Raw genomic sequence first — 54,984 nt, 5'->3', positions numbered from 1 at the left:
GGGAGCTACAGGAGCCACAGGTGCAACAGGTGACGTGGGAGCTACAGGAGCCACGGGGGCAACAGGCGATGTCGGAGCTACGGGAGCGACAGGTGCAACAGGCGATGCCGGGGCTACGGGAGCAACAGGTGCAACAGGTGATGCTGGAGCTACAGGAGCAACAGGTGCAACAGGTGATGCTGGAGCTACGGGAGCGACAGGTGCAACAGGCGATGCAGGAGCTACAGGAGCCACAGGTGCAACAGGTGATACCGGAGCTACAGGAGCCACAGGTGCAACAGGCGATGTCGGAGCTACAGGAACCACGGGTGCGACAGGTGATGCCGGAGCTACGGGAGGCACAGGTGCGACAGGTGATGCCGGAGCTACGGGAGGCACAGGTGCAACAGGTGATGTCGGAGTTACGGGAGGCACAGGTGCAACAGGCGATGCAGGAGCTACAGGAGCCACAGGTGCAACAGGTGATACCGGAGCTACAGGAGCCACAGGTGCAACAGGCGATGTCGGAGCTACAGGAACCACGGGTGCGACAGGTGATGCCGGAGCTACGGGAGGCGCAGGTGCGACAGGTGATGCCGGAGCTACGGGAGGCACAGGTGCAACAGGTGATGTCGGAGCTACGGGAGCGACAGGTGCAACAGGCGATGCAGGAGCTACGGGAACCACGGGGGCGACAGGTGACGCTGGAGCTACAGGTGCTACAGGGGTAACAGGTGACTCCGGAGCTACGGGAGCCACAGGGGCGATGGGTGACACAGGATCGACGGGAGCGACAGGTGCAACAGGTGACGCAGGAGCTACGGGAGCGACAGGTGCAACAGGCGATGCAGGAGCTACAGGAGCCACAGGTGCAACAGGTGATGCAGGAGCTACAGGAGCCACAGGTGCAACAGGTGATGCTGGAGCTACGGGAGCGACAGGTGCAACAGGCGATGCAGGAGCTACAGGAGCCACAGGTGCAACAGGTGATGCAGGAGCTACAGGAGCCACAGGTGCAACAGGCGATGTCGGAGCTACAGGAACCACGGGTGCGACAGGAGATGCCGGAGCTACAGGAACCACAGGGGCAACAGGCGATGTCGGAGCTACGGGAGCCACAGGTGCAACAGGTGATGCAGGAGCTACAGGAGCCACGGGTGCGACAGGTGATGCAGGAGCTACAGGAGTCACAGGTGCAACAGGCTATGTAGGAGCTACGGGAGCGACAGGTGCAACAGGCGATGCCGGAGCTACGGGAGCGACAGGTGCAACAGGTGATGTCGGAGCTACAGGTTCCACAGGAACTGCAGTTGGTGCCAGTTCTGCTTTTGCTGCAAATACTACAGGTACCTCGTATGTAGTTACTGTTATTACACCAGCTACGATTACTTTCCCCAGTGCGCAGAACCTGGGAACGGGTATTACAATAAACGGGTCAAATACCATTTTTACGCTGGCTAATGCGGGCAGATATTATATTTCTTACGCGGCAAATACCACTTTAGCTTTACTGGTAGGAACCCGGTTGGTTGTAAATGGCAGCAACGTTGCAGCGGCAACCATATTACCCTTGATATCGACGGCCAGTTATTATGCGGATATTATTATAACGGCTACAGCAAATACTACTATCTCTGTAGAGTTTTTTGGAGTAGCAGCTACAGCGATTCTCTTAACGGGTTCTGCCGGAGCAACTATAAACATTATAAGGTTATCATAAACTAGAATCGTTAAGAAATCATAGAGAATCGGGAAAGGTAACAAGGAATTATGTTGGAACCTTTCCCTCTTTATAATCGTATATGATTTTTTAAAGTGCTCGGAATGTTCCGCACCTGATTCAAGGGGCTGTCGCAGTAACACAGCCAGCAAAAGGAGAGAAGACGTCGACTGGCAGTGCCGGAAGCCGTCTTTTCTCCTTTTGCAGAACTAAGTATATTGGTTTGCCACTGTCTTCTGGAGGCCCTCATTCTCCTGCAGGGTCCGGTCTTTTCCCTGCCGGGTCTGCGTTCGTTCATTGATCACTTGCCTGAGTTCCTGATTGTCATTCCCTCAATATCCATATCGAGAATGAATTGCGCCCGTTTCTCTTTTAGGACACCTAAAAGCAGGATAGCTTGTCTCCTCAAATTCGGATTCGAATCCGAATTTGAGGAGACAAGCTATCCTGCCCCGTACTCTATGAAGATACGCATCAGTTTATTGGCCCTGCGCTTGGAGAAATCCACCGGCTCTTCCAGCCACTTGCCCCATTCTCCATGCTCGGCGAAACTTGTCGTTTCGGGAAGGTTTCTGGATTCTACACAAAACGACAAAAAATGACGGACTGTTAGCATGTTTCGCCGAGTAATAGATTGTAAAGCAAAAAATAATTAAGTTATATATTAACATACTCACACATTCATAATATGATATAAGCATGTATTACATAACTGTATAATGTTTAATTTAACTGTTAGAATAGAGTAATTTGTTCGATCAGGTCCAGTCATGATCTCTACTCTAGGCGTATTGCCAGTTGGAGAAAAGCTTGCTTCTACTCGATTTCTGTGAAGGTGAGTTGCTAAGGAGTGAGGAGAATAATACGTAGACTTCCAATAATAATATTGTTGTTGCTATTATTGACATCCTGCAATGTCAATGATAGTTCGATGTATTCTGTAGATAACGATAAAGATACACCAATAGAATTTCATATTAATGATGAAAACATAGGACTTACTTACTTGGATTTTGGTGAAATTTACTTAATGTGTGAATCTTTTTTAGAAGAATTCTATTTTGCTACCACTGGCAGGGAAACAATGAATCTAGAGCCATATATAGATAATGCTAATTTTAAAAGGTACATTTTGCAAAAAATTGAAACAGGATCAAAAGCATCTATTAATAGAGTTAAAAAGTTGAATTTTGGATTAAAGGATATAGAATGGCATTTAAATGAGAGCTATGCATTCATTGATATGATCGCAAGTGTTAAACAAGATATTGGAGGGTTTGGAGAGTTACATCAATTTATTATAAGTAATAGAGAGGGAAAGCTATCAATTTCTGATTGGTATTCTAAAAGTGCAGGTAATGCAAGTTATCTTGATGGGATTGTTAGAGGAGATATTAGCAAGATTGATGACCCTAATATTTGGAATGATAAAGAATGGGTCGATGATATTTTTGTAATTATTGCTGAAAGACAACATTAATTTAAGAGAAAATAGAAATTCGGCGATTTGAGTCTGGTGAATCTGGTGATTAACCAGACTCAAAATCATCGAATTTCTAATCTCATTGATAATTTCAGTAAAAATCTTGCCAAGGATCATGATTGCCGATCTTCTTCCGCGGCCACAAGAGGGGGTATTTAATAGAGAACAATTCCCTTTTTACGGGAATATACTAAACGATTTGTACAGTTTGTACTCTCTCTGGAATTTTCGCTCCTACGGCTCTGAAAGCAATATTAGCTACACCGTGGATTTCGGTTCTCACAAGGTGTTCATGATCTTTAACTTTCAGTTTTACGATGTTAACCTTTCGTAAAGATCGAATCGCTTCCGTATAGCCTTAGTCGCTTCTGGCTTCTTCAAGTAGTTTTTGAAACTTAATTTGGACAACCAAGGCCAGAAAACAAAGCATAATATGACCACAGATTCATTTTTCTGTGCAGTGGAAGATCGACCAAAGATCCAAAGTGTTTTTAAGACCTATTATAAGCGAGAACTTGCAGCTCAATTTGAAATTAACTAAGAAATTCTCAATAAATAAGTATAAACTAAAGATTGAAAAATATCTGAAAAGGTATTATGATAAATATTATCTAAGCCAAAGGCATCTTCCTGCGGCAAAGTGAAAACTATAAATCTTACTGACGCTGAATACAAGTTATGAGGCGAAAGGCAGAGCAAGCTTCATAACTTTTATGAGATTTTTTGCGCCTTTCCGGCGTATTTTTTATTTTTAAAAGTTATTTTTAAATCAGAAGGAGGTATTGTATGGAGACAAGAGTGGCTATTATCGGAATTATTGTTGAGGACATTGACTCTGTGGAAAAATTGAATGGGATTCTACATAATTACGGGCAGTACATTATCGGCAGAATGGGGATTCCCTACCGTGAAAAAGCCATCAGTATCATCAGCCTGGCTGTTGACGCCCCCCAGGATGTTATCAGCGCTCTGTCGGGAAAGCTGGGCAGACTGCCGGGAGTCAGCACCAAAGCGGTCTATTCCAAAGTAACAGGTAAGGGGGAAAATGAGGGATCTCATGAAAAAACTGATCGATAAGCTGCATAAGACAAGGGAATTGGAAGCCGCCGAATTAAAAGAACTCCTGGAAAACCGCTCGCCTCAGCTCTCCGACTATCTTTTTGCCAAAGCGAGAGCGGTACAAGCTGAAAACTACGGCCAAGATGTGTATATCCGGGGTCTGATAGAATTCACGAATTACTGTAAAAACGACTGCTACTATTGCGGTATCCGGAAAAGCAACGCTAAGGCGGAGCGCTACCGTTTAAGCAAGGAGGAAATCCTCGGCTGCTGTGAGGCGGGCTATGAACTGGGTTTTCGCACCTTTGTTCTCCAGGGCGGGGAAGACGGGTACTATACGGAGGAGAGGATGACGGATATTATTCGCTCCATTAAAAGGAATCACCCCGATTGCGCTCTCACCCTTTCCCTTGGCGAAAAAAGCTATGAAACTTACCGGGCTTTTTTTGAAGCGGGAGCGGACCGCTACCTGCTCCGGCATGAAACGGCCAATGGGGAGCATTATGCCAGACTGCACCCTCCGAAAATGCTGCTCAAAAACAGAAAACAGTGTTTGTGGGATTTGAAGGAGATCGGCTATCAGGTGGGCTGCGGCTTTATGGTAGGGTCGCCCTTTCAGACCACGGATTGCCTGGTTGAGGATCTGTTGTTCATCAAAGAACTCAATCCCCACATGGTGGGTATCGGTCCCTTTATTCCTCACCATGACACGCCCCTGGCCCGGGAAAAAGCGGGGGACCTGGAGCTAGTCTTATTTTTAATGGGCCTGATCCGCTTGCTCCTGCCCACAGTGCTACTGCCGGCCACCACCGCCCTGGGCACCATTCATCCTGAAGGGCGGGAACTGGGCATCCGGGCCGGGGGAAATGTGGTCATGCCTAATCTCTCGCCCCGGGATGTCAGGGGAAAATACCTGCTCTATGACAATAAAATCTGCACCGGGGATGAAGCTGCGGAATGCCGGCATTGCCTGGAGGGGCGGATCGAGGGAATCGGCTACAAAATAGCCGTCAGCCGCGGCGACCATAAATCCATCCTCTGAATAACAAATACTGAAGGGGAAGACCTGTCTGACCCGCTAAGAAAGGAATTTTGAATATGTATAATCCAAAATCAGCCCAAGCAGAAGAATTTATAGCCCATGAAGAAGTCCTCAGCACCCTGGAGTACGCGGAAAAGAACAAAAACAATCTGGAACTCATCGACAGGATCATCGCCAAAGCCAAATTGCGCCAGGGGCTTTCCCACCGGGAGGCCGCCGTTCTGCTGGACTGTGAGAACGAGGAAAAAAACCGGGAAATCTACGCTTTGGCGGAGCAGATTAAAAAGGATTTTTACGGGAACCGTATTGTCATGTTTGCCCCCCTCTACCTCTCCAATTACTGTATCAACGGCTGCCTGTACTGTCCCTATCACCTGAAAAATAAGCACATCCCCAGGAAGAAAATGACTCAGGAGGAAATCCGCAGGGAAGTGATAGCCCTCCAGGATATGGGTCATAAACGTCTGGCTCTGGAAGCCGGTGAAGACCCGGTCCACAATCCCATTGAATACATACTGGAGTGCATCGACACCATTTACAGCATAAAACATAAAAACGGGGCCATCCGCCGGGTGAATGTCAATATCGCGGCCACTACGGTGGAAAACTATCAAAAGCTCAGGGACGCCGGGATCGGAACTTATATTTTATTTCAGGAAACCTACCACAAGGAAAGCTATGAACAACTGCATCCCACAGGACCTAAACACAATTATGCCTATCATACGGAAGCCATGGACAGAGCTATGCAGGGAGGCATTGATGACGTGGGCCTGGGGGTATTGTTCGGCCTTGAAGGCTACCGCTACGAATTCGCGGCCCTGCTTATGCATGCCGAGCACCTGGAGGAGGTTTTCGGCGTCGGTCCTCATACCATCAGCGTCCCCAGAATCCGCCAGGCTGACGATATCGACCCCTCCTCCTTTGCCAACGGCATTAATGACGATATCTTTGCCAAGCTGGTAGCCTGTATCCGGGTGGCTGTGCCCTACACCGGCATGATCGTCTCCACCCGGGAAAGCAAGGAATGTCGGGAACGGGTCCTTAAGCTGGGGATTTCTCAAATCAGCGGCGGCTCCAAAACCAGCGTGGGGGGCTATGCCCAGCCGGAAGCGGAAGACGACGATTCCCGGCAGTTTGAGGTCAGCGACACCAGAACCCTGGATGAGGTGGTGAAATGGCTGATGGACTTAGGCTTTATTCCCAGCTTCTGCACCGCCTGCTACAGGGAGGGCCGAACCGGCGACCGCTTTATGAGTCTTTTGAAAAGCGGGCAGATTCAGAACTGCTGCCATCCCAATGCCCTGATGACCCTCAAGGAATATCTGGAGGATTACGCTTCAGAGGCCACCAAAACCACCGGGGAAGTCCTGATCCAAAAGGAAATTCCGGCCATTCCCAAGGACAAGGTCCGGGAGATCGCCCGGGAGAACCTGCTGAAAATAGCGAGTGGCAGCCGGGATTTCCGGTTTTAGGAGGCTGATGAACATGGGATTGAATGAAACACCTTCGGCCAACCGGGTTCACATCGGCTTTTTCGGCAGGAGAAACGCCGGCAAATCCAGCCTGGTCAATGCCGTCACGGGCCAGGACCTGGCTGTGGTTTCCCAGGTCAGGGGCACGACCACGGACCCCGTCTCTAAAGCCATGGAACTTCTGCCCCTGGGTCCGGTCATGATTATCGATACCCCCGGCATTGACGACGAAGGGGACCTGGGGGAGCTGCGGGTCCGGAAAAGCCGTCAGGTCCTTAACAAAACCGATGTGGCGGTGCTGGTTATCGACGCAGTTGCCGGCAAAAGCCGGGAGGATGAAGAACTGCTGGCTCTGTTTGGCAGGAAAAAGATCAATTATGTGGTGGCCTACAATAAAGCGGACCTGATGGGAGAAGAAAAGCCCGGAAATGAGCATGAACTCTGGGTCAGTGCGGTGACGGGCTATAATATAGAAAAACTGAAGGAGAAAATCGGGGCCTTGGCGGTCAGCGAGGAAGCCAAGCTGAAAATTGTGGGAGACCTGCTGAATCCCGGGGATTTTGTGGTGCTGGTTACCCCTATTGACAAGGCGGCCCCCAAGGGCAGGCTGATCCTGCCCCAGCAGCAGACCATCCGGGATATTCTGGAAGCCGACGCCGCGGCCATTGTCGTTAAAGAGTTTGAGCTGCGGGAAACTCTGGCCGGCCTGGGCAAAAAGCCGAAGCTGGTGATTACCGACAGCCAGGTCTTTGCCAAGGTGGCGGCAGACACACCCCAGGATATTTTCCTGACCTCCTTTTCCATTCTTTTCGCCAGGTACAAGGGGACCCTGGAGGCTGCCGTTAAGGGAGCCAAAGCCCTGGACGCCCTGGCAGAGGGGGAGCGGATTCTCATTGCCGAGGGCTGCACCCATCACCGGCAGTGCGACGATATCGGCACGGTGAAGCTGCCCCGCTGGATAAAAAATTACACCCAAAAGCAAGTGGATATCCGGTTCACCTCAGGGACGGAATTCCCCGACGATCTCTCCCCTTACGGGCTGATCGTGCACTGCGGCGGCTGCATGCTCAACGAGCGGGAAATGCATTACCGCCGCCAGTGTGCCGCCGACCAGGGAGTGCCCTTCACCAATTACGGGATTCTCATTGCCTATATGCAGGGAATTTTAAAGCGAAGCATTGCCATGTTCCCGCATATCCTGGCGGAGGTGGAGGATGGCGATGGACAGTGAAGCGGGCAAACTCTACGGCAGCCAAACCGCTCTGGCCCTGGAGAATTTTAAGCTTGAGCATCGAAAAACGAATTTGCAGCTGGTCTATGCCCTTGTCACCGTCAAAAAGGCGGCGGCCCTGACCTATCGGAAGCTGGGGGTGGGCCGGGAGGGAGTGTATGAGGGGATGGTCCGGGCCTGCGACCTGATTCTCCAGGGCAAAGCCGATGACTCCTTCGTAACGGAAGCCCTCCAGGGCGGGGCCGGGACCTCCGCCCATATGAATGTCAATGAAGTGATTGCCAATCTCACCCTCCGGGAGCTGGGCTTTGTGGAGGGCCGTTATGACATTGTCCATCCCCTGGACGATGTGAACCGGGGCCAGTCCACTAACGATGTCTACCCCACAGCCCTGCGCATAGCGGCCATTGAGATGCTGAGAAAGCTCAGCGAAGCCTGTGCCCGGCTCCAGCAGGCCCTCCAGGCCAAAGAGAATGAATTTGACGGGATTGTGAAGCTGGGCCGGACGGAGCTGATGGACGCGGTGCCCATTACCCTGGGTCAGGAATTCGGCGCCTATGCCCAGGCCGTGGCCAGGGACCGCTGGCGTTTGTACAAAGTGGAAGAGAGGCTGCGGCTGGTTAACATGGGCGGAACAGCCGTGGGCAGCGGCAGCAACGCAGAACGGAAATACCGCTTCGGAGTGATTGAAGTCCTCAGGGAATTAACGGGAATCGGCCTGGCCCAGGCCGAGTATCCCATGGATATGACTCAGAACAACGATGTTTTCGTGGAGGTATCGGGGCTGCTCAAGGCTCTGGCCGTGAATCTCATGAAGATAGCCAATGATCTGCGCCTCATGAATTCGGGACCCAGGGGGGGACTGGGGGAAATAACCCTGGCCCCCCTGCAAATGGGCAGCACCATTATGCCCGGCAAGGTAAATCCCGTGCTTCCCGAAATGGTGATGCAGGTGGCCATGAGGGTTATGGCCAACGACGGGGCCATTTCAGCCGCCGCTTCTCACGGGGAATTTGAGCTGAATCCTTTCCTGCCCTTGATTGCCGATTCCCTCCTGGAAAGCCTGGGGCTTTTGCTCAATGCCGCGGAGCTGTTTCGCACCAGGTGCATTGAGCTGATCAAGCCCAATGCCGAAAGGTGCAGGGAGCTTCTGGAGTCATCCTGGGCCTTTGCCGCCGCCTATACTCCCGCCTTAGGCTATGATCAAGTGAGTGAAATTATTGCTAAATCCGGCGGTGATCCCCGGCGGGCTAAGGAAATGCTGGATTTACATAAAGGCGGACCGGGGAAATGATTAAAATCCGGCGGTTTTGAGTCTGGCTAATCTGGATTAGTCAATCTTAAAACCGCCGGATTTTTAAACGGGAATATCGAAAAAACATAGTAATCTGAGGCAATACGAAGGGAAGGCTGTGAATTTACAGGAAGTACAGTTAATTGCCCGGACACATTAATTGAATGGGATTACCTTCAATAACTATTTACTGCGGTCAGTATCTCAAATAGGTAATCCCTACGCCTTAAACAGTTTGAGCATACATATTTTTATGGTAATATACAGAAAAGGCAAAAGGAGCGGAGTGTGTTATGTCATTACCAAATATAATTAAAAAGCATACCTACGCTGACTATTTAACTTGGCCGGAGAACGGGCGTTGGGAGCTTATCAATGGTTTACCTTATGATATGACCCCGGCTCCTTCTACTGAGCACCAAAGAATTTCTCGTGAACTGGTCCTGCAATTCGCCAGATATTTAGCAGGTAAAACCTGCGAAGTTTTCTATTCTCCTTTTGATGTGAGGCTTCCTCTGACTCAAGAAAACGATGAAGAAATTGAAACGGTGGTACAACCCGATTTGGCGATTATTTGTGATCGGAGTAAATTGGACAAAAGAGGGTGTAAAGGTGCGCCCGATTTGATAATAGAAATAATATCGCCGGCAACTGCCAAAAAGGATATGCAGGAAAAATTCTTAGTGTATGAACGCAGCGGTGTAAAAGAATACTGGCTGGTATTTCCCTCGGATAGGGTTATCGATGTATATGCGCTTAATGAGAATAACAAATATGAACGAACCGGACTTTATCAATATCCCGATAAAATCAAGGTTGGAATATTAACTGACTTGGACATTGATTTAGGTTTGGTGTTTTCGAAGGATTAGGAAGAGTCCCATACAGCGCGGTCATCAGCCCGTTCCACTTGGCATGCGGTTCAAAGTGGGACGGGTATTTATCTTGCCAAGTTGATGCGGAAAATATTACTTTTACAGTCAAGTTTCCCATAAATATAAGAAAAACTTAAGAAGTTCATAAGATGCATTGGGGGGGGGCGATTAGGGCAGGAACCGATGGAAGAACCGATCAGGCGCTTCTGGGAGGCCGAAGGAAAGAGAGGGGGTTAACAAAAGGGCTCGTACCAAGAATCTTACGCGCGTAAGATTCTTGGTACGAGCCTGGGAGAAAGATCTCATTGTTAAGCAAACACTGAATTCAAATCGATTTCGAGGTCAGGAAAGATCGATAGTGTTGGTTTATCTTCGTCCGTATACATTTCAGGTCTGCCATATCGGGCGTTCGGTTGCAATAAAAATACGCTTACAATCTTCTGATCCGGTTCTAATATCCAGTATTCTTTAACGCCTGCTTCTTCATACTTGTTAAATTTAAATACTTTGTCTATCTTTGCAGTTGACGGGGACAATATTTCTATTATCAAGTCAGGAGTTCCTTTACAACCCCTTTTATCAAGCTTAGAGCTATCGCAGACAATGGTAATATCCGGTTCAACGACATTTTTAACATCATTATCATTATCTTCAACATCAAGTCTCACGCAGAACGGGGCATGATAAACTTTACAAGATTTACCTTGCAGATAATTTGCAAACTGCCTGTACAGTTCGCCGGAAATTTCTTGATGAATTCTTGAAGGTGCAGATTGCATATAAGCTATACCGTCAAGAACCTCCCATCTTTCGTCCTCATTCCAGGTCAAGTAATCGGCGTATGAATAATTTCGCTCTTGTCGTGGCAATGGCATATTAAACACGCTCCTTATGTATCCATTTGATTATACCATTTTCTGCCGATCAGGAATAGTTTGAAATTTGCGGATGCTTTGGCCTGAAATGCTCATTTTTACGCATGAGCATTCTTTTAACGATTAAAGGAATATGGAGAGCAAAAAATTCAGAAACAGACAGATTTGAAATATAACCAGCTACATCGAAGAATTTGTTCATGGTTCCTAAGCTATACCAAACTCCAGCGAGAAAATTAATGATCATAAGAAAAATAACGATACCCGTAATATTAGTCCAGACAAAACCTCTTTTATTCCTAGTTAAGAACAAATGAATTAGTAAAAATATAATAATTAAGCAAGTTGCTATAATAGAAATCATCGCGAAAGAATCGAACTTCTCAATAGCCCATGTTACAAAGTCGGAATCAAATTCCCGCCTGCTTGCCGTTTTATTTAAACTTGCAATGAAGCGTGGCCGGGTTGTTATTATACCTGCTATCCCCACGAGAGAAAGAACTGATGATAGCAGGATATAACACTTATTCAGCACATTACTTTTTCCGAAACTCATAAGACAATTGCTTATGACAATGATTATTACTACTATTGCAACTGGCGATATAGAGATAGCCATTATGCACCTCAAGCAAAGATTATTGTATTATTATACCATAGCAATATAAATCTTCCCAGATCTGGGGTACGTCCCTCAGTATTCCAGAATTATCGAGATATAGTTGGCCTGCCGGAAGAAGAATCTATTGCCTTTAATTGGCAAGGCTGGAAAGGCCGAACACTGCCGACAACAAAGAATTGCCGGCGGTGTTCGGCTTTTCTGTTTTTGGAAAATGATTGGTGCTTGGTATCTGTTTTCTAATGCGGATAACAGAATCAAAGGAAATAAATGTGGAATAACTATAAAGGATAGGGACACAAGTACGGAAAAAGAAAATCGGCCGGTTCCGCTCCGACCTCCGGCGACGGCACGGTCTACTGAAATCTGAATGCCGACGGCATCAACATATAGGTGCCAAGGGCTATGAAAATGGCTCAGTTTAAACTGTTGAAAAGCGCATTTCACAAGGAGGAAGATGGGCAATGGGCATAATTGAAATCAAAAACCTGACAAGAGACTATGGGAACGGGCGAGGTGTGTTCGACCTCTCTTTCTCTGTGGAAAAAGGCGAGGTGTTCGGCTTTCTCGGTCCCAACGGAGCCGGAAAAACCTCAACAATCCGGCATCTGATGGGATTTTTGCAGCCGGAAAAAGGAAGCTGCGCCATTAACGGTTTGGACTGTTGGCATGACAGTGCGGCCATTCAGAAAAATCTTGGCTATATTCCTGGGGAGATCAATTTTTTTGAAGATATGAGCGGTACGGATTTTTTGCGATTTACCGAAAAATACCGGGGGTTGAAGAAGAGCGATCGCATAAAAGAACTGCTCGACCGTTTTGAGCTTGACGCGCGCGGCAAGCTCAAAAAAATGAGTAAAGGGATGAAGCAGAAAGTGGGCATTGTCGCCGCTTTTATGCACGACCCGGAGGTCCTGATTCTCGACGAACCGACCAGCGGCCTTGATCCGCTCATGCAAAACCGATTCATAGAACTGATCCTGGAGGAGAAGGCGAAGGGCAAAACCATCCTCATGTCCTCGCATATGTTTGAGGAAGTAGAACGTACCTGCCACCGGGTATCGATCATCAAAGACGGTCGTTTGGCCGCCGTGGACAGCGTGGAGACACTGAAAGCGGCGCAGGTCAAAAAATATATTGTAACCTTTGCAAACGCTAAAGCTGCGGAGGAGTTTTGTGCGGAAAATCTCACAACCGAGCTGTTGACCCATCACCGCGCCGCCGTCACGGTGCAGCACAATATCCGCGAATTTATTGCGGTATTGAACCGTTATCCCGTCGTCAACCTGTCCGCTTCCAGTCAGAGCCTTGAGGAAATCTTTATGCAGTATTACGGAGGTGTCCAATAATGTTGAATTTTACATTATACAAATATGGGATGAAAGGCAGCTGGAAAATGCTGCTGATCTTTGCGGCTGTGTTAACCATGTATGTTTCCATAATCATTTCAATGTTTGACCCGGAAATGATGAGCCTCTTGGATGATTATGCCAAAGCAATGCCGGAAATTATGGCTGCGGTCGGCATGACGGCGGGTGCCGCCACCATGATCGGATTTATGTCCTCGTATTTGTACGGTTTTATTTTGTTGATATTTCCTATGGTTTTTTCCATACTTTGCGCCAACAGGCTAATCGCCCGCCATGTGGACAGGGGCTCCATGACCTATCTTCTGGCCGCGCCGGTAAAACGCCGGACGGTCGTATTTACGCAGATGAAAGTAATCGCGACCGGAATTTTTGCCCTTGTCCTGTTTGTCACGGTGCTGGAAATTATCATCTGTGAGGCATCCTTCCCGGGAGAGCTTGAAATCGGGAAGCTGCTGGCGCTCAACGCCGGTCTTTTAAGTTTGCAGTTGTTCATCGGCGGGATATGCTTCCTGTGTTCCTGTATTTTCAGCGACAACCGATACGCTGTGGGCTTGGGCGCGGGAATTCCGGCGCTGGCCTATATCTTGCAGATGCTATCAAATTTTAACGAAAAACTTGAAAATATAAAGTACGCCACCTTCTTCACGTTATTTGACACTAATGGGATAATCGCGGGAGAAGCCGGGGCGATTGCGGGGATGATCGTGTTGTTTGCCGGGGCGGTTGTGTTGTTTACCGCAGCGATCGTTATTTTTTCCAAAAAGGATTTACATATCTGAGCCGACCTTAAGCAATTACGGTTTTTTAACAGAATGCAAGGAACATGTCCTATACAGCATTTTATAGACATCTTAAATAAGTCAACTATGAGTCAAATTCGTCACTAGTGACGAATTTCGGAAAATACTATTTAAATTCCTGACCAAATATAGGAGGGACAGAGTTATAATATAGTTGGAAGCAAGGCCTGTTGAAGATAACCTGATTAATCTGGTGCGAATGTACAGTGAACATTTAAAGAGATGAGTGTGACCATCAAATAGCATGAAAATATCCTTCTGCGCGGATTAAACGCAAGGAGGATATTTTTTCTGGCGGGGCAGTCCCTCGCCCGAGGCGACTTTAGGATTCATGTGGTAATATAACATAAAACAAAAATCACGCTATTTATATTTTTATTAGTTTATGTTATGTTATGTAGTGTAGTCAATCAAGATAAACCTTAGGAGAGCAAAGTCTTACTGTTTGGAGATACGCGGAAGGAAGTCTTAATAATTAAATATTGAATCCGAGCTTTTTATTCTAAAGGAAGCTTCCCATGAATACTAAGCCTAAACCGGAGGGTTTACGGGGTTAGACAGGAAACAGTCTGGCCTTCACTTGTGAGAAGGATGATGCTTAAAAACAGAGAAATCTGTTTTTAAAAAGCATGCTCTTTAACCGGCTGGTTTAGTTCCTGATCCAGCCGGTTTTTCTATTGCGTATCCTGCCTGAACAAGAGCAGGTGAGTTCCCTGGGCGCTCCCGGACTGTCGGATGGGATTGCCCAGACAGTGCGGGAAAGCCGGATAAAAGTAAGAGACTATTTGCTAAAAGGAGAGGAATTATGGAAAACCATCAGCAAGACAAAATTATCTGTTCCTCCGCAACCTGTACCGGCTGTGCTACACGCTGTCACCGGCAGCAGAAAGCCCCCCTTTCCCGGGATGAGGCTCTGACCATTCTCTTTGAACGGGTCAGGTTTGATCTGGCCAAGGAGTTTGTGCCGCTGAGTCAGGCTTTGGGTCGGGTGACGGCGGAACCAACCTATGCGGCCTTCTCTGTACCTCCTGCTGATACCGCCCAGCATGATGGAATCATGGTGAATTGGGAAGAGGTTAAAGAGCTGCTTGCCGGCGGCTGCCGGGTGCTGTCGGAAAATCAATTTCGCCTTCGGGTTATGGGGTCGGTGCTGGAAGAGCCCTTTGACACCGTGATTCCCCTGGAACAGGTCAGCCATTTGGCTGACGGCAGAGCGGAAATCAGGGCCTTGCCCTACCAGGGACAAGGTATAGGACGGGCCGGGGCCAGTATCCGGGAGGGAGAGCGGGTTGTCCCCGCCAATTACCGCCTGACCCCGGCTAATCTGGCTATCCTGCGTTTTGCCGGAGTGGAGAGGGTGCCGGTCTGGAAAAAACCCAAAGCTGCCGTGATTCCCGTGGGCGGCGACTTGGTGGGGCCCGGCTGTCGGCCGGGTCCGGGACAGGTAGTGGAAGCGGACAGCATTCTCGTGGAAGGGATTCTCCGGGAATGCGGCGGGGAAGCCTGGACAGAACCGGTGGCAGGGGATAGCGAAGAGCTGATCTGTCAGGCGATTCTCCGGGCCCTTCCCCACTGTGATTTTCTGATTTTGATCGGCGGCTTGGGCCGCAGCGGAGCCAAGTATGGGGACTATACCGCCCAGGCCGTTGAGAAGCTGGGCAGAATTCTGGCTCAGGGCATGGGCTTTGGACCTGGCGGGAAAGCCATGCTGCTGGGGGAAATCCAGGAAAAATGCGTAGTGGGGATTCCGGCACCTCCTCATGCGGCCCTGACTCAGTCCGAGCAATACCTGCCGGCGATTATGGAACGCTTTCTTCACTGCCCCTGCTATGAGCGGCCGGAGATCAAAGCCCGCTTGCACACAGATTACCAGAGCGGAGTCCGTTCCGGTTATCATCCTCATGTAGCTCTCAGCTGGACGGAGGAGGGCTATGAGATTGTCCCTGTTCGGATGGGGGACACGGTAGATTGTTTTGTCAATGCCACGGGGATTCTGATAGAGGAGGCGGAAGACCGCCTGATGAAAAAAGGGGAGCCGGCCACGGTGCAATTGCTCTGGGGGGAGAAGACGGTCCGCCGGCGCAGCCGCCAATCCGATTAAAGGCTTCTTTCCGGGCGTGACCGGGAAGCCGGCGGAAATATTAAGATCCTTGATACCCGTGAAAAATTATACCCAAATTGAATTGTAAATCATTATTTTTGTGACTAATCAGGTACTCAGTTAATTAACCACAGATTACACAGATTAACACAGAATAAATATATTTTGGCTCTAAACTACAAATTGCTTGTAACGCAATTGATATTCGCCAAAGCTGATAAAAGGCCGATTTGATCCTGTAGCTTTGAGATAATTAATAATTATCGCTTTCATTGACTCGCATCTTCGCCATTTTTTTATACTTAATCCTTCTTAATCTGTGAAATCTGTGTTAATCTGTGGTTTCTCTTATCGTTCTTTTTATGTGTAATCTGTGGTTCCCCGGTCAGAATTCCCCAAGGCGTTTCTTCTTGTAGGTATAAAAAATGCGGGATTTTAGGTTAAGATTTCTTTAGGAAAAGAGGGAAAAAGATGGATTTTAAGTTAACAGGAGAGCAGGAGTTAACCCGGGAGCAAGCTCTTTTTGTTTTGGAAAAGGCCCGGAATCCGGAGCAGGCCTATGAATTATTTGCTTTGGCCTCGCAAATCCGGGACAGGGTATCCGGCAAAGCCCTGTGGTGGTCCTCGGGATCAGGGGGAATTTTTCCCTGCCGGGTCAAACCCCGCTGTTCCTATTGTACCTTTTATACGGAAACTATGTTTCCCACGGATGTTTTGCTTAAGGGCCTGGAGTGCATTGAAGGCCTGGGGATTCAGCAGTTCCATATCAGCGGGGGAACAGACCTGAAGGAAGGGTACGACGAACAGCTGCTGGAGCTGGTGCGGAAGATTAAAGCCCATTCGGGACTGAAGCTGGAAATCAATCTGGGACCCTCCTTTCAGAAAGAAACGATCCTGGAATTAAAGAAACTGGGTATTGACAGCATTACCAGCTCTTTGGAATCCAACGCTCCGGAGGTCTTCGCCGCCGCCAAGCCCGGAGACAGTCTGGGGCGGTGGCGTGAACTGCTGCAATTCTGTGAAGAGGCGGATATACCCAGCCGCTCAATGATGCTGCTGGGCCTTGGCGAAACGGATGAAGACCGAATTGACCATCTGTTTTTTATGAAGCAGTTCCGAAATCTCTATCAGCTGCGTCTATCCCGCTTTATGCCCTTCCCGGGAACTCCGTATCAGGACAGACCCCGCTGTTCACCTTGGGAAACTGCTTTGATCACAGCTATGGCGCGTATTCTGCTGCCCAATACGGAGATCTGCCTGGCGGCAGGCAACAGCACGGATGACATACCTCTTTGGTATCTGGCGGGGGGTGGCAATCAATTGCTTGGGGTATCCATTGCCCGAAAAGCACCGCCAAGGGCTTCGGATATAGATATTTATGAGATCGGTGAAGGCGCTTATGTAGTGGATAAGCGCAGGCAGATAGAAAGGGTGTTGGCAGGGATGAATCTGGAGGTTACAGCTTTTCGAAGGTAGCCGGGCGCACCAGCTTTCCGAGGGACACAGGAACCTTGGCTTCGGCTTCAGCCCTGGAAAGCTTAGCGGTAAAAACCTGACTGTTTTCGTAGGTTCGGACAAAGTATTCGCAGGTTGCGGTATTCATAAAAACCGTGTACTGGGTGTAATCGTACGTGCCCCGCGACGTCAGGACAACTCCCTGGGGAATGGAGACACCCTCCAGAATATGAAATCCTGTCACGACTGCTTCCTGCCGGTTTTGAGGAATTGGGACATGGGTTTTCTGAAAAACAGTCCGCACAAACCGGGCAGGAGGCGTATAACCGCCTGGAAGCACCTCTGTGCCGCCGCCCTGGCCAAAGGGCGTCAGCACAAGCTCTCCCCAGGTTATTCCTTCCGGTTGGTGCGGTGCAGCCCGCATATAATTGCGCAGATTTTCCATATGCCACTCAAAAGTAGGACTGTTGGACAGAACCCCGACATGGTTGGCCAGCAAATGCATGCCGTTTTTTGTCTGTTCTACGGTCAGGCACTGTCCTTTTTTATCACAGACAATCCAATGCAGCGGAGCGACGGAATTGGTCACCGCATCAGGTACTCCCACGATCCGCACAGACTGCAGGGCAAAAGCCGCTTCTTCCACCGACCCGCACATACCGAGCAAAAAGTTGACAAGTTCGGTGGCTGCAAATTGGGATGTCTGTGCCCCACATTCAGGCTCTCTATACTTGGCATATCCAGAGAAATATAACGCCGCCGCCGCAAGCCCCATTTCATTGACGCCGTCCGCAAAGGTAATTTTAGGAATGGTCTGTCCAACCCCTATATAACTGTAGCGATTGCGGACACAAACCGTCCCGAGGGCATTGGACCACTGGTAATTGCGCGGCATCGTATAAAGATGTGGGTTCAGTACATAGGAAAAATCCATGGTGCGTCCAAGAAAGATCTCACCCTGTTGAGTTTTCAGCGTCATTGCGGTACACATTAGCTTTTCCCTCGTTTACTCTTTGGTAAGTATACCTTATTTGTACGCCGGAATGATCCTGTTGGTGACTGTTAAATTCCGGCCTTCACAGCCCTTGCAAAAAGCCACCCAGCGACGGGTGGCTTTTGCAAGATCTTGATGCAGATTGTTTAGGCAAAACGTCTTTTCCGCATTAGGCAAACCCATGCTCTTGGCGGGTTGGGACGGTTAGATTCAAACCGGCTTGAAACAAGAGAGAGAATTTCAAAGCAGGGCTCTACGGAGTTAACAATATCTCTGGCAGTGCGCTGGGGCGGACCGGGGTTATCACGCTGTTCATCAGCGTTGCCAATGATACTTAGCCACAGGCCGTCTTCTTCCAAATGGGCAGCTACATTTTCTGCAAAGTTCTTTCGTTCTTCATCCGAAGTTAATGTATGAAAGCAGCCTCTGTCAAAGGCAAAGCCAAAGGGTGCTTCTTCAATTTTGTGTGTCCGGAAGTTAATCACCTTAAAGGTACATTTGAGATTGGCGTTTAAAGCTTCCTCTGAAGCCTTCTGAGTTGCAATCTCCGAAGTATCGACCCCAATAACATCAAAGCTATTTTGAGCAAGCCATATGGAGTTACTGCCCGTTCCACAGCCGATTTCCAGTGCTTTGCAGGGTTTTATGGCCATGGCAGTTACAGTCTGAATAAGGTTAAAATCAGGTTTGCCAATATCCCAAGGAGTATTGCCTGCTTTATAGAGTTTCTTGAATTGTTCTTCTATCATCCTCTTTTTACCTCCCAAATCCAAAAATAGTCTTCTTTTAGCGTGTACCCTTACGGCTATCCCCTGGAAAACGTTCTTAACTTTCTTACGTTATTATATATTCTTTCAAGTTTAAAAAAAACGTTTTTTTCCATTAACTTCATTTAAGAAGTTAGATGATACCACCAAAAGCCATGGCTGTAGTGGGCTTAGTGTGATGTTCATGTCCATGGCTGCCCCGATAAGGGTAGACTGTTGTCTGATGTTCTCCTTTGGTGCGGCTTTTTATGCTATAATTATTGCAAATTATTCGGAAAGGGAGACACACATGCCATCCGCTGCAAATCCTGTCATCGTTCAAAGTGATCGATCCGTTCTCTTAGAAGTCCATAATCCACTTTACGAAGAAGCTCGGGATACCTTAGCCATCTTTGCCGAACTGGAAAAAAGCCCGGAGTATATCCACACGTATCGGATTACTCCTTTATCCTTATGGAACGCTGCCTCCAGCGGGGTTAGCGTCGCAGATGTCTTAAACGGGCTGGAGAATTACAGCAAATTTCCGTTGCCTGATTCCGTGCGTACGGAAATTCAACAGCTTATGGGCCGCTACGGCTTGGTAAAGCTGGTCCGGGAGGGGGATAAGCTCCTTCTGGCGGCCAAAGATCCGGTCATCCTCTTGGAAATCATTCGTCATAAAGAGGTCAAACTATTACTGGCCTTCGATGAACCTGCCAGGAGCGCCGATTTACCAGATTTAGGGATAACTCAAGCGGAGATCAACCCGGAAGCACGGGGGCAATTGAAACAGCTCCTAATGAAACTCTCCTACCCGGTTGAAGATTTGGCAGGTTATAGCGAGGGCAACCCTTTACCGATGGCTTGGCGCACCGAAAATCCTAAGGGAGAATCCTTTGCCCTGCGTTCCTATCAGCAAGGGGCTGTGGCGACCTTTCATCAACAAGGTTCGGTGCGCGGCGGGAGCGGTGTATTGGTTCTGCCCTGCGGTGCGGGCAAGACCGTTATTGGTATGGGCGTGATGATGGAATTACAGTGCGAAACGCTGATTCTTACGACGAATAACAGTGCCGTCAAACAATGGCTGCGCGAGTTAAGGGATAAAACGACCTTAGAAGCGTCCCAAATGGGGGAGTACACTGGGGAGAAAAAAGAGATCTGTCCGGTGACCGTAGCCACTTACCAGATTCTCACTCACCGTACGCAAGCGGGAGGCGGCTTTGACCATTTTGGTCTGTTCAATGAAAAGAATTGGGGTCTGATTATCTATGATGAGGTTCATCTCTTACCGGCGCCGGTCTTTCGGGCCACGGCTGAATTGCAGGCGAAACGCCGCTTGGGTCTGACCGCCACGCTTGTACGGGAAGATGGCAAAGAAGACGAAGTCTTTACTCTGATTGGGCCGAAGAAAATGGACGTTCCCTGGAAGGTCCTGGAGTCCCAAGGCTGGATCGCTACTGCCGAGTGTATGGAGTGGCGCATCTCCATGAGTAAAGACCGCCGTATGGATTATGCTTTAGCCGAGGAAAAAGGAAAATTCCGCTTGGCAGCAGAGAATCCACGGAAGTTGAACAAGGTGTCAGAGCTGATGGAGCGTCATAGAGATGACCTGGTGTTGGTGATTGGGCAGTATGTGCGTCAGCTCGAAATGCTTGCCCGTGAGTTAGATGCCCCTTTAATTACCGGTAAAACTCCGCAACGGGAGCGGGAACGTCTGTATGAAGAGTTCCGAAGCGGCCGTCTGCACTGTTTAGTGGTCTCTAAAGTGGCCAATTTTGCCATTGATTTGCCGGATGCCAATGTAGCGGTTCAGGTCTCCGGAACCTTCGGGTCCCGGCAGGAAGAGGCCCAAAGGCTCGGACGCATACTGCGGCCCAAGCAGGGAGAAGGCAAGGCCTATTTCTATAGTTTGGTTTCGAAAGATACCAAAGAACAGGAATTTGCAATGCACCGGCAACTGTTTTTAACAGAACAAGGGTATGCCTACAAAATCATGATCGAGGAGGATTTTGAACCATGAAAAAGCCAGCTGCCGGTTCAAAACAAAACGCCGATCAGAATCCGCAAGCTCCGTCTGATCAGCCTAAACCCCAAAAATGGCGGCCGGTTTTTGGCGAAAAATTACCGCCGGGTTTTAAACCGCCCACATACGCAGATGAGTCTTCAGCCAATCAATTCACGGCAAAAGCAAGTCCCAAACAGCCAAGTTCCAAATCTGCACCGAAAACGAATACTGCTCCTGTAAAGAGGCTTAAGCCAAAAGCCTGGCCGGACTATTATGCCAAGATGGACTCTGTGGAGCGGATTCTCTTTGCTTACATGGCCTATACCCAGCCGGAGGATAGGAGTATCGATTATTTTTGCCATTATGATGACGAGGATAATGCCAGTTTTCGCTTTTTGGATAGGAATCTGGCAGGGCTAAGCTATCAAGGGGTTATAAGGCTGTTTACGAAATGGTTTAAAATAGGCTTTTTGGCGCAAGGTCGTTATCCCAATACGTTTAGTTTTAAGGAAGAGGCCGCCAGATCCTTTTGGCGGTTTATTAACGATCAGATTCAATGTGATTATAAGCTTGAACCGCAAAAATCCTATCGGGCAGATTTACCGAACACCTTGGATAACCTTTTTAAGTTTCTCGTTTTGGTAGAGCAGGGAGAAGTTCTGGTCACCCTGAGTCACGAGATCAACAAACACTCTTTGAAGCGCATTCTGGCCGCCTTAACTGAGCCGGCGGGGTCTGACGGGGAATTTAGCCCGGAGAGTTATTTCTTCTGGCTCTTGGACATTGCCTGGCTTTTTCAGCTGCTTGGAAGAAGAGGAGATCGGTTGGCGCTGACGACAAAGGGACAAGAATTGCCGGAGAGTATTAAGGTCGAAGAATTACTTTGTGTAATTTATACGGTGCACTTTCAATCTATTCAGAATAAAGGTCTTTTCCTGGTGCTGCCCGTATTGAGCCGCTGTACGGAGTGGACTAGCTGGGGGCATATGCTTAGTAAGCTGATTTCAGATGACGACGTGTGTCGTCTCTTAACCCGGGATACCGTCATCAGCTTTCTCGATCCACTGCGTTTTCTGGGCTTACTGGATTGGGGCAAGTATGAGACAGATATTTTGGTCCGAGTCACTCCGCTGGGTCAGTTGGTACTATCTAAACTGTTGCATGGCCGCGGACTTGAAGACGACATGGCTGAGATCAAGAGCCTTGCAGACCAAATCTATCCGATGAGCGGCCCTGATACAGCGTATGTTCAGCCTAATTTCGAAATCCTGCTGCCACGTTCCGCTTCTTGGGCCGCCCGCTGGAAACTAAGCCAGATTGCCGTGCTTGAGCAGCCGGATCAGATGCTTAAATACCGCCTGGATAAGACGTATTTACTGAACGCTCTGAAACGGGGTATGCCTGCAGAAGATGTTCTCCCAGCCCTTAAAAATCTTAGCACATATCCTTTGCCTGATAATCTGGTTCTGACGGTTCAGCAATGGGTTGACTCCTTTGGCCAGGTCACTTTCCTGCAGCTCAGCCTCTTGGAATGTTCCTCACCGGAACAAGCGGCATCGATCTCCTCGGCGCGTAAATACCGGCAGTATGTCCTTGGTTTATACAGCCCAACGGCAGTGATTGTTCGGGACATAGAAAAACTGCGCAAACTTCTTGAAAAACAGGGCATATATCCAAAGCCGGGGGTTTTAGACGGAGAAAGAGCTGCAAAGCAGCCTGGCCAAGAGTGAATGTTGCAGGCACAAAGTTCTTACAAATTGTTACGGATTATAATAGCCTTATATCAGGATTTAAAGATTATCTTGCTATAGATAATCTAAATAACACTCTGAAGCCGAAGAATACTCTAAAGGGTATTTGCCGAAATTTGCAAAAAGTAAACTTAAAAGCTCTTCCTTAACAGATAGATTTCTTCTGATAAGGAAGAGCCTTTTTATGGAGTCCTCAAGGTTCTTAAAATTGTCTACCAGCTCTTGCGGGAACGCCAGAACTCTGGTTGGAGCACTACCAATAGTGTGAAAAGTTCCAGCCGGCCAAGCAGCATACAAAGAATTAAAACCAATTCACCAAAAGCGTTGATCGAGGAAAACGTGGTAGTCGGTCCAACCAACCCAAAGCCCGGACCCACATTACCAAGAGTAGCCGCTACAGCGCTCATAGCGTCAAAGGGCGGCAGGCCTGTGGCTGAGAGCAGAATTGTCGCAGCTGTAAAAATCGCAATAAAGAGGAAAAAAAACACAGCTACCGTATTAAGCATGAGCGGGTCGAGTTGTTTGCCGCCGGAGCTGATAGCTGTCACAGCCCGCGGGTGGATAGCCCGTCTTAGTTCAGCCCGCACAAGCTTCATCAGCAGCATAATCCGGGCGACTTTAATACCGCCGGCTGTTGAGCCGGCGCTCCCGCCTATCAGCATTAAGAGCAGCAGGACCATTTTCGTTACTGAAGGCCATTGGTCGAAATTATCAGATGCGAAACCAGTCGTCGTAATAATCGTAGAGACCTGAAAAAGGGCGTGACGCACTGAGAAAAGGATCTCCTTTCCTCCTTGAAGCCATAAACTTAAGGCAATGACCAGGGTGGAGGCTGCAATAATCGATAAGTAAACGCGAAATTCCGTATCCTTCCAGATATGCTTCAAGCCCCGGCCCCAAGCTATGAAATACAGTCCAAAGTTTCCTCCGGCAAGAATCATAAAAACGATAAGAATGAATTCGATCAGAGGGCTGTTGTAAAACATAATGCTGGTATTTTTGGTGGAGAAGCCGCCTGTCGCCATAGTGGCGAAGGAATGGTTAACGGAGTCAAACCATGACATTCCGGCAAGCCATAATAAGATGATCTGCAATAGAGTAAATCCGACATACATCTGCCAGAGCCTTGCCGCGTTATCCCTAATCCTGGGCAATACTTTTTCCGCTGTCGGGCCGGGGACTTCGGCGTTAAACATGTGGACTGCCCCTGCTCCGATTTTGGGCAGGAAAACGATGAACAGAACAATAATTCCCATACCTCCAAGCCAATGGGTTAAACTCCGCCACAGCAATAGACTTTGTGAGAGAACTTCAAGATTGTCAATGACACTGGAGCCTGTGGTGGTTAGGCCGGAGACAGTCTCGAACAGCCCGTCCAGGTAAGTAGGGACGGAATTGGACAGGTAAAAAGGAAGCGCACCCAAAAGCGAGGTCAGAATCCAAGCCCCGGATACGATGGTAAAACCTTCCCGGATCCCTAGGCGGTCTTCTTGGCCATGACTGATAAAAACAAGACTAATAACAAGAGTGAGTAAAATGGTAATGAGAAAAGGCCAAGAGGTGGGCTCATTCCTTAATAGGGCATACAGGAAAGGAATGCCCATAAATGCAGCGTAACCTAACAATAACCTTCCTAAGACGTTCTCTATCAAGCGGAAATTCATTTTTAGGACCTGCTTTCGAAGTATTTTTCAACTTTTTTAACCATGTCGGCGAGGGTGAAGACCACGATTCTGTCACCCCTGTGAAGGATGGTTTCGCCATGAGGAACCCTAACTTCTTCACCATGGATTATGGTTCCGACCAAAGAATTGGGAGGGATGTTAAGGTCCTTGAGTTTTTGGCCGTCGATTTGGCGATTGTCGGAAATTAAAATTTCCATGGCCTCCGCTTTAGCACCTTCCAGAAGAGTGACACCGACAATATTGCCCCGGCGTACTTGGCGCAAAATGACGCCTGCGGTCAGAAGTCTGGGAGATAGGACCACATCCACGCCAACCTTGCCCATTAAGGACATATAGTCGGAGCGTCCCACTCGGACAATGGTTTTCTGAGTGCCAAAGTTCTTAGCTAAAAGCGCTAAGAGTAAATTAAGTTTATCGTCATCTGTGAGACAAACAACGGCATCAGCCTCTCTAACTCCTTCTTCAATCAAAAGATCCACATCGGTTCCTTCACCGCAGAGAACCAATCCCTTACCCAAACGGTCAGCCAATTCCCGGCAGCGTTCTCGGTTCTTGTCGATCACTTTTACAGACAAGCCCGCTTTAACCAAAATCTTGGCCAGATGACGCCCTATTCTGCCGGCGCCAATGATCATAATCCGCTCTAGCTTTGAGCGTTTATTCGCAAACTGGGTCCCGAATTTTTCTATAGCACCTGCTTCCCCAACGAAGAAGACATTATCCTGAGGGCAGAGAAAATCTTCGCCTTGGGGAATGATCATAATGTTTTGGCGCAAGATACCGGCAACCAGAATATTAGGAGGAAGGGTTAGTTTTAGTAAAGGAATATTTACAAGCTCTGATTCCGGGCCGATTTTCACTTCCAAAAGGCGAACTTTTCCATCAGCCAAGTCCTCTACCGCTAAAGCTGCCGGTGTCAGGAGGATCCGGCTGATTTCAACAGCAGTTGTCATTTCTGGATTAATCGCCAAATCGATACCCAGGGACTCATTGAAGGTAAATCGGTCCGGGCCGGCATACTCTTGGTTTCGAACCCTCGCAATGGTCTGTCGTATTCCTATTTTTTTAGCAGCCATGCAGGCAATCATATTAACTTCGTCACTGTCGGTAACAGCGATGAGCAGGTCTGCATTTCTGGCTTCAGTGCTGCTTAGAAATTGAGGGTTTGCTCCATTTCCGAGGACAGTTATAACATCCAGGCTTTTTTGTGCGGTCAAACGGCGGTCTTCGTCCTGTTCGATGACAATGACCTCGTGCTCCTCTTTGGCCAAGCGATCAGCAAGGCTGAAGCCCAATTTGCCTGCCCCTACAATGGCAACGCGCATATTAATAAACCTCCCCAAAATTATGATCTGAGCAGATTGCTTATAGCAAACGATAACCGACCCCGGGTTCGGTAATAATATGGCGTGGGCGGGAAGGGTCCCGCTCCAGCTTTCGCCTGATTTGGCCGATATAAACCCGCAAGTACTGGACTTCTTTCTCATAAGAAGGGCCCCATACAGTACGAAGTAAATAACTATGGGTTAACACTTTTCCCGCGTTGATCGCCAGATTTTTGACGATTTCATATTCCGTTAAAGTAAGTTTGATCTCATGATCATCCCTTGAGACCCGGCGATGTAATAAATCAAGGGTTAAGTCCTCAAAATGCAGGATCGGCTGTTCCTCAATCCCGACTATGTGACGCATTGCTGCTCGAATTCGAGCTAACAATTCGCCCATACCAAAGGGTTTCGTCACATAGTCATCTGCCCCAGAGTCCAAGGCCGTTATTTTATCACTCTCCTGTTCTTTGACCGAAAGAATGATAATGGGCACCCTGGTCCATTCCCGTAACTGACGCACGACGTCTAATCCATCGAGATCGGGCAAACCTAAATCCAAGACGACTAAATCCGGGCTGAACATCGCGACCGCCTCAAGACCCTCTCTGCCCGTCTTAGCATCTTTTACGATATACCCGTGGCTGGTTAAGGCCACGCGCAAAAATCGCCGGATTTGTGTATCGTCATCAATTATCAATATCCGCTGACCTTTGTTTTCCATCGTTCTCTCCTTCATTCATTTCTGGTACTATCCCTAAAAATTGGTCAGTTAACGGCAAGGTAAATGTGATTGTCACACCGCCGAGTTTATTATTTTCAGCCCAAATATTCCCGCCATGCGCTTCAATAAACCCTTTGCAAATAGCCAGGCCAAGCCCGGTTCCGCTTACTTGAAGAGAGGAACTGAGCCGGTAAAACTTATCAAAGACTTTACTCAGATCAGCCTCAGGTATGCCTTGTCCGCAATTCGCGACCACGACTTCTATTTGTCGGGCATGTTGAGAAATTAATATTGTTATTTTGCTGGCGGCTGCGGAGTACTTAAGTGCATTATCCAGCAAATTAATCAGTACCTGCTCAATCAAAATCCCATCGGCTTGTACCAGGGGTAAGTCTTCCTGGATAGTAATCTCCAAAGGCCGCCGGGTTAAAGTGTTTCCGAGTCTATTAACCGCAACGCCAATAATATCCTGAAGATCACACCATTCTTTGTTCAGTCTCAGCATGCCGCTTTCTAATCTGGCCATATCTAATAAGTTGCTGATAAATCGATTCATTCGTTCAGCACCATGTAAAATTGTATTGAGCAATTCTTTGCGGACCTCAGGGCTATAGACGACATTCTTATCCTCAAGAAGTCCCGTGACTGCCCCAATGATGGAAGCAAGGGGTGTCCGCAAATCATGAGACAGGGAATTAAAAAGTGCCGTGCGTAAATGTTCAGACTCCACTAAGGAAAGGGACTCTCTGGCTTGTTCCGCTAATTTGACTCGATTAATGGCCATGGCAGCTAATCCGGTAAAGGCTTCCGATAAGCGAATCCGCTCAGAGTCAGACTGTGCGTCACTCTCTTTGATGTTAATGCCAAGAACCCCCTGAGTTCCCTGTTCGGTGCTTAATGGTAAATATAAGGCCTTAGCAGTCCCTAAAGTCTCCATGCCATGACCCGCTTTTTCTCCATGTTCATAGACCCATTTGGCAGCGGAAAGGTCATCCTTATCTAAGGAAATAGTACCATCAGAGGCCTTGCATAGCACCAATTGAGCCTTTTCGTCGGGTAAAAACAGCAGGACCTGACCCTCCAGCGTGTTGGAGATATTCCGGACAATACAATCTAACACAGCGTCCAGGTTATCGGCCGCCGAGATATCCCGGCTAAGAGAATAAAGTGCCGAAATGCTATTCTCCCTCTGCCGGGAATAACTTACCTGTTTTTTTAACCGGTCGGATAGGGTTCCGGTAATAAAACCTACCAGCATGAAAATAGCAAAGCTGATTAGATAGCGGAGATCAGCAACCATAAATTTAAAAATCGGAGGAACATAGAAGAGATCGAAGGCAATCGTTCCCATTAATGCAGTTGCCATGGCAGGAAAGGTTCCCCAGCGGGCTGCGCTGATCAGGATCGGGATAATAGTCAGCAAGGACATATTCACCAATCCTAAGAATGGATGGATCATCGTAAATAGCAGCGTCATGCCAATTACCATCAGGCTTGACGCCAAATAGGGTATTAGTTTCGTTTCCATTTAGCATCACCCTCGTTATTTTGCGGACTTAGTTTAGTATCTATTAAACCTGACCTTTCATACGGAATGCAGCCCTATTATAAATCGATGAGCCATATAAAAGACATAAAGATTATAGTGGAGAACATAAAGAAAATATAAAGATGGTTCAATTGAGTTTTTTATAAGTTAAGAAGGGAAAAACAGACCCATGACGAATAGTTTGAGGGTTTTATAAATCAAAAGGAGAAAGTTCAAATGCGTCTTCGAAAAAAGGGATGGGCTAAGCCCGAATTAGAAAAGGATTACAAAGTTATTTTTACACCTATAGAGCACAAAGGAAGATGGAAGGAGGTATTCGGCAATAATTATCCGATCCATCTGGAATTGGGATGCGGGCGAGGTCGTTTTATTAACCAGCTGGCCGGTGCCAATACAACCATCAACTATCTTGCGCTTGATGTCTATGATGAACTGTTAGTTCATGTCTTGAGAAGTGCTAATGAAAACCACCTGAATAATATCAGAGTTATTCCCATAAATATTGAAAACATCGGAGACCTCTTTGCTCAAGATGAGATTGAGAAGCTATACATTAACTTTTGTACGCCTTGGCCCAAGAAAAAACATCATAAACGAAGGCTGACTCATCCGAATTTTCTCAGGCTGTATCAAACCTTTCTGAAACCCGAATCAGAAATATGGTTCAAAACGGATGATGACGCACTTTTCACAGACAGTTTGGAGTATTTCCAAGAGGCAGGCTACAATGAACTATATAGAACGTATAATTTACATCAGAGTGATTTCCAGGGAAATATCATGACTGAATACGAAGAGAAGTTCTGCCATCAAAGTATCAAAATAAAGTTCGTTAAGCTCAGAAACTCCGGTCATGGTCTAAAGTGATGTTGCGTTTTTTTAGATTTGATCTATACTTTTGTATTAAATATAGTATTAAATGTGGCGAGGAGCACCGGCATGAGCATGAAATTCATTAAACGGATACCGACTGCAGAAGAAATCATTGAGCAGTTACCCTTACCGGAACATATAAGTAAGCTTCGAAACATACGAGTTGACGAAATGAAAAAGGTTTTTGCCAATGAAAATGATCGGTTTATCCTCATTATCGGCCCTTGCTCGGCAGATAATGAGGATTCGGTCTGTGAATATATCGGGAAATTGGCTGAAGTTCAGGAAAAAGTGAAAGACCGGCTATTGATCATTCCGAGAATTTATACAAACAAGCCTCGTACCACCGGCGAGGGTTATAAGGGTATGGTTCACCAACCCGACCCCGGTAAAAAGCCTGATTTATGCGAAGGGATTAAAGCCATTCGCAGACTGCATATCAGAGCATTATCGGAATTTAGTATGCCGGCGGCCGATGAAATGCTATATCCGGAAAACTATAGTTATCTTTCAGATGTTTTAGGCTATATCGCTATAGGGGCACGGTCGGTGGAAAATCAGCAGCATCGCCTCACTGTTAGCGGAATTGACTTACCGATTGGTATGAAAAATCCGACCAGCGGAGATCTAACAGTTATGTTAAACTCGATTATTGCTGCTCAGAGCAGACATACCTTTATCTATAACGGCTGGGAAGTTGAAACCGGAGGAAATACCTACTCTCATGCCATTTTAAGAGGTGCAGTTGACTCCTCGGGACGAAATATCCCCAATTATCATTTTGAAGATCTGATTAATGCTGCCGCCGAGTATGAAAAACTAGAACTAAAAAATCGAGCTATCATTGTCGATGTAAACCATTCTAATTCAATGAAACGCTTTTATGAACAGCCAAGAATCGCCAGAGAAGTTTTATTAAGCAGAAAGTACGATGGGTTGCTTAAGAAAATGATTAAAGGTTTGATGATTGAAAGCTATCTTGTTGAGGGCAGGCAAGGCATCGATGAAAATATCTACGGAAAATCCATTACAGATTCATGTCTGGGTTGGGAGAGTACCGAAAAGCTTATCTACTTTATTGCAGAGAATAGTTAATTTATCCCAAAGGATGGATATACCGGCACAACTTAATGCCATAATGCCTGATCGGACATTCACAAAATTAATAAGATGATTATGTTATTTTCAAGAAAGAAGGTCAAACAGTGGAGACAGACATTATAATGCGTATGGCGACTAAAGAAGATGCGGAAGAAATCTTGAAACTATATGCGCCTTATGTTACAGATACCGCAATCACGTTTGAGTATAATGTTCCTTCTATTGAAGAATTTTCGGAGAGAATTAACAATATAGCAAAAAAATACCCATACATAGTTGCCATAGAAAATAATCGGATTATTGGCTATGCATATGCCTCAGCATTTAAAGAGCGGGCAGCATACGACTGGGCTGTTGAAACTACCATATATCTAGGTCAGGATTCGCGGGGCAAAGGTGTCGGTAAGAAATTGTATTTAGCTTTGGAAAAAATACTAAAGAAGCAAAATATTCTTAACCTAAATGCCTGCATTGCCTATGCCTCGGCCGAGGATGTTTATCTGACCAATGCAAGTACCTATTTTCATAATCAATTAGGGTATAAGAAAGTAGGGCATTTTTCCAAATGCGGATATAAATTTGAAACTTGGTACGATATGATTTGGATGGAGAAAATGATTGGAGAACATTCTTGCAACCCAAAGCCTGTAATTCTGATTACAGATTTGCACGAATTAGTGATAGCTTAGGCCAAGGTCTCTAGTATTTAAAAATCAACTCATACAGTAATCATGTTTCTCAACAGGCAATAATTTTAGACATTTACTGGGGATATACTGGTAACTCTTCAATATTTAGAAAAAAGACAGCCATTCCAAATGAATGGCTGTTTTGTATGGATTTAAGCTGCAAGATATGGTCTTAATCATTGAAAATAAAGGTATGGAGCCGATGGCAGGACTCGAACCTGTAACCTGCTGATTACAAATCAGCTGCTCTACCAATTGAGCTACATCGGCATGATTAATGGGACAATAGTTATTTTAAACAAAACTAATTGGGCGGTCAAGGGTTTAATGCCGGGTAATTTTGTCAATACAATCACCGTTTTAGCAGGACGGAAACTTACGATCTCATAAATTGTAGGGGAATGAGTGAAAATGAATTGACACGTTTGATCGCTTATGCTAAAATTTGATTAATCGATCAATCAATAATTGATTTGATAAATCAATAGTTTGATTAAACATTAAAACACAGACAGAAGCGACGATAAAAAAGGGAGGAACTAAGCAAAAATTGAAAAGGATAAGGAGCAATGCCAATGAATAAGAAGAACAAATTGCAGCTGTTAGGCGAAAAAGCACCAAGCTGGGTCATAGACGTCCTGCCAATGATTAGTGTACTAGCCGGAGTTCTGATTCTGTGGGTAACCTGGTTTTTCTACCAAGAGATCTATGCCGGCCCTAACTTCCAATGGTATAATTGGCTGCAGCCAGCCCTGATGATTCTTGCCGGCGTCCTGTGTTTCATTGCCTCGGCTTTATTGGCCATCCGCAGCTCGGCCGGTTGGGAAGTGCTCTGGGCGGCAATTTCCATAATTCCGCTGATTTTAGCCTTACGGCTGGTGATCGTCATAGTCAGATTCGTTGGCTTTATGATCAATTGGATTGGCGATAATGCCGGACATCTGGCAGACGGAACTTTTTTTGACCAGATTAGTTTGACTCCTCTTAATATCGCCAACATTGTTGTTGTGGTCGCTATTGTTATAATCTCATTGCTGAACAGGTCCAATAACTATGCCAGAAAACCGAAGGAGAAGAAATAATGAGCGGTAAAAAGTCAGAGGAAAAGCAATCCTTCATTGCAGAGGCACGGCGTTCCCAGATAATTGAAGCAGCAATTACTACCTTGGATGAAATAGGATACGTAAACGCTAGTCTTGCCCAAATAGCTAAAAGGGCTGGTATCAGCACGGCTTTAATTTCTTATCATTTCAAAGATAAGAATGATTTAATGGATCATACCCTTATGGCGCTCTTAGCAGGCTCTACATCATATGTGCTGGAAAGAACCAATGCGGAAACGACCGTCCGGGAGAAGCTTCACGCCTACATTTCTTCCAGCCTCGCCTACCAGGGTACTCACCCTAAGCATAATACTGCCTTGCTGGAGATTATATTTAATGCCCGGACTCCCGACAACATCCCCTATTATAAGCTGGGTGATGATGAAGACGAAGAAGAACTTCTCTTGTTGGAACTGAAGCAAATTCTGCTCGATGGTCAAAGCAAAGGTGAATTTCGCCGGTTCAATGTTCATGTCATGGCTAGCGCCATCAATGGAGCGATCGGGGAGTATATGTTTGTCGCCAACCCTAATCTTACTTCTAAAGTCGACTTGGAATCTTATAGCGCCGAACTCGTGGAGATATTTGACAAAACAATCCTTAATGATCGGGAAGAGAGTAATAATTGATAGTTGCAGCAATCAAAAAGCGTCCTCCTTTCACTATAAAAGTGGAGAGGACGCTTGTGTTTTGTTGTGCAGATGGAACTCAATCGTTAGATTTCAGAATGAAAATGGATCTAAAAACGTATGCTGTGAATAAACTTAAGGTGTTTAGCTTCATCCGGGTTTAACTCAAAATACTGCTTTAATAAATTGAAAAGTTCGTAGACTTTTTGTTTCACATAAATTTAGTTTTGGAGGAATTCAGCATATCGTAAAGAATTCTAATTAGGATAATGACATCTATAGACAGGAGGAGAGAATCTGTTGTTAGATATCAAAAAGCTGGCAAAAGTATGTACGGTTCAAAGGTTTAGAGCAAATGATATAATCTTCCAAGAAGGCGACCCTGGGTCGGAAATGTTTATTATTCTAACAGGGAGCGTTAAAGTACTGATTTCAGCCCCAAATGGCAATAAGATGGTGGTTTCCCAGCTCAAAGCAGGGGATATCTTCGGGGAAATGGCACTATTAGAAGGGCTGCAGCGCAGTGCCACGGTCCAGGCAGTTGAAGAAACAACCACGGTTGCGGTTAATGAGTGCAACTTTGAAAGCGTTATTGGTCAGGAACCTTCTTTGGCCTTAAGAATAATGAGAAGCTTAAGTGAACGTATAAGAAAGCAAAATCTTGAATTAGCCAGTTACAAGGAGCAATTAAGCCTTGTTTTCCCTAAATCGGATGTGAGCCCTCCGCAGTATACAGCGGAAATCAGAGAAGAACATAAGCCGGATGACTCAACGGAATGTGATGGGCTAGGTGACCTTATACTACATGCCGGAAACTATATTAATGTGGTATCACCATTCAATGATTCAGCCTATTTGTATGAAAAGGAAATTGTCTGCCCTGTCTGCAGCCAAACAAACAACTCAAAACTTATTAGATCTTCAAAGCTTAAGCTGAAGAGGGTTGAGCCGGATTATCGTCATGTTCACACGGATTTCGAACCTTTATGGTATATCATATGGGTTTGCCCTCATTGTTACTATGCAAATTTCAGTGCTGATTTCTCAAATATAGCAGATCGGGATAAAAACCGAATCAGGGAGCTATCAGGTAAGGTAAAAGAGAGGTTCGGAAGGTTGCCGGCCCATCCAACCTTAACCCAGGTATTGACTGGATATTATTTAACGTTATTCTGGCTTGAGCAAATGACAGCACCAGACCCGGAAAAGCTTGGGAAACTCTGGCTGAGGCTTTCTTGGCTGTACCAGGATAGGCAAGAAGCAGAAATGACTATGACTGCCACCCGGAAAGCCTTAGATTATTTCATAAAACGAATAGATAATTCGACGACTAAGACTACAAATGCAGAAGATCAATATTTTTATCTGCTTGTCGGGGAATTAAGCCTCAAGATCGGGAACATTAAGGAGGCAAGAAACTATTTCCGCCAGTCCATTATTGTCAACGGCGGAAATGAGCGAATGAAACAGCAAGCTCAAAATCGTATTCAGGAGCTAAGAGCGTTGGTATAGGAAGAAAACCTATAAGTATTTAAGAAGGCTTGTAACATTATTCTCGTGTTATAATATGTTCCTCTTTAATATAGTTTAAAATGTGTGAGACTGGAATGCCTGTTTCTTTGGAAAGCGTTAAGACATTAAGGGAAGGTTTATGGATCAGGGCTTGTCTGATAACCTCTAACTCCTTTAATTTTGCACAGGATGGACAGAGTTCTTCTTCGTTAGCATGATAATCTTTCTCATAAACCCGATAATCCTTTCCGCAGATACGACATAGTCTGCTATACTTCCCTAGATTAACGTCTTGATTCACTGTGGTTTCCCCTTCCTTGCCAATAACTGCATTTACCTTTATTTTATTCGACTAACCGGTAAAACAAAAAACCTCAACGTCTGAAAAAATGCCATCCCTATAATTGTAGAATGAGCGGCCTTATTGGTTATTGCAATCTTCGAATAATTATGGTTAAACTATCTTAACCCCGCAAGATAATTTATAATGAGAAGGGATTTAAAAGGGGGAAATTTTATGAATCACAGACGTTTAGTTCTGAAGGAAGACAGTGAGTTTAAATTTCATTGCCATGATGGACTGGAATGCTTTAAAAAATGTTGCCGGGATATCAGTATATATTTAACGCCTTATGATGTCCTAAGGATGAAAAATTTCCTGGGCCTTTCTTCAGGAGAATTTCTGGAAAAATACACTTTAAAATTACACGTGCCTCAAACAGGCTTCACCGTTGTGTATATTAAGATGTCCGAGGAGGATGACCTTAAATGTCCGTTCATTACGCCCAAGGGATGTCAGGTTTACCTTGAGCGGCCCTGGTCCTGCCGGATTGCGCCAGTGGACATGCTGGGCGGGGGAAAGTATTCTTTTATTTTTGAAAGCTCCCGCTGCCATGGGCTAAATGAGGAAAAGTCACAAACTATCAAGGAATGGGTTTGTGATCAAGGTTTAGAGATTTACGAAGAAATGGAACAGGGTTTTCCAGAGATAGCTAACTACTTAAAACCTACGGGTGACAAGGAAACGGACGAAAGGATGACTGAACTTTCCTTTATGGCCTGCTACGATCTGGACCAATTCAGGAATTTTTTAATGAACAATCCTTCCTTAATTGAACAAATGAATATAAAAGAAGAGGGGTTTGAGCGGATTAAGCAAGATGATGTTCAGCTGATGAAATTTGGTTTTAAGCTCCTATCTTTAGGATCGGATCGGCTAAAAGCCCTGCTGCCTGGTGAATTAAATTGAGAATGTCTCAATAGTTATTTCCTTATGGAACGTTTCTATCGGTGGGTTGATTCTATCGATTTTTGCAATTATGCTATTTATAGGTTGAGAGAATTCTACTATAAAGTTGTGTAGTTTTGCACTAGTAAAGCTCTGATCATGGACCAGTTTGCTGTTCAGATACTTATTTAAGCGATATTCTTCACTCGAAAAGTATTCATCAAACCTTTCTTCAATGATTGCAGGTCCAAAAATGGCCGCTTCCCGGCAGATATATAACCGGCAAAGAGGAGTCATAGCATCCTTTGGTAAGATACAACCCCTATTCGTTGCGAAGGGACAATGGTTTAAGCCGACCTTTGTTTCCACCATGATTCCGTTATAGCCCTCGATTATCTGACCTTTTTCCAACACTGAATGGTAAATATCAGGATAATGAAGATATAAATAAACTAAATCGAAGAGACAAAATTCCGGTTCATAAGAACAGCAGCCGATTTGTTTGCTGTCCTTCTCCTTATTGCGGCAGCAAACCGCACAAAGATTCGTAGAAATACTAGGACGCAGGGGGTCATTAATAATTCTGAACTCTGCTAACATTCGATAATCCTCCCTGGAAATGTAAGTTATTCAATAGCAATTACGTCTTGGGCATAATGGGTTTGCAGGAAATTGGAGATAAATAAAGTTGAAGACTAACTGATGAGGAGGCTCCAATTGTGAACGTTGTCCTGGATTGTATTCCTTGCTATATAAAGCAATCGATTAATACGTTAGCACAAACTGAAATTACTGAGGATAAAGCGAGGGAAATCATCCATCAGACCCTGTCCCTATTTCCTCATTTGGATCCGCAAGGTACTCCGGCAGAGAATTCGACGATTATTCTTAGAAAGGTCAATGAGCTTTTGGGCATTAAGGACCCTTTTCATAAGGCCAAGAAGGAATCCAATGACTTAGCCCTTAAACTTCTGCCCCAGTTAAAAGAGCGGATACGGCAAAGTACGGATCCGCTGTTTATCACCCTCAAAATTGCGGTCGCAGGTAATATCATCGATATGGGTATCCTGAAGGAGTTTGATGTTGAGGGGACTATAGAGGAGGCCATGGTGAAGGATTTTGCCCGGGATGATTACGCATCTTTCGAGCAAAAACTAAAAGGCGCTCGGGAGATATTAATTCTGGGTGATAACAGCGGGGAAATTGCTTTCGATAGACTATTAGCTGAACAGCTGTTAGAATCCGGGATCAAGGTGACCTATGCGGTTAAGGACCGGCCGATTTTAAATGATGCCACGATGGAAGATGCTGCTTATGTAGGTATGACTGAGCAAGTCCGTGTAATTTCTAATGGCAGCGGTTTTTTAGGAACCATCCTCAAAGATTGTTCGGAAGAATTCAAACAAGCTTATAAAAAGGCTGATCTAGTGATCAGTAAAGGGCAGGCTAATTATGAATCCTTAGAAGGGCTTGGCAAAGAGGATAGACGGCTGTATTTTTTACTGAGAGCAAAGTGTGAGATTGTTGCGAAAAACTTAGGAGTTCAACTTGGTGAAATGGTCTTTTGCTGCAGTTAAGTGCAATATTTCAGGGTGGATACTGAAATACAGTTTGGAGGTAGTGTGAGTGTTTAAAAAAATCATGGCTGGCTTAGGTATTGATGGCGCAAACGTGAATTTTGTCATTGATAATGATGTTGTAGAACTTGGCGGTGTAGTAAGCGGAAACGTCTATATTAGCGGCGGATCGATTGATCAGGTTATAACAGAGATAACAATTGCCTTAGAGGTATTCTCAAAGTATAAAGCGGGCGACCAAACAAGACATGTACATCAGGAAATAGCCAGCGGGATTGTTGCAAGCCAATTGATGGTTAAAGCAAATTCGCCTGAAATCAGCATCCCAATTCGGTTTGAACTGCCCTATAATATTCCGGTATCAACGCCGTATACCAGATACCAGTTTAGGACAAACCTGGATATACCCAATGCAGTTGATGCAAAGGATATTGATGGGATTACCATACGCCCCAATCACTTTGTCCAATGCTTATTTGATGCCATAAGTTTACTCGGTTTCAGGTCTAAAGCCGGATCAGGTTCCTTCAATGGGAGGTTCCAGGAGTTCGAATATGTTCCGACTAAGCTGCTTAAAGGGAAACTTGATGAGCTTGAAGTTTACTTTGAAGCCCAAGAAGATGGGATAAATATTATGCTTCAGATTGATAAAAAAGTCAGAGGATTTTTCGCCAGTGCTATCGACGATTTGGACCTTGACGAAAGGCATGTCAGTTTTTACCTTGCGAAAAACCAGTTAGTAAACCCTGAACAAACTGCTGATATTTTGGCAAGAATTATTCAGCAGGAATATTCAAAGATTTAAGCAGCTTGAATGATTAATCCGAACGGAAAGTTCTCTTTCATAATTTTAAATCCCTTTACTGATTTGTCAATGATTTAAGCGCAAAACGGGGCAAACCTGGATCTTCGAAGAAATTGGTCGGGCCGAACTTGGGGATTAAAAAATAAAGGTCTGGATAAAACTAACCGTAGCTCCGAAACGACACATTCGAGGCAGCAACACAGCATTTAAATTAGTTGTTGACAATGTAATTTGAAAATGCTATTATACAATCCGGTCCAACAACTAGTCTAACACCTGAAGTTGGAATCAGAGTACACAGTTAAGCAAGTATTGTGGGGGTATAGCTCAGCTGGGAGAGCACCTGCCTTGCAAGCAGGGGGTCAGCGGTTCGATCCCGCTTACCTCCACCATAATATATTTTGCGCTCGTAGCTCAGCTGGATAGAGCGTCTGACTACGAATCAGAAGGCCGGGAGTTCGAATCTCTCCGAGCGCACCATTTAGGCTGCTATATTATTGGGGTGTCGCCAAGCGGTAAGGCACCAGACTTTGACTCTGGCATTCGGAGGTTCGAATCCTCCCACCCCAGCCATTTAAGGGCCATTAGCTCAGTCGGCTAGAGCACCTGACTTTTAATCAGGGTGTCCCGCGTTCGAGTCGCGGATGGCCCACCAAACCATAGGGGATTAGTTTAATGGTAGAACAGCGGTCTCCAAAACCGTCGGTGGGAGTTCGACTCTCTCATCCCCTGCCAATTTTTATCCGGCCCGTTGGTCAAGCGGTCTAAGACACCGCCCTTTCACGGCGGTTACACGGGTTCGAATCCCGTACGGGTCACCAACTTTTATGGGCGATTAGCTCAGATGGTAGAGCGCCTGCCTTACAAGCAGGATGTCGGCAGTTCGATCCTGTCATCGCCCACCAAACGCTTTAAAAACCGCATTACTAAGCCATTTTTTTGCGAATACCTTTAACGAATTTGACAGCCTGATTTAACGTAAAAAATATTGTAGTCAGGACAGTCAATTGGCTAAAAAGTATACCGTCAAATAGCGAACAAAATTTTACAATTCGTTTCGCAACCCTTGACTGTATGTTTTTAGTTAAAACGTTAAAGGTATTTTTTGCGTTTATTTTATGAAGAATCAGCATTGAACGTCTAACTTTGCAGAAAGGGTTTTATAAAGGGTGAAAGAGCAATCAAACACATTGCTGAAAAGGCCGGTATTAATTTTGAAATGCCAATCGGGGAGTGCAATCCCCAACATTATATTAATATGTCTGAATCATGGAGTATAATATGATGAGGAGTTGCAGTTAATGGCAACAGAGAGGAGATTACTTATGGAAAACGAGAAGTTTCAAGAATTGTTGTTAGAGCAATTTGATAAATTGTCTCAAGAGATCCAAGAAGTTAGGACTAGTCAGCAAAGAACTGAAGAGAGAGTTAGTTCCTTAGATTCAAAGGTGGATGAACTGGGAGTTCTGATGGAGAAAGTAGACAATAATGTAAAGGCCGTAGCTGAAGGTTTATCAGCCCATAGAGAGCAGAGTGAACGTCAATTTGACGAGCAGAAAGAGTTTATCAAGAGAGAGAATGAGCTGATAAAGAGTGTTATTGCATGAAACAGTAAGGATCTAAGATTACACTTGATAGAATGATACACAAAGAAAAATGAATTTTACAGTTGCAAAAAAATAGTCTTCGTGCTAATATAAGTCTCACGCGAGAAAAGTAAGGACAAATTCGGCCCCGTGGTGTAGTGGTCAACATGCCTGCCTGTCACGCAGGAGATCGTCGGTTCAAGTCCGATCGGGGTCGCCATCATACTTGGAGGGGTGTCCGAGTGGTTTAAGGAGCTGGTCTTGAAAACCAGTGACTCCGCAAGGGGCCGTGGGTTCGAATCCCACCCCCTCCGCCAAGTCAAAAGCTACGTCTTCTTCTTGAAACAGATAAGAAAAAGTGTAGATTTTTTTAATCAATAAAAATATGCTGGTGACATGATGGTTATTTTACTATCATGTTTTTTGTTTCTTAAAATATCGTTCGTTAGGAAGGCCGGCACAAACGATTGAACTAGCGCCGACCTATGTCCAAAGGTCAATTTTGTTAGCTATGCATATTCTGTTCGCATTCTGAAATACTAAATATGGAATATATTGAAAGGAGTTTTTTTTATGTCACAACTGAACCAAATTGAACTGCAGAACCTGCGTCATTTGATTGGCGCTCATGAAACCGCCAACCAAAAATTGCAGGCTTATGCCGAGCAAGCGACCGATCCTGAACTTAAGCAGTTTTTTCAGGATGGTGCACAAGCTGCGATGAATACCAAACAACAGTTGTTAGGCTTTTTGAACTAAAGGAGGAAATAAGTAATGATACAAGAAAAAATAATGGTCAACGATGTACTTTCCTCTGTAAAGAGCAATCTGACATGCTACGCCAACACCATCACCGAGTGTGCGAACCCAACACTGCGTTCCGCCATTCAACAGATCCGTAATAACGATGAAGCATCGCAGTATAAGCTGTTCCAGATGGCACAGGCTAAAGGGTATTATAAGCCCGCTCTCATGGCTAAGGACGAGGAAGTGCAGCAGACTAAATCCCAGCTTACCGGCCACTAATCAATAAAAAGCTTCAAACGGATTCAACTGGAATTCAAACTTAAAAAAGCTCGGCTATATGGCAGTCCTGCATAAGACAGTATAAAAACTTAAACTGTTAATGGGCAACTGTCAAGTGAAATGCCTAAAACAAGCGTATTGTTCTCAGTGGACGATACGCTTGTTTTTTGTTTTCAATATGCTTCAATACGAGTTTATTACTTGACAAATCCTGTATAAAGAATGATAATGAGTTTGTACTCATTGAGTTGGAGGTCATTAAAGTGTCGCAAACAAAACGTCAAGAGCAAAAAGAGCTTACGCGACAGCGGATTATGGATACGGCATTCCGTATATATGCAGTAAATGGATTTTCTACTCCTACAAATATAATTGCACAAGAAGCCGGGGTATCTCATGGAGCAATCTTTGTTCACTTTCCCACAAAAGAAGTTTTACAGCTTCATGTCTTGGAACGGTTTGCAAAAGAAGTCGGGGATAAGCTGCATGGCCTTTCTACAACGAGTGAAGATATTTCCGAATTGCTTTATGCTCATATCAGTATTTTGCAAAAACATGAAGCATTCTACCGGAAAATGATTTTGGAAATTGCATCTTTACCAAACGAAACAAGGGAAATCCTTATTTCTCTGCAATCAACAATGTCATGGCATTTTAGCGTTGTGATCGAACAATCACAGAAAGCGGGGCTTATTAAGAAAATCCCCTTGCATATGTTGTTCAATACTTGGATTGCTTTATTACATTATTATTTGCAAAATGCTGACTTGTTTGCCCCCGGTGCATCGGTTCTGGATTGCTGTCGGGATGAATTGATAAACACTTTTGTTACACTCATTTCAAAATAATATTAGGGAGAATGAAAATGAAAACTTGTATTGCTTGCGGTATGCCTATGAATGACATAACTGAATTTGCAATGAACGACAGCTCAAAAGATTATTGTGTTCATTGTTCCCGACCGGATGGGTCAATGCAGTCTTTTGAGGAAAAGAGAAGTTCGCTGACAAACTTTATCGTAAAAACACAAGGGTTTGATAAAAATGCGGCCTTGAAAATGGCAGAAGCCATGATGAAAAAACTGCCCGTTTGGGCTGAATACTTCACATGAAAGGAGTTGGTTCTATGAGTGCATTATCTCATTTGCCCAATGTTGGTAAAGTGTTAGAAAGCAATTTATTGCAAGTGGGCATAAAAACTCCAGAGCAACTTCGAGATATGGGAGCAGAAGAAGCCTTTATTCGCATTCGCGCATATGTTGACCAGGGCGCATGTCTACATATGCTCTATGGCATACAAGGCGCAATAGAGGGAGTGCCGGACAAATTATTAGAAGATAGTACCAAACAAAGGTTAAGGAAATTCTACAAAACACTATACGGGAAGGATATTTATGAATGTCAGTAACGCATTTGGAATCTTGTTCAAAAGAAGCACCCGAAGTCCATAAGGCTTGGATTATACCTGCCGATACATCTCGCTGAAAATCCGGAGGTGGCGTTCCTCGTCTAGTATAATGCGTTTTAAGATCGCCACGATGTTCGGATCGCAGATAGTATTCGCCTGTCCGGAATACTTGCGGATGGCTGCTTCCTCTGCTTTGATTGATTCAGCTATCAACGCGCGTAACTCGCGTGGATAACCGATAAACGAGGGCGACCACCAGTGCGTGTATTCCCGGCAACTCCAAAGCCGCGGGTCCGCCCCAAGCAGCAGTGCAAGCTCGGCAAATATATTGAGATGGTGCATTTCAACGATGCTAATATGGTGGAAGCATCTTGAAATCCAGCTATATTGCGGCTTCGTCACGACGGCGATGTAGAAATACCGGGTGACGTCGTTCATCTCGGAAACAACATCGGCCATGTTGCTGAGCATCTCACAGGCATAAACCGGATTTGGGCCGACCACTCGCACCGGTGGGTATGGCGCATACACCTTGTAGTTGCACGCGTTGGTTTGATGATCGCTCATGGGCATTCCTCTTTCCGCATATCTGTACGGTATAGCTTATTCGTGCAGACAGGATATTAGCACAGCACCACCAACCCTGTCAGACGGTGCGACTTCACTCATACTGGCGATCCATGGCATAAGGCTGCCGGATACTGAAAATTAATGCGCCCTGCGTGGCGCGCCTTGATGGTCTAAAGAAATTCTTGTATAATATCTTTAGATTGAGTAAGGAGGCGGTTTTATGCCGAACATTAAATCCAGCACGGACTTAAGAAACAGCTACAATGAGATCTCGACGTTTTGCCATGAAAGCAGAGAACCCGTTTTTATTACTAAAAATGGGCGGGGAGATTTGGCTGTGATGAGTATTGAGACCTACGAGATGCTTAGGGGCAAACTCGAACTTTACCATTTGCTTGATGAGGGCAGGACGGCAGTAAAAGAGGGAAGAAAACGTCCGCTTGAAGAGGTAATGAGAGACATCAGGCAGGAGATAATTGATGGCAAAATATAAGGTTGATGTATCGGAACCTGCCGAAAACGACCTTCGTGACATTGTCCGATATATCTCTGCGCAACTGTCAGCACCGATGACTGCGTTGAAGATGATGGACAGCGTTGAGGAGGCTATTGCGGGCTTAGCGGTTACGCCGCAAAAATGCCCGCCTGTGACTGATGAACGGCTGACAATAATGGGATATCGAAAGCTGCTCGTAAAGAACTATATTGTCTTTTTCACGATAGATGAAACGTCAAAGGTCGTTGATGTTGAGAGAATCCTTTACGCAAGACGCGACTGGCGTCATATCCTTTGACGGCTGCACTTATTTTTGTTTACCGAAGCAGTGGTATCTTTTTGACCTCAATTCCAAGCCCTTTTTTGACAAACTTGTTTTTCAAGAAAGGGCTTGGAATTGAGGTTTGTTATTAAAAATAGTTTTTCAGAATTTCTTGACGAATTAGGCTTATTAGAATAGCCTAAAGGTTAGGTTTGTTTAGATAAACCTAATTCGTTTTGTGGTAAACAATAATGGAGGGACTAAGCCATGCTGAAAGATAGTTTCATATCTGTGGTCGATAAGATTAAAGCATCAAGGATTAAATCCATCCTCAGTTTTAAAAAACCTGCCGTTGGGTTAAGTGCAGCAGCAATTGCGCTTGCTGTGTTGGTGGGAGATATATATTTGACAAATGGTGTAAGCGCAGATCATCAAGATAAAATTGATTCGGACAGAGTATGGTATGAATCCTATGAAAAAGATGGAGAAGATCCTGAACGTTTAGACGGCTTTAAGACAGATTATAATAAAGTGAAGGTCAAATATATCTCTGAGATGATGGGCTTTAAACATGCAAATGAGTTTGAAACTAGCGAGCCTAAATTTGTCGCGGATATTGATTCTATGCTTAAATCCGCTAAAAGCCATGAAGGGGAAACGCCTGATTTATCAAACAATGGTATAATACAAAAATATATTATTGAATTATCTTCGGAAAGCGGCGGTTACGCTTGCCAACTTCTTTATAATACCCTATATGATAAAGCATATTTGGAAAAAGACGGCGGACTGCATGACATTGGAACCGACTATGCCCGTTATGCAGACTCACTATTGGAAAACCCCAATATAAGTGCCGATATGGATAACAATGCAGTTGCCCTCTTTAAAGAGTATGGCTGGACTCTTGACTATAAAATAAATAGTATGAAACTTAAACTGAATGATATAGAAAGCTTTTCAGGCTTTAACTCCAACTCATATTATTTCGCTTATAATAATGAACTTTCAAAGGACATTGGACTGGATATCAGCAAATATGCAGGTTCAAATGTTGATGTGGAAATCTATAGAATCCGTGAGGGAATGCCGCCGGTATCTAATCCAAACAAAAATACCAGAGGGATTGTCGTCAAGAATCAGAGCGGTATCATAGGAGCATTTATCAGTGCCGGCCGGCATAGCGTGTTTTCTGCCTGCAGCTTAAAGAGCAATGGTTTTGAACAAATAGCCGGCGTTTTATTTAACGAATGGCTTGAAGGCAAAATCACAGCCGGCGCCGGTGAGCAAAGGCTGGCTAAGCTATCTCCGGAGCAAGTTATTGAAGAATATTTCCAAGCCCTTGGTAAAAAAGATAGTAAACGTGCAGAGGCTTGCATTTCGAAGCAGACTATGTTGGAAAACTTAACAACAAATATGCTCAACCATAGGCTGTATAATGAAATGATCAGTTTGCCGCTCACTTGTGCGGACATCCATGAATCAAAAGATCCATTCAGTAATTTGAAGTCCGCTGCACTTTTAAAAACAGATTTATTAAAAAATGCTGAGACTGACGAAAACCATAAAACATACAGGGTAACTGTAAACCTGGCATACGTTAATGAAAACATAATCAGCAGCGGTGTACAGTTCTGGGGCTGCTCCATGGTTTATGAAACTCCGCAAACCGGCTGGAAAATAGTGGGGTTTGGGCAGGGATAGCAGCAAACAATATCAATCTGACGTCGACGCGTTGGTTTATCTTAGCTTTTCAGAGAGGTGAGGATAGTGAATCTCGAAACAGATGATTGGCACTGGCAGGAGATTTTTGAATCTCTGCATAATGGTGTAGTTGTAATCAATCGAAACAAAGATGTCATTGTCTTTAACAAAGCTGCAGCGACAGTTCTTAATATTCCTCAGGCCCAGGTCATTGGAGCACAGATCGAGCAGGTAATATCCAATACAAGATTGGTCCAGGTTATGGAGACCGGCACGAAGGAACTTAATCAGCGCATAGAAATTAATGGCATGGAGATTGTTTCTAATCGGAGCCCGATTCGGCGGGGGAAAGAGATCATTGGAGCGGTGGCAATCTTTCAGGATATTGCCGAACTTGAGGATTTATCTCACAAATTGGACACGTTTAAAGCCATCAATAAAAGCTTAGACGATGTGATCGAGTCTTTAGATGACGGAATTGTTGTCGCGAATGCTCAAGGCATTATTGTTCGGGCTAACGGTGCTTACCAGCAAATGACAGGGATAACTGTGAAGGAATTTGTAGGCAAACATGTACGTGATTTATTAAAGCAAGGCTATATGAATAAATCGGTTACGGAAATGGTCTTGGAACGGCGGTCAAAGGTCAATGTAATGGATATCAGAAACGGTAAGGATCTTTTGATGAGCGGGAATCCGGTTTTTGACGAGAATGGGAACATTTCTCATGTAGTAACTGCCGTTCGCGATGTTTCTCAATTAAACGAATTAAAAGGGAAATTAGCAGAAAGTGAACAGATAAGGGACAAATACTTGTATGAACTGGAGCAATTGCGTTCCCGGCAATCCTTTCAGAAAATCATCACCAAAGATCCAGTGATGCAAAAGAAGTTAGATATGGCTTATTATGTGGCCAATGTGGACTCGAATGTTTTGATTCTTGGGGAGACAGGGGTAGGTAAAGAACTTATCGCTCAATTAATTCATCGGGCAAGTAAACGGGCCAAGCAGCCCTTTATGAAAATTAATTGTGGTGCAATTCCATCCAATTTGCTTGAATCCGAGTTTTTTGGCTATGAATCAGGAGCCTTTACCGGGGCTCTAAAAGAGGGGAAAGCAGGTCTGTTTGAGTTGGCTCAAGGCGGAACCATATTCCTTGATGAAGTCGGAGAACTTTCCCTTGATTTACAGGTCAAGGTTTTACGTGCCATTCAGGACAAAGAAATTACCAGAATAGGCGGCAAAAAACCCATTTTGCTCGATGTCAGAATTGTTGCCGCCACAAACAGGCAATTGGAAGATATGGTCAGAAAAAAGGAGTTTCGTGAGGACTTATATTATCGGCTGAATGTAGTCCCCATTCATATTCCGCCTTTAAGGGACCGCAAAGCAGATATTCTTTCTCTTGTCGCGGAGTTCTTGGGGAGATTTAATCTAAAGTATGGATTTCAGAAATGGATTCACCCGGATGTAATGGATGTTTTTTTGGAGCATGACTGGCCGGGAAATATCCGTGAACTGGAGAACACCATTGAACGCTTAGTGGTTACCCAACGCGAGGATTGCATAGGGATTAATGCATTAGCGGAGACTTCCCTCCGGTCATTAAAGCCAACGACCGGGGATATTACCTCCTTAGAAGCCTACTTAGAAGGTGAGGAATGCCGGGTGATTGCCGAGGCATACCGAAAAACCGGGAGTACACGAAAAGCGGCGGCAATGCTTAAGATTAGTCAATCAAGTATGGTTAACAAAATGAGGAAATATAAAATTGAGGCGAAAAGCTTTAAAGAGTGATGAACGAACCTCTGAATGATCAAGTATTGAATCTGAGTGAACAGTATATTGATCACCTCTAAAGGCTTATAAAATGTGGTAAACGTTGATTTTAGGGTTGTTTAAGGATATAGTGAGTGATTACTTTTCTGATCAGAGTATTCTGCAAGTGCTGAATACTCTGATTTTTCATATTGGCACACTATTTGCAAAGGTTTAAATTGCCGGAAAAAACGCGAATGAAAGGAGATATGTAATAAATATGACGAGATAATTAGATTGAACTCAGACCAAATCGTTAGAAATGGATAAGAACGGAGAATCTATAGAAATTGAATGGAATGGAGGCATTACTAGATGGCACAACCAGCAGAAACTATTTACGGTAAAAATTTCGCTATACCTCAAAGGTTGGAACGATTGCCGCTTACTGGTTACCAAAAAAAGATCTTTTATATCATTGCAACTGCTTGGTTTTTCGATTCGATGGACCTAGGTATGCTAACCTTTGTCCTGGGATCCATTAAAGCAGATTTTCAGCTGACGACAGTTCAGGCAGGCCTGCTCTCAAGTGCAAGTTTCCTGGGAATGTTTCTGGGCGCAGCTATCGCGGGAATGCTCGCTGACAAATTTGGGCGTAAGATCGTTTTCCAGACCAGTATGATCCTGTGGGGTTCTGCCAGCTTCCTATGTGCATTCTCTCCAAATGTTGAAACCTTAGCTATCGCCAGAATTCTATTAGGATTTGGAATGGGCATGGAGTTTCCCATCGGACAATCTCTGGTATCCGAGTTTATCCCCGCTAAGAATCGCGGGCGGTATATTGCTTTACTGGAAGGCTTCTGGCCTATTGGTTTCATCGCTGCCGGACTGTTAGCTTATTTTATCCTGCCGATCGGTGGTTGGCGCATGGTATTTCTATGTGAAGGTATTCCAGCTATTTTTGTACTTGTTATTAGACGTATTGTGCCAGAATCCCCCCGCTGGTTAGATGCCAGCGGCCAACACGAAGAGGCTAATAAGGTTATGTTGGTCTTTGAAGAAGAAGTAAGAAAAAGCTATGGACAGGAGCTGCCGCCTGTTCAAAACATTAAGGATTCCGTAGCTGCCCCGCGGTCAAAGAAGTTTTCGTTCTTCGAACTCTGGGCACCGGGATATGTTAAACGAACGATTATGGTCTGGTCTTTGTGGTTCTTTGCCTTACTGGGATACTATGGGATAACGACTTGGCTGGGGGCTTTCTTGCAGGAAGCAGGTTATTCGGTTACTAAATCCGTCTTCTATACAATCGTTATTTCACTTGCCGGAGTTCCGGGATTCTTCACGGCTGCTTATTTTATCGAAGCAAAAGGACGTAAAGTAACAATTATTACGGTGCTGCTGGGCTGTGCAATTTCGGCTTACTTCTATGGGACAGCCACATCTCTTACCACACTGATTCTTTACGGCCTATGTATGCAGTTCTTCCTCTTTGGGATGTGGTCATCCATATATGCTTATACTCCGGAACTTTATCCTACCAGGTCGCGGGCGACCGGCTCTGGTTTCGCCTCTGCAGTGGGCAGGTTAGGATCACTTTTAGGTCCTTCAATTGTGGCGATAATTCTGCCGGTAACGGGACAATCAGGTGTATTCGCCCTCGGAGCAGCTTGCTTCGTGTTAGCAGCACTTGTCGTGGGAGTTTTGGGTATAGAAACCAAAGGAAAAGTACTTGAGGAGATTTCCGCTTAAATTCTCCAATAAAAGTAGACTCCAAAAATCCTATGAGCAGGAGGAAAATAAAAATCAATGATTATTATAGGTGAGAAAATAAACGGCTCTATTCCATCGATGGCTAAAGCTATTCGGGAAAAGGATGAAAATTATATTCGAGATTGTGCTAAAAGGCAGGCAGAAGCAGGTGCTGATTATCTTGATGTTTGTGCTTCGGTAGAAGTAGAACACGAAGTCCGGACCCTGAAATGGCTGATCGATTTAGTACAGGAAGTTACTGATATACCCATCTGTATTGACAGTCCCAGTCCCCATTCCTGTGCGGCGGCAATACCCTTTTGTAAAAAAACAGGCTTGGTCAACTCTGTGTCTCTGGAGGGTGAAAAAATAGACGTAATATTCCCGGTTATCGCTGATACCGAATGGGAATGCGTAGCGCTGCTATGTGATGGCAAGGGGATTCCTAACTCCGTAGAAAAACGCTTAGAAGTCTTTGAAACGATTATGAAGAGGGCAAAAGAATTCAAGATTGATCCGTCCCGCTTGCATATTGATCCGTTGGTAGAGACTTTATCGACGAATGAAACTGCTTTAACCACGTTCGCAGAATGTGCAAGGGAAATAAGAAAACGATATCCAACGATCCATGTAACAAGCGGCTTAAGCAATATTTCCTTCGGACTGCCTGCTCGTAAATTAATTAACCAGGCATTTATGGTATTAGCCCTAAACGCCGGCATGGACAGCGCAATTATTGACCCTACAAACAGAGATTTATTAGGGATGGTCTACGCAGCAAAAGCACTCCTGGAGAAGGATGAATACTGCTTGGAATATATCTCCGCATTTAGAGATGGTTTAATTGGGCCTTTGCCAAAAACTTAATTAAAAAAATAATTAGTGTTTAAGCACAAATGGAGGGTTTAAAGATGTCGAAAATTCAAGAAATCTTAAAAGCAATTGAATCGGGCAAGAAGAAAATGATGAAAACTCTTGTGGAAGAAGCATTGGCGGAAGGGTGTCAGCCCATCGATATCTTAAATCAAGGGATGATTCAGGCAATGAGCATTGTGGGTGAAAAATTTAAAGCTAATGAGATTTATGTCCCTGAGATGCTCGTAGCTGCCCGTGCCATGAAAGAAGGGGTGGAGCTGTTAAAACCCCATTTAGCCGGCGGTCAGACTGCTGTACTGGGTAAATTCATCGTTGGTACAGTAGAAGGCGACTTGCACGATATCGGCAAAAACCTTGTTGCTATGATGGTTGAAAGTGCCGGATATGCTGTCATCGATTTAGGTGTTGACGTTTCAGCGGAAAAATTCATCGAGGCCATCAAAGCCAATCCGGATTGCAACCTTGTTGGTCTTTCAGCTTTATTAACCACAACCATGCCTTCTTTAAAACAATCGGTAGCCGCAATTATTGAAGCCGGTTTAAAAGACCAAGTTAAGATAATGGTCGGCGGTGCACCTATAACCCAGGAATTTGCGGATCAGATTGGTGCGGATGCTTTTGCTGCTGATGCGGCATCGGCAGCAGCTATTGCCAAAGCCTTCGTTGCTTAACTTGCGGCAGCTTAAGATGATTGATGAATTGCAATAACAGGAGGTAGAAGAATGAACCGTCGCGAAAGAGTTTTATGTGCACTGAATCATAAAGAACCGGATCGTATCCCGCTTGATCTGGGAGCCGGATGCTCGTGTAAATTTACAAAGTATTTTTATGTAAAGCTTTTAGATTACTTTGGCATTAAAGAAGAAACCTTGGAAATGTGTCATATACCTTACCAGCTTGTCTATGCATCCGACAAGGTAATGGATCTCTTAGGCTGTGATGTGCGTGCCGCCAGACTCAAACCCATCAAACAAGGTGAAAGTTACTATGCTAAGAAGTGGGAAGACGATAACAGTTATTTCTATCGAAATGATTGGGGAACTGTCTACAGAATGCCAAAGCTTCAAGGGCTATATTACGATTTAGCCGGGTGTGCTTTGGGAGATGCCGAGGATGAGGAAGACGACAAAAAATTCGTATGGCCTACACCGGACAAATTTGATAAGGCGGGACGAAAGGAACTGGAAGACTACCGGGCGGCAGGATTTGCCACCACCATTTCCGAACAGTTTGGTAATGGCTTTCTGCAAACCGGTCCCTTGATCTGGGGTTTTGAAAACTGGCTGGCCATGTTAATAGCTGAGCCGGAACGCTGTATTCCGTTTATGGAAAAGCATCTCGAAAAGAAGATGGAGTTTTACGACAATATCTTTGAGGTTTACGGCGGCTTGATCGATGTTACCAGTGAAGCTGATGATTTCGGCACACAGCGCGGAACCTTTGTTTCTCCAAAACTTATCAGAGAGATGATCCTTCCTTTTCACAAGAAACTGAATGAGTATATTAAATCCAAAGGAGATGTTAAAATAACCCTGCACAGCTGCGGCTCGGTCACAGCGGCCTTACCGGATATCATTGAAGCAGGGTATGATATTCTGAATCCTGTACAGATTGCCGCTGCGGATATGAGCCCTGAGCTGTTAAAGAGCAGATTTGGCAAAGACATTGTATTCTGGGGCGGCGGGATCAATACACAATCCACCCTTCCCAACGGAACGCCCGAGCAAGTTAGAGAAGAAACCAAGAGAAACATTGATGCCTTCGCTAAAGATGGGGGCTTCGTGTTCTCGGCAGTTCACAATATCCAGGATGACGTCCCTATTGAGAACTTTATCGCTATGTGGGAGACGTTCCAGGATAACTGCAAATACTGATATAACTCCACAAGTGCTGAAGTTAGAAGCGAACTAACTGTTTAAAACCAAGGAAGACTATGCCGGCTTCCTTGGTTTTAATACAATAGTTTGCTTAGTTGTTTTGATAGCCTGAAGCCAATGGAATTGATGTAATGGCCTTGGTCAAAGATTCAGGAATCCCTTATAATAATGGTGAAAGTACGGTTTCTTATGTAGCCCTGATATTGTTTAATCTTTAATTGTGAAAATACTCAGTTATAATAAAGTAAGTAATAATGAAGTGGGGGAAGGGGACTAGAATGGAATGGATGCCGTTGTGTTGGACAATATCCGCTGTAAACTGGATTTAGCAAAACTTCAGGAAAAGCTGCACTTGGCTGAGAACAGTGCTGAACTCTCTGAAATACTAGATCTGGCGGCTGAAGCTGAGTTAATCGCCAGACCCAAAGTGATGTTTAAAAAATCATTGGTTGAAGCAAAGGGAGATGATTTTGTAGTCATCGACGGAATCAAATTTACCAGTCATATCCTGAGGGTAAATCTAGAAGATGCTTCTATGGTCTTTCCTTATATAGTTACCTGCGGGACGGAGCTGGAGGTTTGGTCTAAACAATTTGATGATTTCTTTATAAGCTATTGTGTGGATATGATCAAGGAGATGGTCCTGAATTTTGCCCGGCAGGAGTTTGTGTCCTTTTTGGAACAGGAATTTGGCTTAGGACATGCTGCCAATATGAATCCGGGCTCCTTACCAGACTGGCCGATCACGGAACAAAAACCACTTTTTGAGCTTTTAGGGAATGTAGAGGAGTCAATCGGAGTTCAACTTACCAATAGTTATCTGCTGCTTCCGGTTAAGACGGTTTCAGGTATTCGTTTTCCCAAAGAAAGCACCTTCGAAAACTGCCAATTATGTCCCCGTGATAATTGTCCAAACAGAAGAGCCCCTTATAGTGAAGAAATGAGTCAACAGTTTCAATGATAGAGTGGAGATGATTTTGTGATTAGTGCCTTAGAAATTAAGCAGAAGGCTATCGAACTAGGGGCGGATTTGGTTGGAATAGCCGACTTGCAGCGGGTTGCCGGGATTCCCACTGAACCAAAGGAACTCCTTGAGCATTATACTCATGCCATCGTTATTGCTGTTGCTCTTTCCCCGGATGTTTTTGAACAAATTAAAGATGAACCAACCCCTCTCTACCTTCATCATTATTTGGCCGCGAATATTCTTCTAGATGATATCACCTTACGCCTCCAGAGAAACATTATTCGGGAAGGCTTTCGTGCTCTGGCTATTCCTGCGTCACAAATTGTCGATAAGGTTGATTGGATGGGGCATATATCTCATAAAGCAATGGCTAAGGCGGCAGGACTCGGCTGGCAGGGGAAAAGCCTTTTGCTTGTTACTCCCGGGTATGGCCCGCGAGTCCGCTTAGCAACCCTGCTTACCAATGCAGCCCTTGAGCCTGATCCCATGATGCCCAATCGCTGCGGTACATGTCAAAACTGCCGGAATGCTTGTCCGGCAGCGGCTATTAAAGGGGGAGTCTGGGAAGATCATCCCCAAACGAGGGATGAGGCCCTTCACTTTTCGCGCTGTTTAGAAAAAGTAAATAACTTCGCAAAACGGCCCGAAATCGGCAAATCCATCTGCGGAGTTTGTATCAGTGTCTGTCCCTGGGGAAAACCGAGAGAATCCAAAGCAAAATGAACGTTTTCTGGAGCCCGCTAAGTTCATTTTAACTTAATAAGTAAGCCAAATTCTTTAAGAACCAGGATAATAATCCTTTGTTTAATAATTTAAGTAATTCGTAAATACTCCAAAGTACATGGTATTATTAGAATGGATACTTAATGGTTTATAGGAACTGCATGTAAGGCAGCGGGGGATGGATACATGATACGTCTGGAGAATGTTGGTAAAGAGTTTGACACGGGCTTTTCTCTAAAAGATTTAAATCTTTCAATTGAAATGGGTGAGAAGGTTAGTATCTTTGGGCCTAACGGAGCGGGAAAGACAACCTTTCTTAAAATCTTGTCAGGCCTTGTTACTCCTTCATCAGGCTCACTTACAATTGGGGGATATGCGTTTACGAAGAGAGTCGAGATCTTAAAAAACTTAGGATTGGTACCCCAGCAGGGACATTTTTATGAAGCCTTAAGCGTCAGACAAAACCTCGAATTTTACGGAAAACTGTATGGTTTGCAGAAACAGGAATTAACTAAAACAATGACCTGGTTATTAACGGAATTTAATTTGCTTACAAAGTTGGATGTGAAAATTTCTCAATTGTCAAAAGGGATGAAACAACGACTTCTTATCACAAAAGCTTTGCTCCATGACCCGCATCTGTTATTGCTCGACGAACCTTACTCAGGCCTCGATCTGCAATCATCAGAGTTTCTGTTCGATTTTATATCCTCCATGAAGGATAAAACAGTCATAACCGCAACCCACGATTTTGATACGGGTCTTCGGGAAGGGCAGAGGATCATCATCTTTAATAAAGGCTCCATCGTGTTTGACGGGCAATGGATCGAAACCATTCCGGCCTTTAAAGAGTTTTACCGGAAGATGGTGGGATAATGATTAGACAAGCAATGGCGATAGCCTATAAAGATTTTCAAATAGAATCAGGGAAATTAAGATTGTTTACTTCCTTAATTTCTTTGTCCTTTAGTTTAATATTTTTGTCCAGTCTTGTTTCGGCGAAAATCCCGGAAAGCAAGCCCGAAATGGCAGCTTTAACAATGTGGTTGATACTGATCTATTTATTATTCCAGACTCTTAACCGATCTCTGGCAACCGAAGATGAATCCGGCTGTTGGGACGCTTTTCTGATTTGTCCTATTTCACCCAGAGCGATATTTCTTGGAAAATTCATCTATAATTTGCTGCTCATTATATTGGTTGAACTTATAACCTTTCCTTTCTATCTTCTTTTCTTTAACCTTCCCGGTTCATTCGTCCTGACTCTTGTCCCTATTTGCTTAGCAGCTCTGGGGTTTGTAGCTGTAGGTCTTTTAGTCTCGTTATTTTCCCTCGGCAATCAAGGAAGAGAGCTGCTGTCCAATGTTACTTCCTTACCTTTATTCCTGCCAGCGTTATTTCTGGGCCTTAGTATCACTGTAGACTTATATAAGGGAGGCGGACTCCAGGATGTTTGGAAGCAAATACTCTTATTAGGCATCTATGATCTGGTTTTTATAGCGATTTCATTTATTGCTTTTGATACAAATCATATAGAAAGCTGACCGTTAAGAACTTATCTTGTTTTACCGACGCCGTACTTTTCCAGATGCCGGTATAAAGTTGTTCGGGCAACGCCTAATTGACGGGCTGCTGCTGATAGATTGCCGCCGGAATCCTGTAAAAGTTTGAGAAGTACCTCTTTTTCATGACAGATTGAAAGCTTTTTTGGGCCCGGGTCATAAACGTTATCCATAAGCCAAGGGGAGTTGATAAACTTAGCTTGGATACTTTTAGGAAGGTCTTCTCTCAAGATGGTTCCATTCATACAAAATAACACTGCATGCTCAAGGCAATTTTGGAGTTCCCGGACATTTCCCGGCCATCGATAGACCTTAACCAGAAATTCTCTGACCGTCTGCTCAAGTTTTGGCAGCGGTTTATCATATTTACGGGCGAATTGGTCCAAAAAATGATCAATTAACAGTGGAATATCTTCCCGGCGTTCCCTTAGGGGCGGAATGGTAATACTTACAACGTGAAGCCGGTAAAAACAGTCGGCACGAAATTGTCCTTCATTCACAAGGTGTTCAAGATTATGATGGGTGGCTGCAATAATTTTTACGTCTACCGGAATGGGGAGGGAACCTCCAAGTCTTACAACCTCACGCTCTTGGAGAACTCGTAAGAGATGAACTTGAAATCCCAAAGGCATCTCGCCAATCTCGTCAAGGAAGAGGGTGCCCTGATGTGCCTCTTCGAACTTGCCTTTTCTGCCGGTTTTAGAGGCCCCCGTGAAAGTGCCGGGATCGTATCCGAAAAGCTCACTA

At 45.1% G+C, this 54,984-nt stretch carries 54 protein-coding genes, 10 tRNA genes, 3 pseudogenes and 1 riboswitch (1 of these 68 running past the window's edge); of the genes and pseudogenes, 52 read left to right on the top strand and 15 right to left on the bottom strand.

Features of this window, described 5'->3' with window-relative positions; all coding sequences use genetic code 11:
* Positions 1 to 34: 34 nt before the first annotated feature.
* The gene (locus DESYODRAFT_RS29990; protein ID WP_007784909.1) at positions 35 to 1,699 is read left to right on the top strand and encodes a BclA C-terminal domain-containing protein; all 1,665 of its coding nucleotides are present in this window, start codon (positions 35 to 37) and stop codon (positions 1,697 to 1,699) included.
* Between the two features lie 301 nt (positions 1,700 to 2,000).
* On the opposite strand, the pseudogene DESYODRAFT_RS27440 reads toward DESYODRAFT_RS29990, so the two are convergent.
* Positions 2,001 to 2,315: pseudogene (locus DESYODRAFT_RS27440) on the bottom strand (DUF3102 domain-containing protein).
* 315 nt (positions 2,316 to 2,630) lie between these two features.
* Between DESYODRAFT_RS27440 and DESYODRAFT_RS16820 the strand changes: the two are divergent.
* The gene (locus DESYODRAFT_RS16820; protein ID WP_157137200.1) at positions 2,631 to 3,179 is read left to right on the top strand and encodes a hypothetical protein; all 549 of its coding nucleotides are present in this window, start codon (positions 2,631 to 2,633) and stop codon (positions 3,177 to 3,179) included.
* Between the two features lie 193 nt (positions 3,180 to 3,372).
* On the opposite strand, the pseudogene DESYODRAFT_RS27435 reads toward DESYODRAFT_RS16820, so the two are convergent.
* Positions 3,373 to 3,678: pseudogene (locus tag DESYODRAFT_RS27435) on the bottom strand (IS1634 family transposase); the annotation flags it as partial.
* 290 nt (positions 3,679 to 3,968) lie between these two features.
* Here DESYODRAFT_RS27435 and DESYODRAFT_RS16815 point away from each other — a divergent pair.
* The 6 genes from DESYODRAFT_RS16815 (at position 3,969) to DESYODRAFT_RS16790 (ending at position 10,155) form a co-directional block, all read left to right on the top strand.
* The gene (locus DESYODRAFT_RS16815) at positions 3,969 to 4,259 is read left to right on the top strand and encodes a TM1266 family iron-only hydrogenase system putative regulator (protein ID WP_007784907.1); all 291 of its coding nucleotides are present in this window, start codon (positions 3,969 to 3,971) and stop codon (positions 4,257 to 4,259) included.
* Complete coding sequence (gene hydE / locus DESYODRAFT_RS16810) at positions 4,240 to 5,283, top strand: [FeFe] hydrogenase H-cluster radical SAM maturase HydE (RefSeq protein ID WP_007784906.1); 1,044 nt, start codon at positions 4,240 to 4,242, stop codon at positions 5,281 to 5,283. The genes DESYODRAFT_RS16815 and hydE overlap by 20 nt, the downstream gene beginning before the upstream one ends.
* 56 nt (positions 5,284 to 5,339) lie before the next feature.
* On the top strand, positions 5,340 to 6,758 hold the full coding sequence (gene hydG, locus DESYODRAFT_RS16805) for a [FeFe] hydrogenase H-cluster radical SAM maturase HydG (RefSeq protein WP_007784905.1): 1,419 nt from the start codon (positions 5,340 to 5,342) through the stop codon (positions 6,756 to 6,758).
* Between the two features lie 13 nt (positions 6,759 to 6,771).
* On the top strand, positions 6,772 to 7,989 hold the full coding sequence (gene hydF / locus DESYODRAFT_RS16800; RefSeq protein WP_007784904.1) for a [FeFe] hydrogenase H-cluster maturation GTPase HydF: 1,218 nt from the start codon (positions 6,772 to 6,774) through the stop codon (positions 7,987 to 7,989).
* Positions 7,979 to 9,283, top strand: coding sequence for an aspartate ammonia-lyase (locus DESYODRAFT_RS16795; RefSeq protein WP_007784903.1), 1,305 nt, complete (start codon positions 7,979 to 7,981; stop codon positions 9,281 to 9,283). Before hydF ends, DESYODRAFT_RS16795 begins: the two co-directional genes overlap by 11 nt.
* Before the next feature lie 293 nt (positions 9,284 to 9,576).
* On the top strand, positions 9,577 to 10,155 hold the full coding sequence (locus DESYODRAFT_RS16790) for a Uma2 family endonuclease (RefSeq protein ID WP_007784901.1): 579 nt from the start codon (positions 9,577 to 9,579) through the stop codon (positions 10,153 to 10,155).
* Between the two features lie 311 nt (positions 10,156 to 10,466).
* Here DESYODRAFT_RS16790 and DESYODRAFT_RS16785 read toward each other — a convergent pair whose 3' ends face one another.
* Positions 10,467 to 11,033 (bottom strand): Uma2 family endonuclease, encoded by a 567-nt coding sequence (locus DESYODRAFT_RS16785; RefSeq protein ID WP_007784900.1) that lies wholly within the window; start codon positions 11,031 to 11,033, stop codon positions 10,467 to 10,469.
* Positions 11,034 to 11,082: 49 nt separating this feature from the next.
* Positions 11,083 to 11,652 carry a hypothetical protein gene (locus DESYODRAFT_RS16780; protein ID WP_007784899.1) on the bottom strand — a complete coding sequence of 190 codons (570 nt, stop codon included), beginning with the start codon at positions 11,650 to 11,652 and terminating at the stop codon, positions 11,083 to 11,085.
* A 127-nt stretch (positions 11,653 to 11,779) separates the two neighbouring features.
* On the opposite strand from DESYODRAFT_RS16780, the gene DESYODRAFT_RS16775 reads away from it, so the two are divergent.
* From DESYODRAFT_RS16775 to DESYODRAFT_RS16755, 5 genes are all read left to right on the top strand, one after another.
* Positions 11,780 to 12,022, top strand: coding sequence for a hypothetical protein (locus DESYODRAFT_RS16775; RefSeq protein ID WP_042338723.1), 243 nt, complete (start codon positions 11,780 to 11,782; stop codon positions 12,020 to 12,022).
* 94 nt (positions 12,023 to 12,116) lie between these two features.
* Entirely contained in the window at positions 12,117 to 13,001 is an 885-nt protein-coding gene (locus DESYODRAFT_RS16770) for an ABC transporter ATP-binding protein (protein WP_007784898.1), read from the top strand.
* Positions 13,001 to 13,801: an ABC transporter permease subunit gene (locus DESYODRAFT_RS16765; protein WP_007784897.1), complete on the top strand. Its 801-nt coding sequence runs from the start codon at positions 13,001 to 13,003 to the stop codon at positions 13,799 to 13,801. The genes DESYODRAFT_RS16770 and DESYODRAFT_RS16765 overlap by 1 nt, the downstream gene beginning before the upstream one ends.
* A gap of 495 nt (positions 13,802 to 14,296) precedes the next feature.
* Positions 14,297 to 14,431: riboswitch (molybdenum cofactor riboswitch) on the top strand.
* Between the two features lie 196 nt (positions 14,432 to 14,627).
* Entirely contained in the window at positions 14,628 to 15,923 is a 1,296-nt protein-coding gene (locus tag DESYODRAFT_RS16760) for a molybdopterin molybdotransferase MoeA (RefSeq protein ID WP_007784896.1), read from the top strand.
* A gap of 471 nt (positions 15,924 to 16,394) precedes the next feature.
* Entirely contained in the window at positions 16,395 to 17,399 is a 1,005-nt protein-coding gene (locus DESYODRAFT_RS16755) for a radical SAM protein (RefSeq protein ID WP_007784895.1), read from the top strand.
* Here the strand turns inward: DESYODRAFT_RS16755 and DESYODRAFT_RS16750 are convergent.
* Both DESYODRAFT_RS16750 and DESYODRAFT_RS16745 read right to left on the bottom strand, forming a co-directional pair.
* The gene (locus DESYODRAFT_RS16750) at positions 17,380 to 18,369 is read right to left on the bottom strand and encodes a choloylglycine hydrolase family protein (protein ID WP_007784894.1); all 990 of its coding nucleotides are present in this window, start codon (positions 18,367 to 18,369) and stop codon (positions 17,380 to 17,382) included. The genes DESYODRAFT_RS16755 and DESYODRAFT_RS16750 overlap by 20 nt on opposite strands.
* 149 nt (positions 18,370 to 18,518) lie before the next feature.
* Positions 18,519 to 19,121 carry a class I SAM-dependent methyltransferase gene (locus DESYODRAFT_RS16745; RefSeq protein WP_007784893.1) on the bottom strand — a complete coding sequence of 201 codons (603 nt, stop codon included), beginning with the start codon at positions 19,119 to 19,121 and terminating at the stop codon, positions 18,519 to 18,521.
* Between the two features lie 307 nt (positions 19,122 to 19,428).
* On the opposite strand from DESYODRAFT_RS16745, the gene DESYODRAFT_RS16740 reads away from it, so the two are divergent.
* Entirely contained in the window at positions 19,429 to 21,138 is a 1,710-nt protein-coding gene (locus tag DESYODRAFT_RS16740) for a DNA repair helicase XPB (protein WP_007784892.1), read from the top strand.
* Positions 21,135 to 22,853: a helicase-associated domain-containing protein gene (locus DESYODRAFT_RS16735; protein ID WP_007784891.1), complete on the top strand. Its 1,719-nt coding sequence runs from the start codon at positions 21,135 to 21,137 to the stop codon at positions 22,851 to 22,853. Before DESYODRAFT_RS16740 ends, DESYODRAFT_RS16735 begins: the two co-directional genes overlap by 4 nt.
* 233 nt (positions 22,854 to 23,086) lie before the next feature.
* Here the strand turns inward: DESYODRAFT_RS16735 and DESYODRAFT_RS16730 are convergent, their stop codons facing one another.
* Genes DESYODRAFT_RS16730 through DESYODRAFT_RS16715 form a run of 4 tightly spaced genes read right to left on the bottom strand, consistent with a single transcriptional unit; the run spans position 23,087 to position 28,136 of the window.
* Positions 23,087 to 24,538 carry a TrkH family potassium uptake protein gene (locus DESYODRAFT_RS16730; protein WP_007784889.1) on the bottom strand — a complete coding sequence of 484 codons (1,452 nt, stop codon included), beginning with the start codon at positions 24,536 to 24,538 and terminating at the stop codon, positions 23,087 to 23,089.
* Positions 24,539 to 24,540: 2 nt separating this feature from the next.
* Complete coding sequence (trkA, locus tag DESYODRAFT_RS16725) at positions 24,541 to 25,884, bottom strand: Trk system potassium transporter TrkA (protein WP_007784888.1); 1,344 nt, start codon at positions 25,882 to 25,884, stop codon at positions 24,541 to 24,543.
* Positions 25,885 to 25,924: 40 nt separating this feature from the next.
* Positions 25,925 to 26,608: a response regulator gene (locus DESYODRAFT_RS16720; RefSeq protein ID WP_007784887.1), complete on the bottom strand. Its 684-nt coding sequence runs from the start codon at positions 26,606 to 26,608 to the stop codon at positions 25,925 to 25,927.
* Positions 26,574 to 28,136 carry an ATP-binding protein gene (locus DESYODRAFT_RS16715; protein ID WP_007784886.1) on the bottom strand — a complete coding sequence of 521 codons (1,563 nt, stop codon included), beginning with the start codon at positions 28,134 to 28,136 and terminating at the stop codon, positions 26,574 to 26,576. Before DESYODRAFT_RS16715 ends, DESYODRAFT_RS16720 begins: the two co-directional genes overlap by 35 nt.
* 237 nt (positions 28,137 to 28,373) lie before the next feature.
* Here DESYODRAFT_RS16715 and trmB point away from each other — a divergent pair, with 237 nt between their 5' ends.
* The 3 genes from trmB (at position 28,374) to DESYODRAFT_RS16700 (ending at position 30,820) form a co-directional block, all read left to right on the top strand.
* Positions 28,374 to 29,024 carry a tRNA (guanosine(46)-N7)-methyltransferase TrmB gene (trmB, locus tag DESYODRAFT_RS16710; RefSeq protein WP_007784885.1) on the top strand — a complete coding sequence of 217 codons (651 nt, stop codon included), beginning with the start codon at positions 28,374 to 28,376 and terminating at the stop codon, positions 29,022 to 29,024.
* Positions 29,025 to 29,096: 72 nt separating this feature from the next.
* A complete protein-coding gene (locus DESYODRAFT_RS16705) occupies positions 29,097 to 30,125 on the top strand; it encodes a 3-deoxy-7-phosphoheptulonate synthase (protein ID WP_007784883.1) in 1,029 nt (342 codons plus the stop codon).
* A gap of 110 nt (positions 30,126 to 30,235) precedes the next feature.
* Positions 30,236 to 30,820 (top strand): GNAT family N-acetyltransferase, encoded by a 585-nt coding sequence (locus DESYODRAFT_RS16700; protein ID WP_007784882.1) that lies wholly within the window; start codon positions 30,236 to 30,238, stop codon positions 30,818 to 30,820.
* A 194-nt stretch (positions 30,821 to 31,014) separates the two neighbouring features.
* Here DESYODRAFT_RS16700 and DESYODRAFT_RS16695 read toward each other — a convergent pair.
* Positions 31,015 to 31,090: transfer RNA gene (locus DESYODRAFT_RS16695), tRNA-Thr, on the bottom strand.
* Positions 31,091 to 31,395: 305 nt separating this feature from the next.
* On the opposite strand from DESYODRAFT_RS16695, the gene DESYODRAFT_RS16690 reads away from it, so the two are divergent.
* From DESYODRAFT_RS16690 to DESYODRAFT_RS26675, 3 genes are all read left to right on the top strand, one after another.
* Positions 31,396 to 31,902: a hypothetical protein gene (locus tag DESYODRAFT_RS16690; protein ID WP_007784881.1), complete on the top strand. Its 507-nt coding sequence runs from the start codon at positions 31,396 to 31,398 to the stop codon at positions 31,900 to 31,902.
* Positions 31,902 to 32,552 carry a TetR family transcriptional regulator gene (locus DESYODRAFT_RS16685; protein ID WP_007784880.1) on the top strand — a complete coding sequence of 217 codons (651 nt, stop codon included), beginning with the start codon at positions 31,902 to 31,904 and terminating at the stop codon, positions 32,550 to 32,552. The genes DESYODRAFT_RS16690 and DESYODRAFT_RS16685 overlap by 1 nt, the downstream gene beginning before the upstream one ends.
* 300 nt (positions 32,553 to 32,852) lie before the next feature.
* Complete coding sequence (locus DESYODRAFT_RS26675; RefSeq protein WP_007784879.1) at positions 32,853 to 34,064, top strand: DUF2225 domain-containing protein; 1,212 nt, start codon at positions 32,853 to 32,855, stop codon at positions 34,062 to 34,064.
* Positions 34,065 to 34,101: 37 nt separating this feature from the next.
* Here the strand turns inward: DESYODRAFT_RS26675 and DESYODRAFT_RS16675 are convergent, their stop codons facing one another.
* Complete coding sequence (locus DESYODRAFT_RS16675; RefSeq protein WP_007784878.1) at positions 34,102 to 34,365, bottom strand: hypothetical protein; 264 nt, start codon at positions 34,363 to 34,365, stop codon at positions 34,102 to 34,104.
* Positions 34,366 to 34,581: 216 nt separating this feature from the next.
* Between DESYODRAFT_RS16675 and DESYODRAFT_RS16670 the strand changes: the two genes are divergently transcribed.
* Positions 34,582 to 35,313, top strand: coding sequence for a YkgJ family cysteine cluster protein (locus DESYODRAFT_RS16670; protein WP_007784877.1), 732 nt, complete (start codon positions 34,582 to 34,584; stop codon positions 35,311 to 35,313).
* On the opposite strand, the gene DESYODRAFT_RS16665 is transcribed toward DESYODRAFT_RS16670, so the two are convergent.
* On the bottom strand, positions 35,305 to 35,892 hold the full coding sequence (locus tag DESYODRAFT_RS16665; protein WP_007784876.1) for a hypothetical protein: 588 nt from the start codon (positions 35,890 to 35,892) through the stop codon (positions 35,305 to 35,307). The two genes, DESYODRAFT_RS16670 and DESYODRAFT_RS16665, sit on opposite strands and share 9 nt — an antisense overlap.
* A gap of 119 nt (positions 35,893 to 36,011) precedes the next feature.
* Between DESYODRAFT_RS16665 and DESYODRAFT_RS16660 the strand changes: the two genes are divergently transcribed.
* From DESYODRAFT_RS16660 to DESYODRAFT_RS16580, 17 genes are all read left to right on the top strand, one after another.
* On the top strand, positions 36,012 to 36,869 hold the full coding sequence (locus DESYODRAFT_RS16660; RefSeq protein WP_007784874.1) for a damage-control phosphatase ARMT1 family protein: 858 nt from the start codon (positions 36,012 to 36,014) through the stop codon (positions 36,867 to 36,869).
* A 49-nt stretch (positions 36,870 to 36,918) separates the two neighbouring features.
* Positions 36,919 to 37,674 carry a sporulation protein gene (locus DESYODRAFT_RS16655; RefSeq protein ID WP_007784873.1) on the top strand — a complete coding sequence of 252 codons (756 nt, stop codon included), beginning with the start codon at positions 36,919 to 36,921 and terminating at the stop codon, positions 37,672 to 37,674.
* 316 nt (positions 37,675 to 37,990) lie between these two features.
* A tRNA-Ala gene (locus tag DESYODRAFT_RS16650) sits at positions 37,991 to 38,066 on the top strand.
* An 11-nt stretch (positions 38,067 to 38,077) separates the two neighbouring features.
* A tRNA-Arg gene (locus DESYODRAFT_RS16645) sits at positions 38,078 to 38,154 on the top strand.
* An 18-nt stretch (positions 38,155 to 38,172) separates the two neighbouring features.
* A tRNA-Gln gene (locus DESYODRAFT_RS16640) sits at positions 38,173 to 38,247 on the top strand.
* Between the two features lie 5 nt (positions 38,248 to 38,252).
* Positions 38,253 to 38,329, top strand: a tRNA-Lys gene (locus DESYODRAFT_RS16635).
* A 6-nt stretch (positions 38,330 to 38,335) separates the two neighbouring features.
* Positions 38,336 to 38,409, top strand: a tRNA-Trp gene (locus tag DESYODRAFT_RS16630).
* A gap of 10 nt (positions 38,410 to 38,419) precedes the next feature.
* Positions 38,420 to 38,495: transfer RNA gene (locus tag DESYODRAFT_RS16625), tRNA-Glu, on the top strand.
* Positions 38,496 to 38,503: 8 nt separating this feature from the next.
* A tRNA-Val gene (locus DESYODRAFT_RS16620) sits at positions 38,504 to 38,579 on the top strand.
* 420 nt (positions 38,580 to 38,999) lie between these two features.
* Complete coding sequence (locus DESYODRAFT_RS16615) at positions 39,000 to 39,281, top strand: hypothetical protein (RefSeq protein WP_157137196.1); 282 nt, start codon at positions 39,000 to 39,002, stop codon at positions 39,279 to 39,281.
* 123 nt (positions 39,282 to 39,404) lie between these two features.
* Positions 39,405 to 39,480: transfer RNA gene (locus DESYODRAFT_RS16610), tRNA-Asp, on the top strand.
* Positions 39,481 to 39,488: 8 nt separating this feature from the next.
* Positions 39,489 to 39,577, top strand: a tRNA-Ser gene (locus DESYODRAFT_RS16605).
* A 256-nt stretch (positions 39,578 to 39,833) separates the two neighbouring features.
* A complete protein-coding gene (locus tag DESYODRAFT_RS16600) occupies positions 39,834 to 40,019 on the top strand; it encodes a hypothetical protein (protein ID WP_007784871.1) in 186 nt (61 codons plus the stop codon).
* 15 nt (positions 40,020 to 40,034) lie between these two features.
* A complete protein-coding gene (locus DESYODRAFT_RS16595) occupies positions 40,035 to 40,286 on the top strand; it encodes a spore coat protein (RefSeq protein WP_007784870.1) in 252 nt (83 codons plus the stop codon).
* Positions 40,287 to 40,549: 263 nt separating this feature from the next.
* Positions 40,550 to 41,134, top strand: coding sequence for a TetR/AcrR family transcriptional regulator (locus tag DESYODRAFT_RS16590; RefSeq protein WP_007784869.1), 585 nt, complete (start codon positions 40,550 to 40,552; stop codon positions 41,132 to 41,134).
* Between the two features lie 17 nt (positions 41,135 to 41,151).
* Entirely contained in the window at positions 41,152 to 41,397 is a 246-nt protein-coding gene (locus DESYODRAFT_RS16585) for a zinc ribbon domain-containing protein (protein ID WP_007784868.1), read from the top strand.
* 14 nt (positions 41,398 to 41,411) lie between these two features.
* Positions 41,412 to 41,693 carry a TfoX/Sxy family protein gene (locus DESYODRAFT_RS16580; RefSeq protein WP_007784867.1) on the top strand — a complete coding sequence of 94 codons (282 nt, stop codon included), beginning with the start codon at positions 41,412 to 41,414 and terminating at the stop codon, positions 41,691 to 41,693.
* A 51-nt stretch (positions 41,694 to 41,744) separates the two neighbouring features.
* Here DESYODRAFT_RS16580 and DESYODRAFT_RS16575 read toward each other — a convergent pair whose 3' ends face one another.
* Positions 41,745 to 42,260, bottom strand: coding sequence for a ferritin-like domain-containing protein (locus DESYODRAFT_RS16575; RefSeq protein WP_007784866.1), 516 nt, complete (start codon positions 42,258 to 42,260; stop codon positions 41,745 to 41,747).
* 223 nt (positions 42,261 to 42,483) lie between these two features.
* Here DESYODRAFT_RS16575 and DESYODRAFT_RS16570 point away from each other — a divergent pair, with 223 nt between their 5' ends.
* From DESYODRAFT_RS16570 to DESYODRAFT_RS16515, 13 genes and pseudogenes are all read left to right on the top strand, one after another.
* The gene (locus tag DESYODRAFT_RS16570) at positions 42,484 to 42,756 is read left to right on the top strand and encodes a type II toxin-antitoxin system prevent-host-death family antitoxin (protein ID WP_007784865.1); all 273 of its coding nucleotides are present in this window, start codon (positions 42,484 to 42,486) and stop codon (positions 42,754 to 42,756) included.
* Entirely contained in the window at positions 42,743 to 43,057 is a 315-nt protein-coding gene (locus DESYODRAFT_RS16565; protein WP_007784862.1) for a type II toxin-antitoxin system RelE/ParE family toxin, read from the top strand. The genes DESYODRAFT_RS16570 and DESYODRAFT_RS16565 overlap by 14 nt, the downstream gene beginning before the upstream one ends.
* Positions 43,058 to 43,288: 231 nt before the next feature.
* On the top strand, positions 43,289 to 44,725 hold the full coding sequence (locus tag DESYODRAFT_RS16560; protein WP_007784860.1) for a DUF4830 domain-containing protein: 1,437 nt from the start codon (positions 43,289 to 43,291) through the stop codon (positions 44,723 to 44,725).
* 66 nt (positions 44,726 to 44,791) lie between these two features.
* Positions 44,792 to 46,522, top strand: coding sequence for a sigma-54 interaction domain-containing protein (locus DESYODRAFT_RS16555; protein WP_007784858.1), 1,731 nt, complete (start codon positions 44,792 to 44,794; stop codon positions 46,520 to 46,522).
* Positions 46,523 to 46,858: 336 nt separating this feature from the next.
* Positions 46,859 to 48,232 (top strand): MFS transporter, encoded by a 1,374-nt coding sequence (locus DESYODRAFT_RS16550; RefSeq protein ID WP_007784857.1) that lies wholly within the window; start codon positions 46,859 to 46,861, stop codon positions 48,230 to 48,232.
* Between the two features lie 57 nt (positions 48,233 to 48,289).
* Complete coding sequence (locus DESYODRAFT_RS16545) at positions 48,290 to 49,099, top strand: methyltetrahydrofolate cobalamin methyltransferase (protein WP_007784856.1); 810 nt, start codon at positions 48,290 to 48,292, stop codon at positions 49,097 to 49,099.
* A gap of 44 nt (positions 49,100 to 49,143) precedes the next feature.
* The gene (locus DESYODRAFT_RS16540; RefSeq protein ID WP_007784855.1) at positions 49,144 to 49,779 is read left to right on the top strand and encodes a corrinoid protein; all 636 of its coding nucleotides are present in this window, start codon (positions 49,144 to 49,146) and stop codon (positions 49,777 to 49,779) included.
* A gap of 51 nt (positions 49,780 to 49,830) precedes the next feature.
* The gene (locus DESYODRAFT_RS16535) at positions 49,831 to 50,982 is read left to right on the top strand and encodes a uroporphyrinogen decarboxylase family protein (RefSeq protein WP_007784854.1); all 1,152 of its coding nucleotides are present in this window, start codon (positions 49,831 to 49,833) and stop codon (positions 50,980 to 50,982) included.
* A 122-nt stretch (positions 50,983 to 51,104) separates the two neighbouring features.
* Positions 51,105 to 51,203, top strand: a pseudogene (locus DESYODRAFT_RS29270) (DUF2284 domain-containing protein); the annotation flags it as partial.
* A 65-nt stretch (positions 51,204 to 51,268) separates the two neighbouring features.
* Positions 51,269 to 51,946 (top strand): vitamin B12 dependent-methionine synthase activation domain-containing protein, encoded by a 678-nt coding sequence (locus tag DESYODRAFT_RS16530; protein ID WP_007784853.1) that lies wholly within the window; start codon positions 51,269 to 51,271, stop codon positions 51,944 to 51,946.
* Positions 51,947 to 51,964: 18 nt separating this feature from the next.
* Positions 51,965 to 52,675 carry a 4Fe-4S double cluster binding domain-containing protein gene (locus DESYODRAFT_RS16525; protein WP_007784852.1) on the top strand — a complete coding sequence of 237 codons (711 nt, stop codon included), beginning with the start codon at positions 51,965 to 51,967 and terminating at the stop codon, positions 52,673 to 52,675.
* Positions 52,676 to 52,861: 186 nt separating this feature from the next.
* Positions 52,862 to 53,551 (top strand): ABC transporter ATP-binding protein, encoded by a 690-nt coding sequence (locus DESYODRAFT_RS16520; protein WP_007784850.1) that lies wholly within the window; start codon positions 52,862 to 52,864, stop codon positions 53,549 to 53,551.
* Positions 53,551 to 54,219: a heme exporter protein CcmB gene (locus DESYODRAFT_RS16515; protein WP_007784849.1), complete on the top strand. Its 669-nt coding sequence runs from the start codon at positions 53,551 to 53,553 to the stop codon at positions 54,217 to 54,219. The genes DESYODRAFT_RS16520 and DESYODRAFT_RS16515 overlap by 1 nt, the downstream gene beginning before the upstream one ends.
* Before the next feature lie 11 nt (positions 54,220 to 54,230).
* On the opposite strand, the gene DESYODRAFT_RS16510 is transcribed toward DESYODRAFT_RS16515, so the two are convergent.
* A protein-coding gene (locus DESYODRAFT_RS16510) for a sigma-54-dependent Fis family transcriptional regulator (protein ID WP_042339797.1) crosses the window boundary here: on the bottom strand, positions 54,231 to 54,984 show its final stretch. The gene runs 1,235 nt beyond the window's last position; only the last 754 of its 1,989 coding nucleotides appear in the window; its start codon lies off the right edge, out of view — the gene reads right to left on this strand; its stop codon occupies positions 54,231 to 54,233.

Source organism: Desulfosporosinus youngiae DSM 17734, assembly GCF_000244895.1.
Lineage (GTDB): Bacteria > Bacillota > Desulfitobacteriia > Desulfitobacteriales > Desulfitobacteriaceae > Desulfosporosinus > Desulfosporosinus youngiae.
This window is presented reverse-complemented; position numbering and strand designations above follow the sequence as displayed.

What these genes read in the sequence shown, in the direction of transcription:
- DESYODRAFT_RS16820 (WP_157137200.1), top strand. Translation starts at nt 2,631, where the DNA reads ATGTATTCTGTAGATAACGATAAAGATACACCAATAGAATTTCATATT.
- DESYODRAFT_RS16815 (WP_007784907.1), top strand. Translation starts at nt 3,969, where the DNA reads ATGGAGACAAGAGTGGCTATTATCGGAATTATTGTTGAGGACATTGAC.
- hydE (WP_007784906.1), top strand. Translation starts at nt 4,240, where the DNA reads ATGAAAAAACTGATCGATAAGCTGCATAAGACAAGGGAATTGGAAGCC.
- hydG (WP_007784905.1), top strand. Translation starts at nt 5,340, where the DNA reads ATGTATAATCCAAAATCAGCCCAAGCAGAAGAATTTATAGCCCATGAA.
- hydF (WP_007784904.1), top strand. Translation starts at nt 6,772, where the DNA reads ATGGGATTGAATGAAACACCTTCGGCCAACCGGGTTCACATCGGCTTT.
- DESYODRAFT_RS16795 (WP_007784903.1), top strand. Translation starts at nt 7,979, where the DNA reads ATGGACAGTGAAGCGGGCAAACTCTACGGCAGCCAAACCGCTCTGGCC.
- DESYODRAFT_RS16790 (WP_007784901.1), top strand. Translation starts at nt 9,577, where the DNA reads ATGTCATTACCAAATATAATTAAAAAGCATACCTACGCTGACTATTTA.
- DESYODRAFT_RS16785 (WP_007784900.1), bottom strand. Translation starts at nt 11,033, where the DNA reads ATGCCATTGCCACGACAAGAGCGAAATTATTCATACGCCGATTACTTG.
- DESYODRAFT_RS16780 (WP_007784899.1), bottom strand. Translation starts at nt 11,652, where the DNA reads ATGGCTATCTCTATATCGCCAGTTGCAATAGTAGTAATAATCATTGTC.
- DESYODRAFT_RS16770 (WP_007784898.1), top strand. Translation starts at nt 12,117, where the DNA reads ATGGGCATAATTGAAATCAAAAACCTGACAAGAGACTATGGGAACGGG.
- DESYODRAFT_RS16765 (WP_007784897.1), top strand. Translation starts at nt 13,001, where the DNA reads ATGTTGAATTTTACATTATACAAATATGGGATGAAAGGCAGCTGGAAA.
- DESYODRAFT_RS16760 (WP_007784896.1), top strand. Translation starts at nt 14,628, where the DNA reads ATGGAAAACCATCAGCAAGACAAAATTATCTGTTCCTCCGCAACCTGT.
- DESYODRAFT_RS16755 (WP_007784895.1), top strand. Translation starts at nt 16,395, where the DNA reads ATGGATTTTAAGTTAACAGGAGAGCAGGAGTTAACCCGGGAGCAAGCT.
- DESYODRAFT_RS16750 (WP_007784894.1), bottom strand. Translation starts at nt 18,369, where the DNA reads ATGTGTACCGCAATGACGCTGAAAACTCAACAGGGTGAGATCTTTCTT.
- DESYODRAFT_RS16745 (WP_007784893.1), bottom strand. Translation starts at nt 19,121, where the DNA reads ATGATAGAAGAACAATTCAAGAAACTCTATAAAGCAGGCAATACTCCT.
- DESYODRAFT_RS16740 (WP_007784892.1), top strand. Translation starts at nt 19,429, where the DNA reads ATGCCATCCGCTGCAAATCCTGTCATCGTTCAAAGTGATCGATCCGTT.
- DESYODRAFT_RS16735 (WP_007784891.1), top strand. Translation starts at nt 21,135, where the DNA reads ATGAAAAAGCCAGCTGCCGGTTCAAAACAAAACGCCGATCAGAATCCG.
- DESYODRAFT_RS16730 (WP_007784889.1), bottom strand. Translation starts at nt 24,538, where the DNA reads ATGAATTTCCGCTTGATAGAGAACGTCTTAGGAAGGTTATTGTTAGGT.
- trkA (WP_007784888.1), bottom strand. Translation starts at nt 25,884, where the DNA reads ATGCGCGTTGCCATTGTAGGGGCAGGCAAATTGGGCTTCAGCCTTGCT.
- DESYODRAFT_RS16720 (WP_007784887.1), bottom strand. Translation starts at nt 26,608, where the DNA reads ATGGAAAACAAAGGTCAGCGGATATTGATAATTGATGACGATACACAA.
- DESYODRAFT_RS16715 (WP_007784886.1), bottom strand. Translation starts at nt 28,136, where the DNA reads ATGGAAACGAAACTAATACCCTATTTGGCGTCAAGCCTGATGGTAATT.
- trmB (WP_007784885.1), top strand. Translation starts at nt 28,374, where the DNA reads ATGCGTCTTCGAAAAAAGGGATGGGCTAAGCCCGAATTAGAAAAGGAT.
- DESYODRAFT_RS16705 (WP_007784883.1), top strand. Translation starts at nt 29,097, where the DNA reads ATGAGCATGAAATTCATTAAACGGATACCGACTGCAGAAGAAATCATT.
- DESYODRAFT_RS16690 (WP_007784881.1), top strand. Translation starts at nt 31,396, where the DNA reads ATGAATAAGAAGAACAAATTGCAGCTGTTAGGCGAAAAAGCACCAAGC.
- DESYODRAFT_RS16685 (WP_007784880.1), top strand. Translation starts at nt 31,902, where the DNA reads ATGAGCGGTAAAAAGTCAGAGGAAAAGCAATCCTTCATTGCAGAGGCA.
- DESYODRAFT_RS16670 (WP_007784877.1), top strand. Translation starts at nt 34,582, where the DNA reads ATGAATCACAGACGTTTAGTTCTGAAGGAAGACAGTGAGTTTAAATTT.
- DESYODRAFT_RS16665 (WP_007784876.1), bottom strand. Translation starts at nt 35,892, where the DNA reads ATGTTAGCAGAGTTCAGAATTATTAATGACCCCCTGCGTCCTAGTATT.
- DESYODRAFT_RS16615 (WP_157137196.1), top strand. Translation starts at nt 39,000, where the DNA reads ATGGAAAACGAGAAGTTTCAAGAATTGTTGTTAGAGCAATTTGATAAA.
- DESYODRAFT_RS16600 (WP_007784871.1), top strand. Translation starts at nt 39,834, where the DNA reads ATGTCACAACTGAACCAAATTGAACTGCAGAACCTGCGTCATTTGATT.
- DESYODRAFT_RS16595 (WP_007784870.1), top strand. Translation starts at nt 40,035, where the DNA reads ATGATACAAGAAAAAATAATGGTCAACGATGTACTTTCCTCTGTAAAG.
- DESYODRAFT_RS16585 (WP_007784868.1), top strand. Translation starts at nt 41,152, where the DNA reads ATGAAAACTTGTATTGCTTGCGGTATGCCTATGAATGACATAACTGAA.
- DESYODRAFT_RS16580 (WP_007784867.1), top strand. Translation starts at nt 41,412, where the DNA reads ATGAGTGCATTATCTCATTTGCCCAATGTTGGTAAAGTGTTAGAAAGC.
- DESYODRAFT_RS16575 (WP_007784866.1), bottom strand. Translation starts at nt 42,260, where the DNA reads ATGAGCGATCATCAAACCAACGCGTGCAACTACAAGGTGTATGCGCCA.
- DESYODRAFT_RS16570 (WP_007784865.1), top strand. Translation starts at nt 42,484, where the DNA reads ATGCCGAACATTAAATCCAGCACGGACTTAAGAAACAGCTACAATGAG.
- DESYODRAFT_RS16565 (WP_007784862.1), top strand. Translation starts at nt 42,743, where the DNA reads ATGGCAAAATATAAGGTTGATGTATCGGAACCTGCCGAAAACGACCTT.
- DESYODRAFT_RS16560 (WP_007784860.1), top strand. Translation starts at nt 43,289, where the DNA reads ATGCTGAAAGATAGTTTCATATCTGTGGTCGATAAGATTAAAGCATCA.
- DESYODRAFT_RS16550 (WP_007784857.1), top strand. Translation starts at nt 46,859, where the DNA reads ATGGCACAACCAGCAGAAACTATTTACGGTAAAAATTTCGCTATACCT.
- DESYODRAFT_RS16545 (WP_007784856.1), top strand. Translation starts at nt 48,290, where the DNA reads ATGATTATTATAGGTGAGAAAATAAACGGCTCTATTCCATCGATGGCT.
- DESYODRAFT_RS16540 (WP_007784855.1), top strand. Translation starts at nt 49,144, where the DNA reads ATGTCGAAAATTCAAGAAATCTTAAAAGCAATTGAATCGGGCAAGAAG.
- DESYODRAFT_RS16535 (WP_007784854.1), top strand. Translation starts at nt 49,831, where the DNA reads ATGAACCGTCGCGAAAGAGTTTTATGTGCACTGAATCATAAAGAACCG.
- DESYODRAFT_RS16530 (WP_007784853.1), top strand. Translation starts at nt 51,269, where the DNA reads ATGGATGCCGTTGTGTTGGACAATATCCGCTGTAAACTGGATTTAGCA.
- DESYODRAFT_RS16520 (WP_007784850.1), top strand. Translation starts at nt 52,862, where the DNA reads ATGATACGTCTGGAGAATGTTGGTAAAGAGTTTGACACGGGCTTTTCT.
- DESYODRAFT_RS16515 (WP_007784849.1), top strand. Translation starts at nt 53,551, where the DNA reads ATGATTAGACAAGCAATGGCGATAGCCTATAAAGATTTTCAAATAGAA.